This is a genomic window from Kaistella soli (genome assembly GCF_019038595.1).
Classification (GTDB): Bacteria; Bacteroidota; Bacteroidia; order Flavobacteriales; family Weeksellaceae; genus Kaistella; species Kaistella soli.
In genome coordinates this window covers 115,344-173,014 of the sequence record NZ_JAHOPF010000002.1, presented here as the reverse complement: position 1 = coordinate 173,014, position 57,671 = coordinate 115,344, and the positions used below count along the sequence as shown (strand labels likewise).

Genomic DNA, 57,671 nt, shown 5'->3' with positions numbered 1-57,671 from the left:
GAAACATCAATAGAAAACATTAACCTGTTTTGGAACCAGGTTGATGGCAGGGAAAGCACACCCTTATATGGCGTGTATAACCAGCTTATTGCGCAATTAGGGTTAAGCCTGATGCAAAGCCAAATCAAGAATAGCACCCGCTTCCGCAAAGAAAGCGAAACGGACAGCAAAACCGTTTTCCGTTCTACCGTAATGCCTCCCGATGAACGTTTGATGAAAGCCAGTCAGTTAGACCTGTTCATAGACGAATTTTTAAAAATAATTCAATTATAGCCGTATGGAGAAAGATAATAAAAAGAAAGTCACGCCTGATATTAATGAGGAACTTATGATGAACCTGATGGTAGATGGCGTAAAAAAAGAGGGCTTGCAGCTTCCACCTGAACCGCCTGCTCAAGAACCCGAAAAAGAAGAGATTAAGCCTAAAGAACTGGCACAGGAAAAACCTGCGATTAAAGAAAAGAGCAAAACCAAAAGGATAAACGAAGCAGACTACGAAAGTATCTTTTTCAAAAAACCTGATACCAATGCCCGTGACGGGAAAACTGTTTACATCCGACCGGATTTTCACGAAAAGATGTCACGTATTGTACAGGTTATAGGCGAAGACAAGATAACCATATACGGCTATTTGGACAATTTGCTGGATTACCATTTCCAGGAATTTGGCGAGCAGATTACCAAGAGTTTCAATGATAAGTACAAACCCATTTTATAAGCTATGGAAACAGTAATTGTGATATGCCTGCTCATAGTCATTGCCCTGCTGATGCAGGACAAGATTGTTATTAAAAAAAGTTCGGAGCATAAGCCAGTGCAGGAAAAAGTTAATCCGAAACTGCCCGATATTATGGGTCAGCCCAAGCCTGCAAGAAGCCTTTTAGTGCCAAACGCTGCCAATGAAAGCCAAATAGAGGAACAAGAAATAATACCTGATAATTTAGACATTGAATACGACGAAAATGAAAACGTAGGTATTCAAATTCCGCAGGAAGAGCTGGACGAAATTTTCAGTAATATACCTGATTTGGAGGAAGAGGAAGAAGAATGGAACAGGTACGGAATATCCGGTGGCGATGACAGTCTTGCCCAAGGGGTTACCTATGACGAACTAAGCTCCGTAGGGGCATTGCTCCAAAAAGAAAATTTGGAACAATCTCAAAAGGAAACAGCGGTTGCGATAGTGCAAAAATTGCAGGGAACTGAATTATTCAGCCTGCTGGAAAATTCCGTTGAGGGTGCTTCCAGAAAAATTGCCGAGCTTTTGGATAGTACCCTCTCATCTGAAACGGAAGCTGGCTCTTCCACATTGCGGAAAAGTGATTTTGGTGATTTTGACATTGGGGAGTTTGTGTGAGCAAACTCCCTTTTTAATCTTCTCAATCTTACGACACTAAGCACCTAATTTTATAAATCTCTCCTATATCCTTTGTTAATGTTATTAATAACATTAAATTCGCATAGAATGCGTATTAAATAGCGTGAAATGAAAATCAATCGACTGAAAAGTATATTAGTTGAGCAATCAAAAACCAGTAAATGGTTGGCAAAAGAATTGGGCAAAAGTGAAAGTACAGTTTCTCGATGGTGTACTAATGAAATCCAGCCATCTGTCGAAACATTAGCCCAAATAGCATTGCTTTTACAGGTGGATATTAAAGAGTTATTAAACTCCACCAAGCTAAATTAACTATTATCTCAAACAAATCTCTGAGGTAATATGCATAGAAACGAATTTAATAGATACAAATCTTTTGGATAAGATTTACAATGAAAAAACAACAAGAACAACATATTTTACCTAAAGGTTGGGTCTGGACAAAAATAGAAGACATTTCTTTAAGGATACACTACGGATATACTGCTAGTGCTACTCAAAATAATACTGGAATAAAACTTTTAAGGATTACAGATATACAAGATAACAATGTTAACTGGGAAAATGTTCCTTTCTGTGATATTCAGTTAAATAATATTGAAAAATTTGAGCTAAAAGAAAACGATATTGTTTTTGCAAGAACAGGAGCTACTGTTGGCAAGAGTTTTTTAATTCCTAAAAATATACCTAAAGCTGTATTTGCTTCTTATTTAATACGTATTTATCTGTCAAAACAAGTAGATTCAAAATATATATATTATTTCTTTCAAAGTGCGAATTACTGGAGACAAATTAGTTCAAAAGCTATTGGAAGCGGACAACCTAACGTCAATGCGAATTCACTTTCTAATATTACCCTTCCCCTTTGTAGTATTGATGAGCAAAATAAGATTGTTCTAAAGCTGGAAGAAGTGCTAAGCAGCCTTGAAAAAAGTAAAGAACAATTAGATTTAAGTTTAAGCAAATTAAATATTTACAAAAGAACTGTTTTTAAATCATTATTAGAAAGCAAAATCCCGTCGGAAAGTTTTGTAGAAAGAAATTTTGAAAATTGCGTAGTGAGTTATGACAATAAACGAATTCCTTTAAGTAGTTCAGTTCGAAAAGGAAGAAGTGGACAATATCGATACTATGGTGCTACAGGAGTCATTGATTATATTGACGATTATATTTTTGATGGTAAATATCTTTTATTAGGAGAAGACGGAGCTAATTTATTAAGTAAAGTCAAGGATCTGTCATTTATTGTAGAAGGGCAATTTTGGGTAAATAATCATGCTCATATATTTCAAGTAAAAGAGAACATTCTTATTGAATATCTTAATTTTTATTTTAATTCTCTAGATATTACTGAATACGTTACAGGTACGGCTCAACCTAAATTAAATCAGTCAAACCTTAATCGCATACCAATTTTGATACCCTCGATTGATAAACAGTTATCTATTGTACAAGAAATGCAACGTGTTTTATCAATATTAGAAGAAACAGAGAAAGTAATTACAAAAGGTCTTACTCAAATAGATTTATTTAAACAGACAGTTTTGAATAGAGCATTTACAGGTAAATTATTAGAGCAAGATTTTAATAATGAGTCAGCAAGTATTTTACTTGAGCTGATTAAATCTGAGAAAGAAGAATATTTAATAAGAGAGAAAGAGAAGAAAAATAATTCAATAAAAGTCAAAATTATGCCTGAAGAATCAAAATCAATTCTTGAAATATTAAAAGAAAGCATCGAACCAATTTCTTCGAAAAAGCTTTGGTTATCATCTGATAAAAAAGAAGATATTGAAGAATTTTATGCTGAGTTGAAAAAACATATCGAATCGGGAGATATTATTGAATTATCTAGAAATGGCAAAGAATCATTTTTAAAATTAGTTGATAAATCATGAGAATAGACCAGGTTTATATAGAAGATTATAAGAACTTAAAACAGTTCACCATTAATCTTGATGAAAATAAGATGAAAACTGTTTTGCTCGGACAGAATGCTTCAGGTAAATCGAATTTTATTGAGGCTTTAATTCTAATTTTTAAATATCTTGATTTGAGGACTGATACAAAGAGAGATACACCGAGTTTTGATTATAATATTGTTTACAAAATTCAGAATCACACGGTAGATGTAACTCATAAAAATAAGACTTACACTATTTTCGTGAACGGAGAAAAGCAAACATTAAAATCTTTCTTCTCAGATGAAGCGAAAGCAAAATATCAACCTAAGTATGTATTTACTTACTATTCTGGATTAAGTAACAAATTGAAAGAACTTTTTTGGGATCACCAAAACAATTTCTATAACAAGATAATCGGAGAGGATTTTAAAGATGCCGAACTTGATTCTTTAAGAAAACTCTTCTATGTACAATTGGTTCATTCATATTTTGTTTTACTAGCTTATTTTACTCATGAGGAAGAAGAAAGTTTGAAGTTCTTAAATGAGGTACTAAGCATTGAAGATATTGAGTCTATCCTTTTTGTTTTTAAGATGCCGAAATGGGCTGAAAGCAGGATTAAAAACAATCCTGATGATATCTTTTGGACAGCAAAAGGATTAGTTAGACCTTTCCTAGAAAAGCTTTGGGAATTATCTCTCGCTCCAATATATAATGATGAGAAAATAAGAACTGATTTTGCAGAAACAGAAGATCAAAAAAGGCTTTATTTATATTTAAAAGGGAAAGACAAACTTCAAGAGTTAGCTAAAACTTATACAAATAACACAGCTTTATTCAAAGCTCTAGAAAGTACATATATTTCAAAACTTATTGCAGAAGTTAGGATTAAAGTAAAGAAGAAAAATGTTGATGGTAGTATTACATTTAAGGAATTGAGTGAGGGAGAGCAACAATTACTAACCGTATTAGGGTTGTTACGATTCACGAAAGATGAGGATTCATTGATTCTACTCGACGAACCTGACACTCATCTCAATCCTATTTGGAAATGGAGATATTTAGAGTTTATAGATAAAGTAGTTGATCGTCCCGCAAGTACTCAAATAATACTCAATACCCACGATCCTTTAGTAATTGGGAATCTTACTAAAGAAGAAGTTCGATTGTTCAGGACAACAGCTGATGGAAAAATCATCGTAGAAGAACCAGAGGTAGATCCAAGAGGATTAGGTGTTGAAGGGATATTAACAAGTGAATTTTTTGGATTACCAACTACCATAGATGATTTTACTCAAGACAAGCTAGACAGGAGGAATGACTTATTAGTAAAGCAGCAAGACAATCTACTTTCTGAACAAGAATTAGAAGAACTTAGAGTGCTTTTTATAGAATTAGAAGACCTAGGTTTTGGAAATACATTTAGAGATCCTTTATACCAAAAGTTTATTGTAGCCTATAAAAATCGCATAAAAGATCAAGGAAAAAATAGTTATACAAAAGCAGAATTAGACAAGCAAAATGCCTTAGCTATGGAAATACTTGAAGAACTATCAAAAGAGGAAGAAAATGATTCATATAGATAGATCCGGATTTGAACCAGATATTGAATGGATAAATAAAACGGATGCACTAACGCAGCAACTTATTAATGCTCCGGATGCACCTACTAGAAATCAGATTATAGATGATAATCAGGTTATATGGGGGGAGTTAAAAGATTTTTTATTATCCATATCAAATGAAAAGTGCTGGTATTCTGAAGCAAAAGATAAATATAATCATTTACACGTTGATCATTTCAGACCAAAAAAAATCGCATTGGGTATTGACAAAAAAGATAAGGGAGGTTATTGGTGGTTAGCATTTACATGGACAAATTATAGGGTTTGTGGTGGTGCTGGGAATGTTAGGAAGCGAGACAAGTTTGCCGTAAGGAATAATAAATCTAACGATCCTAATACACCAATTGAAGACGAGTTAGTATATTTCTTAGATCCTTGCGAAGAAGAGGATGTTTTAAAGATAACGTTTAATCCTAAAGGCGAAGTTACTCCTATTAAAACGACCGGTTGGGATTTTGAAAGGGCAGATTATACGATAAAAGGGCTAAACTTAAATTTCAAAAAATTAAAAGAAGCTAGACAGGATGTTTGGGTTGAGATTTCGACACTAGTTTCTGAAACTCAAAATTTAATGGACTTAAATGATGCAAATCCAAGCGTTTTTAGAAGAGGGCAAATAAAGGAGAAATTAAAACAAATAAAAGATTTAGTAAAACCTAGTGCAGAATTTTCTGCAACTGTTAAAGCATGTTTAGTGAGTACTGGTTTACCATGGGCATCTAAAATTGCAGCATAATATAAAGAGCGAAATATGTCGACAAATAATATAGCACAGAAAATTTGGTCATATTGTGATACCTTACGAGATGATGGTTTAGGGTATAATGACTATTTGGAACAATTAACATATTTGCTATTTCTAAAAATGGCAGATGAAAATAAGAGCAAATATAATTTACCCGATATCTGTAATTGGAAAGAGTTAGTGGTTAATTCAGGAGGACCACTTTTGGAGCAATATGAACAAATACTAAAAACGCTGGCAGAAACAGGCGGAATGTTAGAGAAAATATTCGCCAGTGCTCAAAATAAAATACATGATTCGGTTAAACTTAAAAGATTACTTCAACTTATTGATGAAGATAATTGGTCTTCAACTGATTCAGATGTTAAAGGAGAAATTTATGAAACTTTACTGCAGAAAAATGCCGAAAATAGTGGGGCTGGTCAGTATTTTACTCCAAGACCTGTAATACAGGCAATGGTAGAATGTATTAATCCAATGCCAGAAGAAACCATTGCGGACCCTTCATGCGGTACAGGGGGATTTTTTTTAGGAGCATTGAATTATATTCGAGAAAATAATAGTCTTTCGAAAGATCAGGAAAATTTCGTGAAGTTTCAAACATTTCATGGTTGGGAAATTGAAAAAGCAACTGCAAGATTATGTTTAATGAATTTGTATCTACATGGAATTGGAGACTTGCAAAAAACACCAGATATACAGGTGTCTGATAGTTTGAATCCTCAAAAGGTAAATATGGAAGTTCCTAAAGTAAAAATTGTATTAGCCAATCCACCTTTTGGAAAAAGTAGTAGCGATATACCCACAACAGATGAAAATCAAGCTAAAAAAGATGGATTTTTTTTACGTAAAGATTTTTGGGTTACTACAAGCAATAAACAACTAGCTTTTTTACAACACATAGTATCTATGTTAGAAGAAAATGGAAGAGCCGCAGTTGTGCTTCCCGATAATGTTTTGTTTGAAGGAGGGGCAGGAGAAATTATTCGTAAAAAATTGCTTGAAGAAACAAACTTACATACTATCTTAAGATTACCAACAGGGATATTTTATGCACAGGGAGTTAAATCCAATGTTTTGTTTTTTGAAAAAAAGAAGCAGTCAGAAGACATAGGAACAAAAGAAGTATGGTTCTATGATTACAGGACAAATATCCATCATACACCTAAGAATAATCAGATAACCTTCAAACATCTATCGGATTTTATCGAGAATTATAAAGTAGGTTCTGAAAATGAACGAGAAGAATCTTGGTCTGTTAATAATTTGAACGGCCGTTGGCGTAAATATCCTTACAAAGAGATTATTGAAAGAGATAAAACAAATTTGGATATATTATGGCTTAAAGATGATAATTTAATCGACTTAGACAACCTTCCTGATCCTGAAGTGCTAATCGATGATATTATTGAGAATATCGAAAGTGCTTTGGTCAATTTCAGAACAATTAGGGAATCTTTGAACTAAATTTAAGTTTAATAAATTACAGTAAAAAGAGGCTGTTTCTATTTTAGAAACGGCCTCTTTTCGTTTTTCACCGCCACTCACCGCCAAACAATACCTCTGACTGCCACTTTGTTATCACGCCCTGATTTCTGAAACACCTTTGTCCCGAAAGCCCGCAAGGTGCGGGAAAAGAATAACAAATTAATGTGTTTCAATTATGGAAAAACAGAGAAAAAAAGTTTTGCTGGCAGCAATGGCAATGCTGTCAGGAATTGGTGCGTTCGCACAAGGAAACGGCTCGGCCGGTATCAACGAAGCTACCCAAATGGTAACAAGCTATTTCGACCCCGCAACCCAACTAATCTACGCCATCGGTGCGGTGGTTGGGCTCATCGGAGGCGTTAAGGTGTATAATAAATTCAGTTCAGGCGACCCCGACACATCGAAAACTGCGGCGAGCTGGTTCGGTGCGTGTATCTTCTTAATCGTGGCGGCTACAATCCTGCGTTCATTCTTCCTTTAATCCTTTGCTTTATGAACAGTTATAACATAAACAAAGGCATTGGCAGGACAGTAGAATTTAAAGGGTTGAAAGCACAATACCTATTCATTTTCGCAGGTGGGCTGCTCGGTACGCTTATCCTCGTGATGATACTGTATATGGCAGGCGTAAACTCTTACATCTGCCTGTTCCTCGGAGCAGGCGGAGCTTCGCTCATTGTATGGCAAACATTTTCACTGAATAGGAAATATGGAGAACACGGATTGATGAAGATAGCGGCCAATAAAAGGCATCCGCGCTACATCATCTGCCGCAAGTCTGTACGCCGCTATTTAAAATTCACTTCTAAACAGAATGCCGTATGAGAAATGTAGCAAAGACCACCACATTGGAAAGCAAGTTTCCTTTGCTGGCAGTAGAAAACAACTGCATTCTTTCAAAAGATGCAGACATTACCGCCTGCTTTGAGGTTCGTTTACCAGAACTGTTTACGGTAGCTTCTGCGGAATATGAAGCCATTCATTCTGCCTGGCATAAAGCTATCAAAACTTTACCGGATTTTACAGTCGTTCACAAACAGGATTGGTACATTAAAGAAAGCTACGCTCCCGATTTGGCGAAGGAAGACCAAAGTTTTTTGGCTAAATCCTACCAACGCCATTTTAATGAGCGACCGTTCCTAAACCATTATTGTTACCTGTTCCTAACCAAGACTACTAAGGAAAGAATGCGCATGCAAAGCAATTTCAGCTCGCTTTGCAAAGGTTCATTAATACCAAAGGAAATCAGGAACAAGGAAACGATACACCGCTTTATGGAAGCGGTAACACAGTTTGAGCGTATCGTGAACGATAGCGGTTTTATAACCCTGCAACGCCTTACCGAAGATGACATCATCGGAACAGAGGAAAAGCAGGGATTACTGGAACAGTACCTAACACTATCGAGGGATGCCGGAGCACCGATGCAGGACATCGCTCTCGGAACGGAAGAAGTCCGTGTTGGGAACAAAAGGTTGAGCTTGCACACCTTGTCCGATACGGACGACCTGCCCGGAACGGTATCGGCAGATACCCGTTTTGAAAAGCTATCTACCGACCGTAGCGACTGCCGTTTATCATTCGCTGCGCCTGTGGGCTTGTTGTTAAGCTGCAACCACATCTACAACCAGTATTTGTTTTTGGATAACAGCGAAGACAACCTGCAAAAGTTTGAGAAGTCCGCACGGAATATGCACTCGCTGGCGAGGTACAGCCGTGCCAACCAAATCAACAAAGAGTGGATAGAAAAGTACCTGAACGAAGCCCACAGCTTCGGGCTGTCTTCTATCCGTGCGCACTTCAACATTATGGCGTGGTCGGAAGACCCTGCGGAACTGAAGCAGCTAAAGAACGATTGCGGTAGTGCATTGGCACTGATGGAGTGTAAGCCACGCCACAACACAACGGACGTAGCCACTTTGTATTGGGCAGGAATGCCGGGCAATGCGGGCGACTTTCCTAGTGAGGAAAGTTTTTACACTTTTATCGAACCTGCGCTGTGCTTCTTCACGGAAGAAACCAACTACCACAATTCGCCCTCGCCGTTTGGTATCAAGATGGCTGACAGGCTTACAGGAAAACCTATCCATTTGGATATTTCCGACCTGCCTATGAAACGGGGTATCATCACGAACCGGAACAAGTTTATACTTGGTCCATCGGGTTCGGGTAAATCGTTCTTCACAAACCATATGGTACGGCAGTATTACGAACAGGGCGCACACGTACTGTTGGTAGATACGGGTAACTCTTATCAGGGCTTATGCGAACTCATCAAAGGAAAGACCAAAGGCGAAGACGGTGTTTACTTCACTTATACCGAAGATAACCCGATTGCCTTTAACCCTTTCTATACAGATGATGGCGTGTTCGACATTGAGAAGCGGGAAAGTATCAAAACCCTGATACTGACCTTATGGAAACGTGATGATGAACCGCCGACCCGTTCTGAAGAAGTTGCCCTTTCCAATGCGGTAAGCGGTTATATCGAACGTATCAAAACGGAAGATGTTTACCCGTCATTCAACGGTTTCTATGAGTATGTAAAAGGCGGCTACCGCAAGGTACTGGAAGAAAAGCAGGTCAGGGAAAAGGACTTTGACATTGCCAATTTCCTGAACGTACTCGAACCCTATTACAAGGGTGGCGAGTATGATTATTTGCTGAACTCCAACAAGCAGTTAGACCTGCTTTCCAAACGCTTTATCGTGTTTGAAATTGATGCGATTAAAGACCACAAAATCCTCTTTCCCATAGTTACGATTATCATTATGGAGGTGTTCATCAACAAGATGCGCCGACTGAAAGGTATTCGCAAGCTCATCTTAATTGAGGAGGCTTGGAAAGCGATTGCCAAAGAGGGAATGGCAGAATACATCAAGTATCTTTTTAAGACTGTCCGCAAATTCTTTGGAGAAGCGATTGTCGTAACGCAGGAAGTGGACGACATCATCCAGTCGCCTATTGTCAAAGAAAGTATCATCAACAACTCCGACTGTAAAATCCTGCTTGACCAACGCAAGTATATGAACAAGTTTGATGATATACAGGCGATGTTGGGGCTTACTGACAAAGAGAAAGGGCAGGTACTTTCCATCAATATGAACAACGATGCAAGCCGACTTTACAAAGAGGTTTGGATTGGCTTAGGTGGTACGCACTCGGCAGTCTATGCCACCGAAGTTAGTTTGGAGGAATACCTCGCCTATACGACCGAAGAAACCGAAAAAATGGAAGTAATGCAGCTTGCTGCTGAACTGGACGGCAATGTAGAACTCGCCATTAAGCATATCGCAATGCAAAGGCGGGACAATTCAAATCAATAGTCATTAACAATTTAAAAATTCAGAAACAATGAAAAAAGTATTGTATCTGGTGTGTACGGCACTGATGCTTGCCGTAGCACCGTCAGCAAAAGCCCAGTTTGTAGTTACTGACCCTGCAAACCTGGCTTCAGGAATTATCAACTCTGCGAACGAAATCATACAGACTTCTTCGACCGTGAGCAATGTGATAAAGAACTTCAACGAAGTGAAGAAAGTGTACGACCAGGGTAAGGAATATTATGACAAGCTGAAAGCCATCAACAACCTTGTGAAAGATGCCCGTAAGGTGCAACAAACGGTATTGTTGGTGGGCGATGTGTCTGAAATGTATGTGCAGAATTTTGGCAAGATGATGAACGACCCAAATTTCACACCGCAGGAATTAGTCGCCATCGGCAATGGTTATTCGGCACTGCTCAATGAAAGTACGGAACTGCTGAAAGAATTGAAGCAGATTATAACCTCTTCAAGCCTTTCGCTAAATGACAAAGAGCGTATGGATATTATTGACCGAGTGTACAAAGAAGTTAAGGATTACCACAGCCTTGTACGCTACTACACCAATAAGAACATTTCTGTAAGCTACCTAAGAGCGAAAAAGAAAAACGATGCCCAAAGAGTGCTTCAACTCTACGGAACTGCTAACCAAAAATACTGGTAAAAATGGAATGGGATAATCTTCACGAACTCCTGCGTTCGCTTTATGACGATATGATGCCGCTTGCAGGCGATATGGCGGCAGTAGCTAAGGGTTTGGCGGGATTGGGAGCATTGTTCTATGTGGCATTAAAGGTTTGGCAGGCTTTAAGCCGTGCCGAACCTATTGATATGTTCCCTTTGCTGCGCCCGTTCGCTTTAGGGCTTTGTATTATGTTCTTCCCGACCATCGTATTGGGAACCATCAATGCAGTATTAAGCCCGGTGGTAGTAGGAACCCACCAAATACTGGAAGACCAGGTGCTTGACCTGAACAAGCTGCAACAGCAGAAAGACCAGTTGGAATACGAGGCAATGGTAAGGAACCCCGAAACCGCCTATATGGTATCAGACGAAGAGTTTGATAAAAAACTGGACGAACTGGGATGGTCGCCCTCCGACATTGGAACAATGGCGGGTATGTATATGGACAGGCAAGCCTACAAGATAGAGAAAGCCATAAAGGATTGGTTTCGCAATCTATTGGAAATACTCTTTCAGGCGGCGGCTTTGGTCATTGATACCATACGAACGTTTTTCCTGATAGTCCTCTCCATACTCGGACCAATAGCCTTTGCTATTTCCGTATGGGACGGCTTTCAGTCCACGCTCTCGCAATGGCTCACGAGGTACGTCAGCGTTTACCTGTGGCTTCCTGTTTCGGACTTGTTCAGCTCAATGTTGGCAAGAATACAATCCCTCATTTTAGAAAGGGATATAGCAATGCTTGCCGACCCCACCTATATACCTGATACGAGCAATACCGTGTACATCATTTTTATGATTATCGGCATCATCGGGTACTTCACTATCCCGACAGTAACAGGTTGGGTAATCCAAGCCGGAGGCGCAGGAAACTTTACCCGCAATGTAAACTCCACAGCAATGAAAGCCGGAAACATCGCCGGAGCAGGCGCAGGCTCAACAGTTGGAAACATCGGCGGTAAACTGATGAATAAATAATCATTAATCATTCTAAAAAATGGAATTTAAAACGCTAAGAAATATCGAAAACAGCTTTAGGCAGATAAGATTATATGCCATTGTGTTTGCGGTTCTCTGCATTGGCGTGGTAGGATACGCCGTATGGCACTCCTACCGCTTTGCAGAAGAACAACGCCAAAAAATCTATGTACTGGATAACGGCAAATCCCTGATGCTTGCCTTGTCGCAGGATGCGAGCATCAACCGCCCGGTTGAAGCAAGGGAACACGTCAGGAGATTTCACGAACTGTTCTTTACCCTTGCCCCTGATAAAAACGCTATTGAAAGCAATATGGGCAGGGCATTCAACCTTGCCGACAAAAGTGCTTTTGATTATTACAAAGACTTGTCCGAAAAGGGTTATTACAGCAGGATCATTTCGGGAAACGTACAACAACGCATTGAGGTTGATAGTGTGGTGTGCAATTTCGACACCTATCCTTATGCGGTGCGTACCTACGCTAAACAGTTCATCATCCGTTCGAGCAATGTGACCAGGCGTAACCTGATTACCTCCTGCTATCTCGTAAATTCCGTTCGTTCCGATAACAATCCGCAGGGCTTCAATATTGAAAAATTTGCAGTGATTGAAAACAGGGATATAGAAGTCATCGAACGCTAAAAAACAATTTTATGGAAGCATTATCAGATTTAAACACGTTCGCAAAAATCCTTACTGAAAAAGGATATAACGGCTATTTCCATACGCAGGGTGCGTATGCCGGAAAGTTGAAAGAAAGCATCGGGGAATACCTCGAAAACTGTCAAAAAGGTGCAGACAGTTTGCCTAAGCAGGACTTACTACTGACAGGCTACCTACAATGGTCGGGCGATGAAAAGCCCCGTGTAGAATGCAGTATGTGGGTAAAGTACCTGAATGGCAAATTCTCACTTAGCCGTATGGAAGTAGCGAAGAAAGACGGCTTTGGGCAATTACTCAAAAAATCGGAACTGACAAACCTGTCTGTAATATCCGCACCCAAAGCGTTAGAGGCAGTCGCTTTGGTCAATGATGAAGCGAAGCAAAAGGCGGTTAAAAGCCCTAAACGTTTCAAGCTATAACAACAGAAATAGTGAGGCTATGAAAAAATTAAGAGCAAATATGGACAGATACTTTGACAAGCTGGACGAACGTTGGCGGGCATTGCCCTTGCGGAAACAACACCAATATACACTGTACTTCTTTGTGGGTTACCTGATGCTTACCGCAGGTGTCATTGCCAAAGTATGGTACGATACCTCAAAGTCCGATAACCATATGGTCATTGAGCATATCGAAAATCCTGTCCTCAAAAAAAGTGAAAGCCCTGCAAGATTGCAGGACACATTATCAACAATTCTAAAAAATCAGATTTATGAAAGAAAATGAGAACAAAAAATCGGTTGTTCGGGTGACAGAAGGTGGCCCGAATGAAACCACTGATGTACTGCAAGATGGTCATAATAAAAACGAAAAAATCAAAAAGCCACTCATATTTGTTTTGATGGGCGTTGTATTTCTCGGTTGTATGTATCTGATATTTAAACCGTCCTCCGATAAAAAGGAAATTGAAAATATCGGATTGAACGATGCAGTACCAGAGGCTACCGGAGCCGGAATGCCTGCCGACAAAGGCAAGGCGTATGAGCAGGAAATGCTCGAACGCAAAGAGCAGGAAAAACGCAGTGCTTTAACTACGCTTTCTGACTATTGGAATACCGAAGACAAAGAAGAACCGATTGATGAACAACTTCCTGAAGAAGACCAAAACAACAGCTATGGAGGTGGCAGAAGCTCGGGAAGAAACGGTAATCCTACATTGAACAGTTATCGCAATGCACAAAACACGTTAGGTTCATTTTATCAGGACAACAATTCGGAAACAACAGAACTCCGTAGGCAACTGGAAGAGATGAAAGAAAAGCTGGCTGACAAAGATGTACCTAAATCTGTAACCGTTGATGACCAGCTTGCCCTGATGGAGAAATCCTACCAGATGGCGGCAAAGTATCTGCCAACGAATACAAATTCAGGAGAAGTTCCACCTGCTAAGGAGGCAAGTACGTCTACTACTAGTTCAACTCAAAAAGAACATTTTGTGGCTTTCACGCCGACAAGAAAGAACATGGTATCTGCGTTGTACCGTGAGCCTACGGATAGTGCTTTTTCAGCCAATTGGAGCGAAACAAGAAACCGAGGATTTTATACGGTAGGTTCTACCGAGCAAGCGGTACAACCGAAAAACAGTATCAAAGCCAGTGTACACGAAACACAGACGATTATTGGCGAAACAGGTGTACGCTTGCGTTTATTAGAGCCAGCCAAAACACCTAACCGCACCATTCCGCAGGGGACGATTGTAACCGCTAATGCAAAGTTTCAGGGGGGACGTTTGCAGCTAAAAATTACTTCCATAGAGCTGGAGGGCAGTATTATTCCGGTGGATATAACCATTTATGATTTGGACGGACAGCAAGGTCTGTATGTTCCATACTCTCCGGAGATGAATGCCCTTACCGAAATGGCTGGTAATATGAGCCAGACTTCGGGAACAAGCATAATGCTTACGCAGTCTGCCGGACAGCAGGTAGCCGGAGACCTTAGCCGTGGTGCAGTACAGGCTATTTCGGGCTATTTCGCCAAAAAAATAAAAACGCCGAAGGTCACACTCAAAACGGGACATCAGGTCTTCCTTGTTTCCAAACAATAATGTTGAACTCAAAATAAATAGAACAATGAAAAATCATTTAAAAACCTTTTGGGCAATTGCCCTGATACTCGGCTTTGCCGTACAATCTTACGCACAGGACAGTGTAAGAACGAAACTTGCATTGGGCAAGATAGAACCTTATAAAATGGAAGTTACCTACGATAAAACTTCGCACCTGATTTTCCCGACCGCCATTCGTTATGTGGATTTGGGTAGCGAATACCTGATTGCCGGAAAAGCGGAAGATGCGGAAAACGTGTTGCGTGTAAAAGCATTGGTAAGGGATTTTGAACCCGAAACCAATTTTTCAGTCATTACCAATGACGGGCGTTTTTATAGCTTCAATGTATATTACAGTTCCTATCCCGATGCATTAAGCTATGACCTGTTGACAATGCAAAAAGCTGTTGATAAAGCCAACGGTAACGATGTGCTTTTTGAAGAATTGGGCAACAATTCGCCGTCATTGGCTGGTTTGCTTTTAGAAACCATTTACAAAAAGGACAAGCGTATTGTAAAACATATCGGGGCTAAGAGCTTCGGTATTCAGTTTATTCTAAAAGGAATTTACATACACAATGGCAAATACTATTTCCATACGGAATTGAGAAACCGTACCAATGTGCCCTTCCAGATTGATTTTATCAATTTCAAAGTGGTAGATAAAAAAGTAGCCAAACGCACTGTGGTTCAGGAACGCCCGATGATACCACTTCGTACTTATAAACCGCTTACTGAAATTTCAGGACAAACCACCGAACAGAACGTGTTCCTGTTAGACCAGTTTACCATTGCTGATGACAAGGTACTTCTGATTGAAATTTTCGAGAAAAACGGCGGCAGGCATCAAACGCTTCAGGTGGAAAATTCGGATTTGATAAAAGCCCGATTGATTAACGATATGCACCTGAAATTTTAATAACCTTTTAAAATAATAGTAATAAAATGAAAAAGTATATCTATACCGTGATACTCATATTGATAGGAATCACGACCAGCCAGGCACAACGTATGCTGCCTAAGCAAAAAGGATTGGAAGTAAATGTTGGTGTATTATCCGATGATAAAATCGGTAACGATTATTACATCAATATTGGAATGACTGTAAACGGAAAAAATGGGAATTATCAGCTTTGGGCTTTGGAATATACACATCAATATCACGACTACAAAGATCTCCGCATTCCTCAGGAAACCTACACTACCGAGGGTGGTTACAGCTTCTTCCTGTTGGGCGATGCCCTTAAGAACATTACGTTGAATGCCGCAATAACAGGCGTAGTCGGTTATGAAAGCATTAACCGTGGTGAAGCAATGTTGTATGACGGAGCAAAGATAGTGAGCGACGATAATTTCATCTACGGAGCTGGTGGACGGCTCACATTTGAAACATACCTATCAGACCGTTTTGTATTAGTCCTGCAAGGACGTACAAAAGTCCTTTGGGGTACGGACTTGAAGCAATTCCGTCCATCCGCAGGTATAGGATTAAGGTTTAATTTTTAAAATGTAAAACAATGATAGCAATATTCAATAAATTCAGAATAGGAATACTGCCAATATATGTATTGTTGGCAATCCTTACAGCCTCGGTTTGTTTGGTATCTTGTAGCAAAGATGATGAACTTGAGATACAAAACGATTTTCCTTTCGAGGTAAACATGATGCCAGTACCCAAAGATGTTGCCAATGGCCAGACGGTAGAAATACGCATTACCATAAAGCGTACCGGGAATTACAACAACACGCAGTATTTTCTTCGCTACTTCCAATTTGACGGACAGGGAGCGCTTCGATATTATGATGAATCGCCATATCTGCCAAACGATTTGTATTCGTTACCAACTGAACAATTCAGGTTGTATTACACGTCAACATCTGCCGTATCGCAGTCCTTTGATGTTTGGATTTCAGACAGCTTCGGAAATGAAAAGCAGATAAGTTTTCACTTTAACAGTAGCGATTAAAAGTAGTATGTCAGTTCATAAAAACGGCTTACCTGATTGGTAAGCCGTTTTCTATTTAAAGCATATGATTAGGAGTATTTTACTGGCTCATCAATATTTCTTAAATTTATACTTGTGAAATTAAAAAATGTGAGGATATGGTTGCATCATTGGTTATTGGGATAATATTTTTGGTTGCAGGCTTGGGACTTCGTTATTGGATCAACCGGAGAAAGTTTTACAGGCGCAGTCCTATGGGAGCAGAGGGTTTTTCATCTTATGAAAGTTCAGTTTTTATTAAATTGACTGAAAAGGTTGGAAGATGGATAGCTTACGCCCTGATTATTTTCGGGTTGTTATCGCTGTGGGTCTATTCTCGTGAGAAAAAAGAAAAACAACACCAGGAAGTAAAACAGGACAGCCTCGAACAACCTTAAAATTCATAACTAAAAAATAGAATATTTAACAATTTGATGGTAGAGTTCTATTGGCCTTTAAGTAGACAGCAGTCTTTGAGTTGCTTACCACTTCCACAAACACAAGGGTCAGTTGGTCGCATATATGTAGTCTTTGTAACAAAATCTGGTTCTCCTTCAAAATTGCCTTGTTCACCACTTTCTGCTGCTTTTAAAATCTCTTCAAATTCTGTTCGTAATTGCTCTTGACTTTTAGGATGTGCTTTTAAAAAATCACTTAATTTTAGGTCAAAAACCTTATCCCAAATTTTGAATGTGTCTGTCTCTTTGTCTGGCGGTGTATCAACAATTTCACCACTTTCTATTTGATATTGATGGAATTTGTTTAGGTCACTTTTTAAAGCGTTAGACGTTATGAAATGGACTTCTTTTGGATTAATTAATTCAAACAATGAAATTAAAAATTTATCATTGGTACTGAATACCCTGCAACAGGGTGTATAATAAAGGTATTCCAAATCTAACAAATTTGTCTTCCTTTCACTAAACAGATTGTTATTAATTCCAACGTAGTACATAGCGACTATGCTCAAGCAAAAGAAAGCATAAGGCGAAAATTCTGCAAGAGAGGTATGATTTTCACTTTCCCATCTATAAAATATCTGTGCTGCCAAACCATAGTCTAAATCGAAGTAGTCAATAATTAAAGCCAAATATTGCTTTTGATTTTCGGGTTTGTGCAATTCGTTGAATAAAATTTCTTTTAGTGTTTTTAAATTTTCTTGATTATCACCTAGTTTTTTTTCTAATTTGATATTTGAAAATTGAGACATTTTACTTTTGAAAACTTCAACAACATTTTCGTCCTTACTTTGGCTTCTCCAGAACCAAGATATAATTTCATCAATAGAATTAAACTGACCATCTTTCCAACGTCTAATTGACTTTTCTTCCTCCGTTTCTTCAAAAACAAGTCCTTGTTTTGCTCCCGTGTTGATTGATTTAGCTGCTTCTAAAAAAGGTCTATTGTCGAAATCATTTTGCTTACCAATGAGAGATGTTTCTAAAAGTCTTTTATAGGTGGTATTAACATATGTGTTAGCAGGAAAAATCTTGTTCGCTAACCCAATTACAACATCTTTAGGTAATCGTTTACCTTCTACTTCTTCTTTTGACAAATCGCCTAAAATCTCAGACACAAGTAGAGGTGTAACGTTTATTATGTAATATCGATGTAACTGTATTAATTCGTGGTGACCTAAACTTTGAAAAGTAGATTTGTCTAAAATTATTGCTAATGACATATTTTTTATAATTGTTATATATTGGAAATTTATAAAAATTACTATTAACACAAATTATGCGCAATGCATATCTTGTACAATCCTGTAAAGATTATCCTTCTCCAAATTTACATAAAAATTGCCTTCAAATTGCGGTTCTAAAGCCAAACACGACCTCTCAAAGCCAAACCCTGCAACATTCTCCATCACTACTAAAAGCCTTTATAAATTCGATTTCCACAGAAAATTGAGCAAACAATGGAAGTAATCGCAATACAAAAATCCGTACTGGAGGGAATGAAAAATGAGCTGAAAGAACTTTTGGAACTGACCGAAAATGCCACGAAAAAATACACACCAATTTTCGAAGAAGAGCAATGGCTCGATAATCAGGAGGTCTGTCTGATGATGAACATTACCAAGCGGACTTTGCAGACCTACAAGGACAAAGGGTTGTTACCTTATTCCAGACTGAACCGTAAGAATTATTATAAACGCTCGGATGTACAGGCTTTGCTCGAAGCCGGGCAGCCGTACAACAGCAATAGCAATGGATTTACTGACGAATGAAGCCGAAGAAATCATCGCCCATCAGGAAATGATAAATCAGTTGAGAAGCTGTATCGAAAGTATATTGAAAAACTACCGTCCTGTAATGAACGGAGAAATTTACTTGTCGGGCGAAGATGTGTGCAAACTGTTACGTATCAGCAAAAGGACTTTACAGCAATACCGTGACGATAATATTCTGCCATATATACAGATTGGGGGCAAAATAATTTATATGGAAAGCGATATTATGAAAGCTTTGGAAAAGAATTACGTTGCTAATAAGACTGATAAATTATAACCAAAGTCAGTCCAGATTATGTCTTCTTATAAGAATGAGTTTAGTATCTTTGCTTTTGAAAATATAGAAAATCTTAAAGTGTTTTTGCTTTAAGTCCCACATTGAAAACTGGTAATTTTTAGACAACGGGACGATAAGGAAGAACGCTCATGCCATAGGCGTGGGCGCTCGCTTATTCGTTGTCGGGTATACCAGTACCTCAATGTGCGGTAAGTGTAGTTGCCTGCGCTTTCTTTTTGTGCAGGGCTACATCAACTTTAAAAAGGTATGATGCTATGGAAACTGGTACATCTCAACAAAAAATTACCCTCGCCTTTATCAATGATAAAAGCCCAATTTTGGATTTGATTTACAATGAACTCCTTACTTCTGGAATTGAGGTATTGTTTCGTTCGGAAAACATTGAAGTCGCACTATCTAAATTATCAGCATTAAAAGAAATCCCGAAAATTTGTATAATTGATCTTGATTTTTACGACAGAAATGTACTGGCTCAACTTCAAGAATTAAGAACACAATATCCAACAATAAAATTGATTGGCCATAGTGAAATTGATGATGAGAAAATAGGAAGGGCTCTTTTAGATATAGGGTTTTTGAGTTATCTGCTTGTTGGTAGTGATATTATTGACTTTAAGAAAGCTATCTTCAGTGTTTAAAGACTATACTTCATCTTCATCCTCTCCATACCAACTTGAAGTATCCACATCGTAATCATCAACCTCAAACTTAGTGGAGGGAAAATCCTCATCGATTTGATAGCGTATCTTCGTTTCAAAAGGAAATGTTTCTGGCAAGTCTAATCCGTCACCTTCACGTCTTTCTTTATTAGATCCATATTCAAGAATCACATGTAAATCTCCAAAGACGTCCACTACAATTTCATATTCGTTAATTTCTGAAATATGATATTCGGACACCTCACTATATTCCAATGAATGATGAGGTGCAAGCCGATCAACATTCTCGAAAAAATTAGTTACAGCAGATGATATCATATGCTCTTCGATATGCCCATCGAGGAATTGTTTAAGATCTTCACGATAGTTTTCAATTGTTTCTACTAAACTAATGAAAGAGTTAAGTACATCTTGGCTCATACGCTCAACTTCAGAATCGCTAATATTGAACACCTCAGGATTAATATGAGTGTACTTGCTTAAAGTATTGATTGTTTCTTTTACATTCATTATCATGTCTTTAAGTTCGTCAACATCAAATCCCCAACTATCTAAAAAAGCGTCTTCTATTCCACCCTGAACTGCATATTTGATTCGTTGATTTCTTGTTGGTTTTCCATCTGGTGTCTCAGGTTTAAACCAATTGCAGTTTTTGATCCGATCTTCTGGCGCAAGGTTATAAAGAAAATGCCGTGAAAGCTCCCTTATGGAGTAAGCGAAGTTGTTGTATCGTAATTTATTACTTTTATCATTTAGACTGGAAAGTGATGCCTCAAAAAGATCAAGTTCAAACTGGTTGGTCAGTAACTGCGTTATTTTTTCCGTTTTTTCCATTTTGATTTATTTAATTTCGGATAATGTAAATTTCAAGCTATTCCAAAACTCGGTGATAAGTGCAGGTAAAATCTCATTTAGTTTTGTATCATCATTAAAAAAACGTTTCCTGTTCTTGAATGTCTTAATTATTCCATTGTTAAAATCAGGAAGCAATATAAACTTCTCTATAAGCCTCTTATTTTTAATGTTCTGATATACCTTTGGAACACTATCAATGGAAGCATTATGGACAATTTCATTCCGTAAATACATAATGATGCGTATTTCGTCGCTCATCTCATAGATAGAGCCTGGCATTTCTCTGAAAGCTGTTTTCTTTGAATCCCCGTACACCGTATCCTTTGATTTTAGTTTGGGATAAGTCAAGAAATCAATATGGAGGTTTTCGAGTTCGTAAATGATCTTAGTAGTAAAATCCATCTGGCTGTACAAGTTGATGAACAAGTGATTTACGAGTGACGTAATATTTGTGACAATGTAGCCGGAAGCATATTGAATACCATCATCGACTACAGTCAAGTCATTATGCACAAGAAAACTATTATTGTTTAGCGTTCTGTAGAATTCTCCGATAATATATTTAGTCTCAAGTATAGAGTTCTGTAATGTGCTAATCAGGTTCTCTACATCAAAATAGTACAACAACCTAAAAAGTTTTGACTTGTCCTCAATACCATGAACCAGCGTCTCGAAGTCCTCTTTAGATAACCTAATTTCTGCATCGATACCTGCAAGGGATGCAAAAGGAAATATAGGAGTAGTGAAGTAGCCGTGGTAGGTTTCTATATCGCCAAAGATTTTTTTGGCGAGGTGATCCCTAAGTTGGATGCATATTTTTTCAATTTCATAAGTCTGATCACCAGCACTGAAAACAAGCTCATAGTTTATATGCTCGGTAATATAAAAACAATCTTCTAATGGTGTTTCTGTCGGTATTCCGTTGGTGTTGTAAAATTTCATGAGAGTTCCAGTATATCTATTACATCTATTTTTATATGTGTTCAAAGTAATCAGTATGTAAAAGGACACCTAGACACCATCGTCCATTGAATTCAAAAAATTAACAACAAATTTAGTAAATTAAAGAGTCCTTCAACGGACAAGTAAGACAAAATCTATCTTTAATCAAGCGACGTTCTTTTGCTTCTTTTCTTTGGTCGCAGTGTGGAAAGAAAAGAAGTTGGTTTAAACAAAAAATGGGATAATGAATATCCCACACAATAATGTCGCAACCTGTTTGGTAAAATGTAAGGAAAGGGAATTGTGTAGTAGTGCATTTTGACAAAGGGGTTGCAACTATTTTAAATGCAAAAATGCGTTTCCGACCAAAGTGAGGAATTGCATTTTTGCCCGCCCGATTTTTTGGGTCAGGCGACTTTTATCGGGTGGGTACGGAAATCTTTCAGATTATGAAAAAATCCCTTGTATTCGGTCATTCCTCTGCGAAACAAGTTCCATAGCAAAGAACAACCCATTTGGGTTAATGATGAATTTATAAACAAATCTTGGTGTTCCAATGCTTCTGCAAGTGAGCAACTTGGCGTGTTGTCCTCTTGTTCGGATTGCTTCAGTAATTCGCCAAATTCATCGGTAACAAATGGTAGGCTTGTCACCGTTTCATACTTTTCAGAATTGGGTTGCTTTATCTCTCCGATAGTAGATAGTATTACTTGTCCTGTATCTTGGCTGTTGCCAAAATCCAACCAATATTTTGGCACATCTTGATAGTGTCTGCGGTAGCTTATTTCTTTAAGAATTTCAGCAACGCCAAACCTCGCCTGTACGTTATCCACGCACGTAATAGTAATGATTGCCCTTGCTTCTTCGGGCAATCTGCCGAACTTATCCTTTTCAAATTTTACAGTCTTGGCTTTCCAATTTGTACCTGCCCAACGGTTGCAACGATTGATTAAAGCAACGGATTTGTATAATCCTGTTTCACTTTCTGCAAAACGCTGTCTGCCCAAATTGGCACTCGTGATAACATCATCATCCCAAAGGCGGACTTGCAACCCTGCGTGTCCTAATGCTATCAAACTTTCGTTTATTTCCATTAAGGCGGTCAATACTTTTGAGCCTGTACCACCTGCTCCGATAAGGTTTACCGAAATCGGATTGGTAGGATTGAGTAAATAGTTGTCCGTAAAATGAACTGCTGTTTTTGTCGTATTCATCACAATAGATTTTTAAGGGTTTTATTATTCTTTTTCAATACCTCTTTAGGAAAGGGTTTATCCGTATTGATAAGGTCTTTCCAAAGGGTTACAATATTTTTTTTAGTTAAGTTTTCGTATAATGAATGACTGAAATAAGAATTGAAAAAATAATGTTCCCACGCCTGTATAAATTCCTCAACCGAAGCCGAATTTTTAATGTCAATACTCACAGTACCCATACATACATTGCCCTTTTCGTAGATATTGAAGAAAGGTGCATAATGCAATGGCGTTTTCTCGGTGGGTCTTCTGTCATTTGCTAAAGCAAATACCGTAAGACTGCTTTTATTGGCAAACCATAGCATTGGCGGTACTTCTGCCTTGCCGTTGGAAATACCTAAACTATCCACAAAATATATCTGCCTTTGCTGTGTTTTGGTGTACCATAGCACCGTACCTTTTTCGCTCGGATTAATATGCAGAATGTTGGTCGGCAAAATTCCCTTTGGCTTTAAAAAGGCTTTGCTATTTTCTTCATCGGTCTTTAGAGCCTTTGCCAATACATTGGCTTCTTTTACTGTCAATGGGTGGGCATTGATCGGCGTTCCGTTGTTATCCATATCAAAATGCTCCACATACACATCGGTATTTGTGCCTATGGTTTCGTAAAAAACCAAAGCAGATTTCGGATGGTACAATGTGCCAAAATTTTCGGTGATGTCGTTTACGATGTTCATTTTTCTGTTGTTTTAAAGTCGTCTAATATTGTGCAGAGGTCATCCAATAAGGCAAACAAGCAGTTCTCAAAATCGAGATTTGTTGTTGGTATTTCACTTACGTCAAATCGCTTGCAAATGGTTGGTTCTTCCATTGCTCCGTACTCGTTAAATTCATTGTTGATGGTATCGGAAAGGCTTCTGTATAACCAACCCTTGGTATCTGCAATAAATGAAATGTACTTTTCCATTCCGATTGCTTCGTTTTCGTAATCATCATTGTAAGGGTCTTCTTCGGATATTGGTGCGTTTCGGAAAATGCTTGCGTTCGGATATTCAGTAAAAAGGGCAAACGCATTGCAAGACACCTTATGGCATTCCCTGTCGAACATATCAACGCTTTTAAATCGGTTCAAACGCTGTTCAAATACCTTTAGATTGATACGGTTAAATAGCTTTTGTTCTATTTTATCGCCAATGTATTCGGCATTTCTCAACTCCCTTTTATAAGCTTCGGTTTCGTCCGTTTCCTCGTCCTGTTCTACCCAATCTTTGTGCATTTCATATTGCCAATACAGATAGCTGTCTTCTTGTCTGTAATACGGCACATCGGCAATATGGTACAGATAACTACATACTGATATTAAAAGCTGTGCAGTCTTTTTACGCTTCGGGTCTTTGAGCATTTTAAAAAGCGGTACAATAGGAATGTAATACAAGGTTGTACCTGTATTGTATCGTTCCTCACTTGTGAAGTAGGTTTTCTTACTGTCCTGTACCAATTTGAAACTATCCCAATTGATATTGGTACGTTTTACTTTGGTTTCCATATCCCACATAGCCAATGTTATATTGTATGGAAACTCAAAATCCTTGGTCTGCATTGGTTCAATGCTGTAATGCTCGGCAAGTTTGGAAAGGGACTTGTAAAAATCCCTCTCCGTTTTCTGACAAGCCTGTACGGATTGTGCTGTTTTCAGTTTTGGCAGAAACGTACACTTTAGAATACCATTGGTAGCATTGCTATTGGTACGGATTTCTGCTTGTCTTTCTGCACTTGGTTTGCATCTTTTGGTCTTTGTAGCCAATTGGCGAACTCGCCCAACTGTCGGTGCAATTGCCGTTGTCGTTTCTGTTCGGGTATGCTGATAGTTCCAGATATGATGTTGCGTTGCATAATTCATCGTTTTATAATTTTGGTTTAACCTTTCGTACCCATCACGCTCTCAAATTTGTATTCTACTGCATCATCTTTAATTTGCGGTGCAGATGCTTTTGCTGTTGTCAAAATCGGGTACATATTGGCGTAAAAATTCATTACTGCGTCCACGCTCCAACGTGGTTCGGGGTCGGTCAGTCTGATCTCCTGTCCTTTATCTTTGAGTATAAACACTCGCTCTAATCGGGTTGCTAATAACATATTGCTCGTTTTAATTATTAATACTGTTCTTCTTCGTCTGCTTCATCAATAGGATAATCGCCAGTAACTGCTTCCTCTGGCGGTTCGGGTGTCGCTTCTTCCATTGCTCCGAAAAGGCTCGGTGTGGCAAACTTGTCGGATAATGATGTTTTGCGTTTGCGTATCTCGTCCGCTTTTTCGGGAAACTCCGTCATATCGGGTACTTTCATCCACGCTTCACGGAATTTGCCCTCTTTCTCCAACTCGTCAGCCTTTGCCATAGCATCTTTAAACTTCTTGTCTTTGGCTTCTTTTTCTTTTTTCTCTCTTTCGGTTTTTTCTTTCTCGATTGCGGACTGTTTTTTAACCTCTTCCAATTGCTTTAAGAATTTTTCCATATCCACCATTAAGCCCGATACTTTTTGTATAGGTGTTGTTATCTGTTCAAAAAATCCCTCGTCAAACTCTTGGGGCGTGGCGTTAAATGTTAATGGGGGAATACCGTTTTTGGCACTATCTCCGCATTGTTCGTTGTTAAGCAATACCGTTACAATTAGGTTGCTTTCTATTCCTTTTGAAATGTTCAGTTGTAATACTCCTGTAAAGTCCAACTGCTGTATCTGATTGAAAAAATTTGTGTTCATCGTTCTAAAATTTTAATTGTTGAAGATTGCTTTCTGATTACTGTCAGTTTCTCGTACATATCTAGCCAATAGGCTTTTTGTCTTTTGTCGAACTCCGAAAAACTTTTGTCTTCGTGGCGGTATTCTTTGTATTGCCTAGCCATTTTAATGGCTTCTTTAAGGTTTGTTATCTCAATAGGACAACCGTTTAAATCTGTTACTTGCATGGCTTTATGAATGTGATTTTTCAGCGGTATAAACTCCATTTTCATAGTAACCAAATAGCTGTTCCCAAAGCCGTATCAAGCTATTTGTATCTATATAGAAAAATTCCGTTCTATTGCAGTAAATGATATATATAGCTTCGTCTTTGTATTTCGTTTCGAGGCTTTGTGATTTAGCTAAACTTTTCGCTTCGTCTATTGATTTTACTTTCATATCTTTTGTTTATAGTAGGCTACCACCGTTTAAGGTGGTAGCCTATGATTATCTAATTAAGGTTTAGGATTTCCGCACCGTCTAAGGCAAAATCATTACACAATTCAAATGCTTTCTGCGATTTCAGTTGGGCAGTACCACCTAATACAATGCTCTGCAACTTGGCTTCGTCATCCTTGTAATTTCTCACGTTCTGATAGTAGCCTGTAACAGCGTTGTATGCCCCGAATAACGTGCCTTTTGTAGTGTCCATTTGCTGTGTATCGCTTATCATCGCATACGCAAAAGCATCTTCAACGGTGTTTTTAAACACGGTGGAAATTTCATCTTCCGCACCTTTTTTAATTAGGTCAAGCGTTTCTTTATTTGGACAAAGTGCCAACTGTATTAGCTTTCTTACCTCTCGGTCTGTTACCTTTACTTTTGCCCACTCGTTAAAAATGCCCTCTAATTGGTTGCTCAATGTGTTGGCTAGTCCCATAATCTTGTGAGCGTTCTCGATACGTTGTTTTGCCCCCGAAGTGTGTTTGATACGGACAACATTTGTCATACTGCGTAACGAAGCATTTAAGGTATTTTGACAAACGATACGGATTGGTGTGAATGCGGCTGTGATACTTCCACTACCATCGTGCGAAGTGGTTAGGAAAATGTATTTTTCCGTAACATCATCGCCACTGCCTACTCGGATATAGTCGGGCAATTTGGCTGTGATAAAAATGCGTTCTCCGTTGCCTAACGCTCCTGCGGTTTCATAGAGAATACCCTCGCCACCGCCTACAATAGCATCAAAGAAATTAAATGCTTCACGGTTTTGTACTATGTGGTAATCCTTACCGACTACTCCCAATACTGCATTGTTATCGGTGCGTATGTTGGCGAAATAATTAGGCACTTCTAATTCGCTACTTCCTATTTCTATGCCGTTAGCCGTTTCGATAATGCCCGAACCTTTTGTAAATAGTGGGGATTTTACGACTTCGTAATCTAAACCTGCGTGTTTGATAGCTTCCTCGCTTGTCGGGTATTGCTCCACGATTTGCCCCAAGTTGTGCCACGCTTTTTGCTGAACGCTAAAAAATGAATAACGTCCTGTTCTCTCGTTGAAATTGATATTATGTGCCATAATGCTTAAAAATTTGATGTTAAAAAATAATTGAATACTTGTTGTTAAAATGGGAGGTCGTCTTCTGTTTTGCTATTGTTTGCACCTGTAGTAGCTTGTACCGTTTCCGTTTTTTTGCTACCTCCGTGCAATTTGATTTGAGAGGTATGGAAATTCAGTCCTGCTCTTGGCTCTCCGTCATTACCTGTCCACGCTCTTGTACTTACTCGCCCCGATAGTTCTACCAATGTGCCTTTTGTAAGTAGCTTGGCTACATTCGGTGTTATCCAATAGGAGCAGTCGAAATAGGTTGTTTGCTCTACACGCTCGCCTTGTTTGGTACGGTAGCTGTCGTTGGTCGCTACTGAAAAGTTTACTACTTGTTTGTCCTGTGACGTTGTGCGTACTTCCGCATCTCTTGTCAGTCTTCCTGTGATGTTCATGATTTCTACTTTTTTACGTTATTAATTTTGTTCTGATTTAATTTCCCTTGATTTATTCGGCAATGAGAGGAGGTGCTGAAGTTTCGTTTCACTCTTTTGCCATTTCCAATGCTGTATTTTTTCATTTCTGACATTTTTTTTATTCGTCTAAAGAGCCGGAGTATGCTTTGTTTCGTTTCACGAGCATAAAAAGGTTAGTGTTTAGCAGGAACAAGGTTTTGTCAAAAAAATACGACCCGAATGGGTGGAGATTTTTTTGCAAACCAGGAGGGCACGACCTTGTTCCTGCGTTAAGAACACGGAAATACCTTTGCTCTTGAAATGGAACAAAACAGCATACCGGTTCTTGAATAAAAAAACATGTGGAAGCACGTGAAAAAGGCATTGAGGAAATGGCCTTATGATTACAAAATCTGCAATTATATTTAGCAGAATTTATTTTAGTATCTTAAACTATTGTGGCTTTGGAAGCCACGTAAACGATGCTGAAAATATTTGTTGAGGGATAAGATTGGGTAGTTTTTCAGGATGGTTTATTGAGTTATCCTGCCAAGCTCTATTATTGCGTTGGATGTGCGCTGGAGGAATAAATGTGCTTTTAAGGATAAGTATGGGCATAAAAAAAGGCGGAGCTTTTTTGCTCCGCCTTTAAATACCGTAATCTTCCCTATACTAACCGGAATACGTAACGATTTATCATTTCTGTTTGTCCTATTGTTTGAAGATGGGCGTAAGCATCTATGATTGATTGAAGATGTTCTTTATCCTTACACACAACATATTTCTGTGCCTGATGAAACATTGCCAGGTCCTTATTTACATAGAATCCAATATGTTGTACACGTTTTGCTTGGGAATTATTGCAGATAAAAGTATCATTACTGCCAAGTGGTAATATGAAATTTCCAAAATCATCAAGATTATTACTGTCACTTTCTATTAAAGGAGCATCTCCTAAAATTGATTTGATATTTGGATTCGAGTTAACATAACTGTTGTTATGAACCCGGAGTAATTTTTCCTCGCTTATATTAAGATTGTCATAGAAAGGTAGAAATGGGAATATTAATTTTTTGGTATGCCTAAACAATTCAGAATTCAATAGATAATCCAATGCCTCCTTATGATCGGAACCATCTTCTTTTTTAATTACTATGTTTACAGGAAGTTTATCATATGGGTACTCCATGTCTTTGGTGTCAAAAAGATTATCATTTGCCGGCAAGCGCCATTTCATCGATGACGCCATTACCAATATAGATGTTAAGGCTTCTTCGGTAATAATACCTGTACGTGTAATTTCGACAAGATCTTTTGAAAACTTTTCATCAAGTTCGGCATAAAGTTTTTCCATATTATCGTTTGGCATTCCGTCAAAGTACCAGGTATTCCGGTTCATCTCAAAGAAGACAGACTTGGGACTTCTTCTCTCTTTTGCGAAAGCCCCTTTTTCTTTATCATACAGATAAAGCATATTATCTTCATCAGCAAATCTCTTAATAAGAAACTGCGGGATATAATGGTGTCTTTTTGATAGTGTCATGCATGTTAAATATTAATCAGTGCTGTCATTTTCTTTATTCTGGTTACGTTTTTCAAGTTCCTGTAGATATGTACCATACAAGCCTATTTCATTAAGTGCTAATCTGAATACAGTTCCATATATGGGTGGAGGTGTAAACAGCTCGAACGTGTCACAATCGGGATCTCGGTCAGGAAAACTGTATTTAGCTTTAAGATGTGCTGGTCTTTTAGCAATCTGATTGGTCTTGATACTTTCTAAAATTTCGTATGTAGCCAATATTAAAGCTGTAGACTCCCCAAATGAAGTAAGTTTATCAATATAAAAGAATTGCTTATCCTTCAGTATTAATGGCGGGGTAAAGAGGTTGATAATTCTTGAAAGAGCAAGTAGAAATCTCTGTTTCATCCTCAAGGTATCTTCTGCGTTTACAAAAAATGGCCTAATGAAGAAAAAGAAATCTTTTTCTTTTAATTTCTGAGCAAGATAAAATTTGTCGTAATAATAATAAAGCGCCTGTGCTATGTGGACTCTTCCTTGATCAGAACACTGATCAGCGAATGATTTTATATAATCAAGAACCTCATTATATTGGGACGCTTCAAGAAAATTTGACATAAGAAAATTTTCAGGACTCTTCTGAAATTCATCATAACCGCCATCCTGAAGTTTTTCGAGAATATTGATAAGGGTAATTGGAGGGTTTGGAGAGTTTAGGGAAAAGTAGGCTATAACAATCTTTTCAAATGCAGATGGTCTTCGTATGCCATAAAATGAAAGTAGCTCATCAAAAAAACAGTATGGATAAAAAGGTCTGTTACTAAGCATACTTGGATTTATATCTGATAGATCATTTTCAAATAGATATTCGTCAATAGATGAACTAAGAAACTCGTCAATTACTCCAAAGGTCAGATTGAAAGATTGAATGCCAATTAAGCCAGTAATTGAAATGTTTATCAAATTTCTGCCCCCATTTGTCACATTTCCTTCGATGACAACTTCCATTGGTTTTACTATTTTTTCCACAGATGCTATAGTAAACTTCTTGTTAGCAGACTTTTCGGTTTCTTCCACAACTTTATAGTCAATATCATCCTCTTCGAGCAGATCAATAACCCCTTTCCAATATTGCACCAGTTCCTTACACTTCTCGTGTGTGTTAGAATTTATCGGGAATGCATCCAACCCTTCTGCCACAGTCAAGATTGTCGTTGCCTTAAATCTGTCGCAAAAATTGAGGGCAAACTGGCGGATTCCGGGAAGAGTTGCTATGTTAGTTAGATAATGGTAGTACTCGTGTATAAATATGGACTGTTGTTGACCAATATTGAGATCTGTAATGAAAGTTGTTAAATTTTGGATATCAAATCCATCAAGACATATATAAAATCTGTCGGGATAATATTTTATTTTGGTAAGGTCTATTTCTTCCACAGGATAAATTTTATATTAATAGAAATTCTGCTGAATTCTTGGGAGATTCTTTTTATCATTCCCAACTGTAAATATAAAAAATAGTGCGTTCAAAATTGGAGGAATGAATGTAAATAAGAAGCAGGATTCTATGATCCTACTTCTTGATCTAATATGTTATATTGATTCCATAAAAGCATTTTCCATAGACCTAAATTTATCAGAAACCAAATCCATATCCTTGCTGATTTTCTGACTGGTAATCTTGGCATAAATTTGAGTGGTAGAAATATTTTTATGTCCCATCATTTTGCTGAGGCTTTCAAGTGGTACACCCTCTGTTAAAAACATTGTCCCAAAAGTGTGTCTTGCTGTGTGAAAGGTTACTTTTTGTTCTGTAACAATATCTAATTCTTGAATTAGTTTGTCTATATGACTGTTACAAATTTTGTTTGTAGGAACAGGAAAAATAGAATCATTTCGGGTGGTACCTTTATATTTTTCAATAATTCGTTTGGGTATTTCCATAAGCCTTACATTAGAAGCAACATCAGATTTTTGTCTTCGGCTTATAATCCAATCGTGACCATCAAAAAAGGATTGTATGTTAGTACTTTTAAGTTGTTTAATATCTATATAAGATAGTCCTGTAAAACAGCTGAATACAAAAAGATCCTTTACAATTTCATAATTTTGTTTTGAAGGATTGTGTAATAACAGGGATTCAACGTTTTCCTTAAGTAAATAACTACGGTCATTTTCCTTCATCGATATTTCATAATCTTCAAAAGGATTTTTCCTGATAAGACCGTTTTTGACAGCTATTTCCGCAACACGATAGAGTGGCATAGTATATACCCAAACAGTATTGTGTGTGCACTTTTTGTCTATTCTAAGGAAGAAATCAAACTCTCTGATAAAATCACACGTCAATTCCCTGAACGCCATGTCATCACGATGATACCTGCTTTTGATAAATTCAGCAACGTGGTTATAGACAATTTTGTACTTGTAGTAGGTACTTTCGGAGCGTTCTCCTTGTACTACCATTTTTCCAAAATCGTCATTGTTCTTTTTAAATACTTTCAGCAAAGAATCTTCCATAACACCAACACCGAGAAATGCAAGCTTCAGCTTTTGTGCCGTTACAAAACCCTCGTGTTTCAGCATATCTTCATAAAGGGTATCGATACGTGCCCGTATATTATCCAATTTTTGATTAATACCTAGTGCTTTCGCACTCTTGCCTTCAACTCTTCCGTACTTTAAATCCCAATTATTGAGGTTGATTTCTAACTTAGTTCCCAAAGTCTTAGGTGTCCCATCAATGGTAATGCGTGCCATAATTGGAGCATTACCATTCTTTTTCGGCTCGTTCTTTTTTAAGTAGAAAAGTAGCTTGAACGTGGATTTTTTTGTCTGTTCCATAACTCAAATGTTTAATGTTTAAAATTAAATTACATTGAGTTACAAGGGAATATGAAAAATAGCGCAAAACACTGAAATATAATCACTTACACTGATAGGTTATTTTATAAATCGGTAATGAATTAGTAACCTAACTTTGTGTTTTAATGACCAAAACCTATCAGACACCGAGTTCCGAACTAAGACTACTGTTTTATAAAACCCTGCATAGCAACGGTTTTAACCGTTTTGCTTATTTTTGCTTTTTACTAATCTTTTTTAAATAAAAAAAGGATATGATATAAAAACTTTGTAATTTTATAATTATTATTTGAGATCAGATAATGAACAATAAAACACACCATTATGAAAAAAATATCAACCTTCTTCCTTAATTACCGTAAGAGGTAATTCTCCAATCATTTTTCTTTAGATTTTAAAGCCTATCCTTCAATCACTTCAGTATTTATTGCTGAAAGATTTTAGGATCACATTCCTGACCTCGACATTCAGGTTATTGACGGTTTGATAAATGAAATATGACCTAAAAAACTAAAACCATGCTACCCGATACTCCCTTAAAAATATGGACAGAAAATCTTCTGACCACCCTTTTGCCCGAAAATTACGTTTATCATAATTGGGAACATACGCTGTACGTCGCGGAAAAATCTCTTGAAATAGGGCAGGCGCAAAAACTCACAGAGAAGGACAAAAGACTGCTTTTCGCTGCTTCACTGCTTCACGATGTCGGTTATATATGCAAGTATAAAGGCCACGAAAAAGAAAGCTGTGAGGTTGCAAAAAATAATCTCCGGACTTTTGGATATTCCGAAGAGGAAACTGATGAAATACTGGATTTAATTATGGCGACAAAAACACCGCAGCATCCCAAAAACATGCTTCAAAGGGTGATTTGCGATGCGGATCTTGAATATCTGGGCACCGAAAATGCAGAAGCTTTTTCTCAGAAACTTTTTAAGGAATTACATTCATTAAATCCGGATTTAAGTCTGGAAGAGTGGAATAAAAACCAGGTTTCCTTTATTTCCAAACATCACTATCATACTGCGTACTGCAAGAAAAACAAAGAACCACTGAAGCAGCAATATCTCAACAAGATCATGAAGAATTCATAATCTGAGCAGAATATTATCTTTAGATGATTTTATCTTCCCCGGTTTCGTAGAGATGATTTTCAGACAAATATTCAATAAGGCTTGCATCCACCTGATCTTTATTCATCCTGTAAAAATGCTGAGGATCGTGATAATCTGCGCCGGTTCCGTTCATTCCCAAAATAATGTATCTCTGAAAGGGTGTGCCTTTGATCTCAAAATTAACTTCGCGTTTTACTACACCGTGATCTTCCTGCGTTGCTCCTAAGCTGAGGATACTGATTTCGTTTCCCTGAATCTCAATTTTCATAGCTTTGATTTTTAATATTTAAAATTTAAAGTTTTTCATTTTCCAGCATTTTCATCACAATCGTTTCCTCTTTTGTGAGGCCGGTTTTGCCGTCATTTACTTCAATCTCATCCAGCTCATCCAGATATTTTTTAATGGAATTATTCTCGTACAGATTGATGACTAACGGATGAACGTAATATTTTCTGCAGACATTACCGGTATTTCCGAGGTGTGACGCCACCATTTCAAGCGCTTCCTTTACTTTGGTTTTGTACTCTCTGTCGCTTTCCGCTTCCCCGATTTCTTTGAAAGCGATCAGTGCGTTTACCGTTCCGGACCAGGTTCTGAAATCCTTTGCGGTAAAATCTTCACCGCTGATTTCCTTAATGTATTCATTTACCATTCCGGAATCAATCGCATGCCGCTGTCCATTCTCGTCGTAGTACTGAAAAAGTTCTTTTCCGGGAATGTCTTTGCAGTTCTGGACGGCTTTTGCAAGTTTGGCGTTTTTCAGATCAATGTCGTGATAAATTCCTTTTTTTCCTTTAAATGAGAAATTTATTCGGTGGCCTTTGATGTTAACATGTTTGTCCTTAAGGGTTGTCAGCCCAAAAGAGCCGTACAGTTTCTCATAAACATTGTTGCCGATCCGGATATTGGTTCTTTCCATTAAACTTACCACCACAGCAAGAACTTTTCTTTTTTCCAGATTTTTTAACGCCAAATCCTTTTCGAGATGAAGCCTGATCTGAGGAAGGGCATACCCAAACTGAAGCATGCGGTAAAACTTGGTATGATTTCTCAATGCATTCCACACCGGATGATAACGGTACTGTTTTCGGTTTTTAGCATCAATTCCCGTAGCCTGAAGATGACCATTCTGTACCGCGCAAATCCATACATTTTCCCAGGCGGGAGGAATCGCGAGTTTATTAATGCGCTGAATTTCTTCCGAATCTTTTATTTTTTCATCCCCATTATAATATACAAATTTCTTCCCCCATTTTTTGCGAACGATTCCATCCGCTTCGCGGTCGGTGGTGTAAACCAGGCTTACCGCTTTCGCAGATTTCACCGGATCCTTCATGATTTTAATGATTTTTGAAGGACTTAAGGAGATGACTATATCATTATTGGGATTATTCATTTAATAAGATAATTGATACATTAAATTAACCATTAACAATTTCACCGCCGTTAGGGTGCAGAACCTGTCCGGTGATGTAAGATGATTCTTCAGAAGCCAGAAAAAGAAAACAGGTAGCTACTTCATTAGGTTCTCCGGCGCGTTTCATCGGGGTATCACTCCCGAATTCAGCAACTTCTTTTTTTGAAAATGTTGAAGCTATCAACGGAGTCCATATCGGGCCGGGAGCTACAGCATTCACCCGGATTTTCTTTGCTGCCAAATTAGCGGAAAGACTTCGGGTAAAGGATAAAATCGCACCCTTAGTCGCGGCATAATCCATGAGATGATCGCTACCACGATATGCCGTAACCGAAGTCGTGTTAATGATGCTGCTTCCGCTTTTTAAATGTTTCATGGCATATTTCGTAAGCCAGAAAACGGAATAAAAATTAGAGTGAAAAGTGTTCATCACCTGTTCTGTCGAAATATCTTCAATGCGGTCTGCTTCCCAGTGGTTTCCGGCATTGTTGACGAGAATGTCAAGCTGACCGAACTCAGCGATCGTTTTGGCAATGACTTTTTTACAGTGATTTTCTTTTCCTAGATCACCCTTTATCAGAACGCATTTGCCGCCGAGTTTCTCTACTTCTTTTTTGGTCTGTTTTGCATCAGAAACTTCGCTGAGATACGCAATAACCAAATCCGCTCCCTCCTTTGCAAAAAGCAGTGCAGTCGCTTTTCCGATACCGCTGTCGCCTCCGGTGACCAAAGCTGTTTTGCCTTTAAGTTTTCCTTCTCTGCTTAAAGGGGCGCTTTTGGGAGCAGGAGAAAGCTGGGCCTCAAGACCGGGCTTCCGCTGTTTCTGCAAAGGACGGATTTTGGTTTTCGTTTTCTTTTGCATTACATTTTGAAATTATTTCTTTCCTCTGGTCAGTAACCATAAGATCAATCCGACAACACCAACGACGAGGATAATTCCCCACCACATTCCTGCTTTAAAAATAGTGCCTATGGCTTCACAGGAAGTTAAAGAAATCAGTGCGAAAACTGCTAAGCTGAGTAATGTGAACTTTTTCATAACGTTTATTTTAATAGTTTAATTTATTCTGAATTTGGAGAACTTTTCAGACGCGGTGAAAATCAGGGCGCCATCTGTTAATTGATTTTTTTATATCGTCGCCTGAAATTTTCTGGGTTAGGGCTTTTTCAAGCAATATTTTATATTCGTCATCATAAGCAAAACGGAGTGCGGCAATCTGCCCGAAATTCAGCTGCTCTTCCACATCATCCGATCTTTTTCCGAAAATTTCGAAGTAACGCTGTTTGAACTCAAGTCTTATAATTCTGTTCTGATTTCCCAAAGCGTAGTGTTGACGGAGCATGAAAGCCAAATAAAACAGCAGAAAAATAACCGTTGAAAACAAAATCCATATCAGCTGGTTTTCTTCATCTTTGAATGCTTTCCTGATACCAAAAACAAAAAGAAAGATCAGAATCGGCAATAATATAAAATGATGTGGCGGATAATATTTTTTATGGTTGGTGTAATTTTGGGTTTTCATAAAATTTCTCTATCAAAAATGCAACCACTTTCAATTAATATTCTGTAAGAAATTAATAATCAGATGCTTCAGTTTATTCTTTTTCCAGCAACGCGATCGCTTTCAGCATATCAAAACCTTTCCCAAGGACCGGTTTAAAGAGATCACCTTTTTTTTCTATCCGTTCCAGCGCATTTTCAATGTTGAAATCTGTAGGTTTTAAACCGGTTTTCAGTTCTTCCCATTCAATCGGCATGGAAACCGGGGCGCCGTTTTTAGGCCTTAAGCTGTAAACACTCGCTAAAGTCTGTCCGCGCCGGTTCTGAAGATAATCAAGATAGATTTTGTTTTTGTCACGTTTCTGCAAAGTCCTTTCCAGCGTTGTAATATCGGGCAGTTCTTTCTGAACCATCTGCATCATAATGTGAGCGAAGTTCTTTACCTGTTCAAAAGAATACTGCGCGCCGGTCGGGATATAAATATGAATTCCGGAACTTCCCGAAGTTTTGCAGTATCCTTTTATTTTTGCTTTATCCATTACCGTTTTTACCATTTTTGCCGTTTCGATGACGTCTTCAAAACTGTTGTTTTCTGACGGATCCAGATCCAAAACCAGATAATCCGGCTTGTCAATGGTATCTACGCAGCTCGTCCAGACATTCAGCTCAATGCAGCCGAGATTGTTAAGGTAAGCCATCGTTGCTTTGTTGTTGCAGAGAATATAATTGATGAATTTGTCACCGGATTCGGAATGTACTTTTTCGGTATCAATCCAGCCCGGAGTTTCCTCGGAGGCGTCCTTCTGGTAAAAACTCATCCCGTCGATACCGTTCGGGAAACGGTTCATCGATTGGGGCCTGTCTTTAAGGTGAGGTAAGATATATTTGGCAACGCTTTGGTAATACGCAATTACATCGCCTTTGGTTACCTGGTCTTTCGGAAAATACAGTTTATTCTGATTGGTGAGCTTTACTTCCTGTTTGTCAATTTTCGTGAGTGTTTCATTTTCCCTTTTCATAACAGATTGTTTTAGTGGAGCAGCTTTTGGACTTTTTTTTAATTCTTCTTTTTTAAAATTCAAATCTTCAGGATTGAGGTCTTCCCGCAGTCTCAGAAAAACCGGATGACGGAAAATATGGTCTTTGGTAAGTTCGGTGAATTTTATTTCTGCAATAAGCTCGGGTTTAATCCACGTTGCTTTGTCATTGGTTTTCGGAGTTTCGGCAAACGGACTTTCCGAGGTAATCAATGGTTCCATTTTTCCGTACAATTCCACTAAAGATTTATCGCTGAAACCCGTGCCTGTGTGTCCGCAGAAAATAAGATCTTTACCGTTATATCTTCCCAGAATCAGCGACCCGAATTTCTTTCTGGCTCCTTTCGGTGCGGTAAATCCACAAATGAGCACCTCTTCAGTCTGCTGACTTTTTATTTTGAGCCAGTCACCGTTTCTCGTGCCTTCCCGGTAAAGAGAATCGGTTCTTTTGGCAATCATTCCTTCGAGTCCCATTTTTTCGGTCATGCGGAAGAAATCTTCACCTTTTTCCAGAACATGGTCGGAATATTTTACAAATTCTGTTTCAGTGAGCGCGTCTTTAAGCAGTTCTTTTCTCTGTAGATAACTTAGATCTTCGGTAGAATGTCCGTTCAGCCAAAGCAAATCGAACACCTGAAAAATGACGTTCATATCCGGGTTTTCTCCAATCCGCTGCAACCACTGGAAATTCGGTTTTCCTTTATCATCGTAAGCCACAAGCTCGCCATCCAAAACCATTTCGTGACTTTGAAATTTGAGCGAATTGGCAACTTTTTTAAATTTTTCAAGATAAGACAATCCGTTTCTTGAATAGAGCTGCACATTTTTCCTTAAATCCGCGATTGCCCGATAACCGTCCCATTTGATCTCGAATGCCCATTCTTTCCCGCTGAACGGCTCTTTAGCAATGCCCGCAAGCATTGGAGTGATAAATTTTTTCAGTTTTCTTTCGCCGGTAAGGGCAGGAGTATAATTTTTAAATGATTTCACACTTTCATCAGCGGAAGTCTTCTTTTTCTTTAATTTTCCCTTTGAAATAAGGTATTCAGAAACTTTGGAATCGGGAGCTGTATTTTCTTCGGCATCATAAGTATCGGTAGCAAATTCGTCTTTATGTTTGATGAGAAGCCATGAATTTCCTTCTGTTGAATTTTTAATTTTGACAAGCGCAAATTCACCCTTTAATTTTTTGCCGTGCATTACAAATTTTAAAGATTCTTTGTGGAGTTCCTGCTGCATCACAAGATCATCGGTTTTTCCCTTCACTTTGTCAAGCGGCTCATAAGTTCCTTCATCCCATATTTCCACTTCTCCGGCTCCGTAATTGCCTTCTGGAATGCTTCCTTCAAAAGTGCGGTAAGCAAAAGGGTGATCTTCAACCATCATGGCGAGGCGTTTGTCGGCTGGATTTAGCGAAGGACCTTTCGGAACAGCCCAGCTTTTCAGAACGCCATCCATTTCCAGCCGGAAGTCGTAGTGCAACCGACTTGCTGCATGACGCTGAATCACAAATTTCAGTTTGCCTTTTCCGCGTTCCGCTTTTCCTTTAGGTTCGGCGGTCTGCTTAAAATCTCGTTTGCTGTTGTACTTTTCTAATGCCATTTTTTTTTTGATCAAGAATTAGACAATTATCCCGCTTTTACTTTTCCTGCTTCGAGACTGGCTTTCAGCTGTGCCATTAAATCTGTTGCTTTTGCAGAAACTTCCTTCTTGGTTTCCACTTTTTTGGTTTTTCCTTTGGCTTTGGCTTCAATGATTTTCATTAAATCATCGTTGTAGGTGTTTTTATATTTTGCAGTATCAAATTTCGTCGCGCGTTGCTTGATCAGGGATTCAGCCATTTCGAGTTCGTCTGCACTCGGGTTTTTTGCGCCCGGTATTTTTAAATCTTCAAAACTGCGGAGTTCTTCTGGGTACCGCATACGGTTGACCATTAAAATTTTTTCCTGATATGGACGCACGAGACAGAGAATTTCTTTTTCCCGAAGAATAAAAGTTCCAATGCCCGCCATTTTTGTTTTTAAAAGGGCTTTAAGCAATAATTTATAAGCTTCTTCGCCGTTTTTCTGAGGTTCCAGAAAATAGGAAGACTCAAAATAAGCACTGTCAATTTCATTAATGTCGACAAACTGCTTAATGTTGAGCATTTTGGATTTTTCCGGATTTACTTCATCAAAATCTTCCGGAGTAAGCACGACGTAACGGTCTTCGAGTTTGTAGCCTTTCACAATGTTTTCCCATTTCACTTCTTTTCCGGTTGTGGCATTCACTCTTTTAAACTGTATATTCGAAAGGTCATCTTTATCCAGCATATCCAAATCGAGATTACTTTCGCCTGTTGCGGAATAAAGTTTGATAGGAATATTTACCAGCCCGAATCCTATGGATCCATTCCAAATTGCTCTCATAATGTGTGGTTTATTTTTTAAAAGCCATCAAAAATTCGTCCAAAAGGAATGTTGGTTTTATTAAACTCCCTAACTTTAATCAAAATATTAGATCATGAAAATCGCAACTTACAACGTAAACGGTGTCAACGGAAGGCTTCCTGTTTTGCTTAAGTGGCTGCAGGAATCTCAGCCGGATATTGTGTGTCTTCAGGAACTGAAAGCGCCTCAGGAAAAATTTCCGGAAGCTGAAATTCTTGAAGCAGGATATCATTCAGTCTGGCTCGGACAAAAGAGCTGGAATGGAGTTGCAGTCTTATCAAAACTGGGAAAGCCAATAGTTTCCCGAACTGACCTTCCGGGCGAAGAGGAAGTGGAAGCGAGCCGTTATCTTGAAGTGAAAATTAAAGATTTAATTATTGCATGCATTTATCTGCCGAACGGAAATCCGGTTCCGGGACCGAAATTCGATTATAAAATGCGCTGGTTTGAAAGATTGGATGCACATGCGGAAATGCTTATTACTTCAAATAAAAAAGTTCTGCTCATCGGCGATTTTAATGTAATGCCGACGGAAAAGGATGTTTATAAACCGGAGAAATTTAAGAATGATGCGCTGTTTTTACCGGAAGTCCGGGATGCGTTCCATAATTTAATCAGTCAGGGGTGGACTGACGCATTGAGACATTTGCATCCGGATGAGGAAATATATACTTTTTGGGATTATTTCCGGAATGCCTACCAACGAAACGCAGGTTTAAGAATTGACCATTTTCTCCTTTCCACTGAAGTGGTACCGCATCTGAAAAAAGCTGAAGTAGATAAATTTGTCCGTGGCTGGGAAAAATCAAGCGATGACGCTCCGGTATGGATAGAGCTGAAAATCTGATATAATTCATTCTCACATTTCTTTTGATTTTCAGTAACTTTAGGTATTAGAATTCAATACAATGCCTTTTAATATTCCCGAACATTTAACCGGCCTAAACGATGCGGAAGTAAAACGCTCACAGGGAGCAAATGGTTTTAATCAGATGCATACGCCGAAGAAAAGCAACTGGCTCAATCTTCTGATTGATATCGTGAAAGAGCCGATGCTTATTTTACTCATTGTTATCGCACTGATTTATCTGGCAGTAGGAAATTACGGTGAATCGCTGTTTATGCTCGCGGCCATTATTCTGGTTTCGGGCATTTCCTTTTATCAGGATAATAGAAGTAAAAAAGCTCTGGAAGAGCTTGAAAAACTGAATGAACCTTTAAGCAAAGTCATTAGAAATTCGAAGATTACAGAAATTCCCACGCATGAGATTGCGGTAGGGGATTTGTGCATCACTGAAGAAGGAAAAATGATCAACGCGGACGGCACAATCCTTCACAGCAACGACTTTTCTGTCAATGAATCTTCCCTCACCGGAGAAAGTTTTTCTGTATTTAAAGACAGTTCATCAGAAGATTCCAAGGTTTATAGCGGAACTTTAACCGCTTCGGGACTTGCCGTTTTTAAGGTGGAGGAAATCGGAAAGAAAACAAAACTGGGCAAAATAGGCGAATCCCTCATCAATATCAGGGAAGAGAAATCACCGTTACAGCTGCAGATCGAAAAGTTTGTAAAATCAATGGCCGTTATTGGGATTATTGTTTTTCTGCTCGTATGCGGCGTTAATTTTTATCATACCCAGAATATTGTAGATTCTTTATTAAATGGTCTTACGCTGGCAATGTCGATACTTCCGGAAGAAATTCCTGTTGCATTTACCACTTTTATGGCGTTGGGTGCCTGGAAGCTAATGAGAGAAGGAATTATCATTAAAAAGAGCAGCATTGTAGAAACTCTGGGAAGTACGACAGTGATCTGCACTGATAAAACCGGAACAATAACCGAAAATTCAATGCACCTGAAAACAGTGTATGATTTTAAAACGAACCGGAATTATTCCGATAAAGAATTTAATAATCAAAATATCTCTGAGCTCATCAGTTACGCGATGTGGAGCAGCGAGCCGGTTCCTTTTGATCCTATGGAAAAAACGCTGCATCATGTTTATGCAGAAACACAGGAAAAGGATTTACGGAAAGATTTCTGTATGTTTCACGAATATCCGCTCGACGGAAAACCTCCGATGATGACCCATCTTTTTGAGAATCCCCACGGCGAACGAATTATTGCTGCAAAAGGTGCTCCCGAAGCGATCCTGAATGTCTCAAGGTTAACGGAAACTGAAAAAAAACATTTAGAAAAACGTATTGAGGATTTCGGGAAAAAAGGTTACCGTGTTTTAGGCGTAGGAAAATCAGATTTTAAAGGAGCAGACTTTCCCCAAAAACAGCAGGAGCTTTCTTTTGAATTTCTGGGCTTTGTCGTTTTTTATGATCCGCCAAAAAAAGGAATTCAGGATGTTTTCCGTCAAATTTATGAAGCAGGAATTCAGGTGAAAGTAATTACCGGAGACAATGCTGAAACAACCAAAAGTATTGCCGAACAGGCAGGAATTCATCACAGCGGAATTCCTGTAAACGGTGCTGAAATAACCCGTTTGTCAGAAGGTGATTTAATGAAAACCGCAGCAGAAAAGGTTTTGTTTACAAGAATGTTTCCTGAGGCTAAACTTGAAGTCATCAATGCTTTAAAGAAAAATGGGGAAGTGGTTGCCATGCTTGGCGATGGGGTAAACGACGGGCCTGCATTAAAATCAGCGCACATTGGAGTTGCAATGGGCGTTAAAGGTACCGAAATTGCAAAAGCTGCAGCCTCTTTAGTGCTGACTTATGATGATTTGGGAAAACTCGTCACAGGAATTGCGGCAGGCCGCAGGATTTACACCAATATCAAAAAAGCGGTGCAGTATATCATTTCCATTCACATTCCTATCATTCTTACGGTATCGCTTCCGCTGTTTTTGGGTTGGGCGTTTCCGCAGATTTTTACGCCGGTTCACGTTATCTTTTTGGAGCTGGTGATGGGACCTACCTGTTCCATTGTGTATGAAAATGAACCGATGGAAAAAAATACGATGCTTCAAAAGCCGAGACCGATGTCAGAAACTTTTCTTACCTGGAAGGAATTGATTTTAAGTGTCATTCAGGGATTGATTATCGCTGCCGGAGTAATGTTTATTTATCAGTTCACTTACCGAAACGGCGGAAATGAGGAAACTGTTCGGGCGATGGTTTTTACCACCTTAATTTTTGCGAACATCCTGCTCAGCCTTGCAAACCGTTCTTTTTATTATTCGATGTTTGAGAGTTTCAGGAATAAAAATAATCTGATGGTTTATGTTACGGGAGCAACTGTTATTCTGCTTGCCATCATGCTTTATTACGAACCGGTAACTCAGTTTTTTAAGCTAAGTGCATTAAATGCAGAACAATTATTAACTGCTTTATCTGTGGCTGTTATTTCTGTGCTTTGGTTTGAGATTTATAAACTGATCAGAAGGTCATTTAATAAATGAAATCACGAATTAAGTTTTGATTTAATGGAAATAAAAACGTTCACCAAAATGATGAACGTTTTTTTTATGATTGCAAAATTATTAATCCAAACCGCCTTTTCTGGTCGGTTCTTTCACTTCCGGCCATTTCATTGGTTCGCCGGTTCTGGAATCAATGGGAAGTTTGCTTCTTTCAGCAGAAGATTTTTCAGGATCTTCGCTGGCCATATACGTCAGGATCGCAATAAGTGCTACGTTGCTTTTTACGTCATCAAAAACAATTTTATCGTAAGTATCGCGATTGGTATGCCAGGTGTAATTACCATAACTCCAGTTGAGCGATCCGAGCATAAATGCAGGCGCACCCGCCGCTACGAAAGAAGCATGATCAGAACCGCCACCACCGGGAGTTCCCGGGAAGGTAGTTTTAATATCTTTGGTAAGCTCACTTGGAACGGCACTAAGCCAACGGCTTAAATAATCATAAGAATTCAGAAAGCCCTGTCCGCTGATATTTGCAATTCTTCCGGTACCGTTATCCTGATTGAAAACAGCCTGTACTTTTGGCATCTGGTCTCTGTGTGCGGACACATAACCGCGGGAGCCGTTAAGTCCCTGTTCTTCACTTCCCCAAAGACCGACAATAATGGTTCTCTTAGGGTTTGGGTATAATTTTTTGATAATTCTGGCAACTTCCATCATGGTGATGGTTCCTGTTCCGTTGTCAGTAGCACCGGTTCCGCCGTCCCATGAATCAAGGTGGGCAGAAAGGATGATGTATTCATCAGGTTTTTCAGAACCTTTAATTTCCGCAACGGTATTAAAAGTCGGCGCCATTCCTTTGTCTTTGGAGTTGGCCTGAATTTTCAGTTTCGGTGTGGTTCCGTGCTGCAGCATTCGGTAAAGCTGGCCGTAATCTTCAAGAGAGATATCAACAGCCGGAATCTTTTTTGTTCCGGCAGCAAATATTTTGTTCACTCCAAAACCTCTTGACCAGGTAGAAGAGATAATTCCGGCAGCGCCGGCTTCTTCTAATTTTTTATTCAGGGTTCTTGATGTCTCCCCGGTATTCTGAATGCTTTTTCTCCATTGCTCTGATTCTGCTTCCGCATTCTTTTTCATTTTTTCAAAAGACTCGGGCGTCGCAAATTCTTTCCAGTTGTATTCCGGTCTGCCGGATGATTGGTATTGTGAAACCATTACCAGTTTTCCTTTCACTTTTGAAAGCCATTTGCTGAATTCTTCTTTGGATTTAAATTCCGGCAGCATTATTACTTCAGCAGTAAGACCTTTTGATGATGTTGCGGGACTGAAAGCAAGCTGCATTCCTTCTAAAGATTTGGTGTAAGGATGCACCATTTCTATGCTTGAAGTTCCTCTTTCCCAAGATTTCCATTCTCCCCACTGCTCATTTTTCGCATCAATTCCCCAGTTTTGGAAGCGCTTTACCGCCCAGTCGTGTGCCTGCTGCATTTTCGGGCTTCCGACCAACCGTGGACCGATTTCATCTGTTAATTCATAGGCAAGATGTTCAAGCTGAGAGTTTTGGTAGGTTTCCTCCATAATAGATTTTACCATCTGGTCTTTCGTCTGGGCATTTAATCCGACTGCAAAAACCGTTGATACCATCAGTACCTTCGCGTAATTCTTCATTATATTAACTTTTTTTGTGAAGATAACAAAATTTATGAAATCACGGAAAAGGACACTGGCACAGAAATTTTCCAATAGAACCATTATCAAAAAAAAAACCGGAAGAATAAATCCTCCCGGCTTTGACCGAAGTCGCTACTTAAAATAATTAAGCCTATTTTTTGATCACTTTATGAGTGGAAGTTTTTCCGTCCTGCGTAATCTTCATGATGTACATTCCTGTTGGCAAATTCTGAACGTTGACCGCGCTTTCGGACTGATTGCCATCTTTAACAATTTTTCCGTCTGTGGAAATAAGTTGATAGCTGTAATCTCCTTTAGCATTAATGTTCAACACATCTTTTACCGGATTAGGATAAACATTTACGTTTTCAACAGTGTTTCCAGCTAATGAAGAAACAGTTCCTGCAGGTTTAATGTTTAAGGTATAATCTTCAACCTGTCCGTAAGAGAAGGTTTCACAGGAAGTTGGGATTCCATTATACTTCATGGAAACTCTCATTCTGGTGTTGCCGGTAAGCGCAGTTGCAGGAATTGTGATTGATCCTGAAACCGGCGTCGTTTTGGAAGCAGCTTTTGTGAAGACGGTTTCTCCAGCATCAGAAAAATCTCCATCTCCGTTATAATCTATAAAGACCGCATAGCCTTCATTGTAAGTTGTGGAAGTCCATTTCGGAGTAATGGTAATGGTGTAAGCAGTTCCCTTATTTACATCCGCAATCTGAGCTGTGAAATCTTCATAACCTGCAGTTCCGGTAGAAGTATTATTAATGGTTCCGAAAACTACTTTGTTGATTTTTTCATCAGATGTAGAATTTCCTTTTGAAGCACAGTAAGCAACCGGTGGAGTGGTACCAGATCCTGTAGTTACGGATAAAACGTTACTTGCTGCGGAAGCATTTCCTGCTGCATCTTTTGCTTTTACAGTGAAGTTATAGGTTGTAGAAGCTGTTAAGCCAGTAATTGATGCAGAAGTTACTGCTGTATTTCCTAATAAAGTTGCGCCGCTGTAAACATCATAACCTGTTACACCAACGTTATCAGTAGAAGCTGACCAGCTTAAATTAGTCGCCACAGAAGTTGTTCCGCTTGCAGTAAGATTGGTCGGAGCAGAAGGAGCAATCGTATCCGTAGAAGTTCCACCGCCGGAATATGCTGTTCCTAAACCAACTGCGTACAATGCGTTTTGGGTTGCGATTGCTTCAGGGGAATCTGCGCCGTATAAATCTTTTGCAGACTGAATTGCATAGGTTAAAACACTTGCATAAGTTGATGTAGAAGAAAGGTAAGAAGTTTCCATTCTGTAGATGATCTTCGCAGATTTATCAAAACCGATTCCGGTTACAGAATAAGAATTTCCCTTGTCATTCGTTCCTGTTTTTCCCTGAGTCAAAATATAGAAGAAATGGTTAAGAACTCCACTGTTGTAGTGAACGCCGCACTGGTCATTATTGTTGGTCGGTGTACAACTGCTTGTTGCAGCTTTCCAGTTTGTTCCTAAATAGGTATCCGGTTGTGCACTTAATCCGGATTTCGGATTGCTCATTGATCTTAAATATCCCGGAGCAGTTTTCGTGATATCTTCACCGATTAAGAAATTCTGTTTGGTCGGTGCAAAAGCATTTTCCACTACAGATCCCCAAATATCAGAAAGACCTTCATTCAGCGCGCCGGATTCTCTGGAGTAAACCAGGTTTGCAGAATATTCGCAGATTCCGTGTCCCAATTCGTGTGCAGTTACATCTAAAGAAGTTAACGGTGCAAAAGTGGAGGCTCCGTCACCGTAAACCATTTCTGTTCCTGACCAATACGCGTTTTCGTATGCGGAACTGTAATGAACGTAACTTTTCAGAGCACCTCCGGAATTATTGTAACTGTTTCTGTTGAAGGTGTTTTTAAAATAATCATACGTGCTGGAGACTCCCCAATGTGCGTCTAAAGCTGCATTATCAAACGCTGCGTTGTTAAATTCAGCAGCAGTCCAGTTATTATCAGCATCGGTAAAATCGGTTGTTTTTAAAGTCGTTCCTTTTTTTAAATTATAGGTAAAAACGCCACTCCCACGGGTTGCATCGCGCAACGTATAATTGGTCCCAACTAAAGTTGTAGAAATAGTTTTTGAGCCGCTGTATCTTGTAGCCGCAGTGCCATCAACCAAAGCTAATTTTGCAGCTTCAATGTCTGAACTTTTTTCAATATGTTCATTATGAGCTGCAGAATCTCCGAAAATTCCTTTTGCATGTTTAATGATCGCGTCGGTCATCAGAATTTTTCCATCCAAAGCATCTACATAAACATATTCTCTGCTTAAAGGCTGGGCGGCATAAATATCAAATTTATAAGCCAGTAATAATTTGAATGAACCGTCATTTTGCTCAATTGGAACGAGAACCAGTTCGCCTTGCGGTTTGTTATAATTGTTTTCTTTAGCGTATTCTGCATCTTCCCACATGTATTTTTCGGCACCGGTATGTTTAAGGGCAGAATTTAAAGCTGAAGAAGCACTTAATGCAGGTTGGGTAGTAACATCAGTAATCGGGAAAATATTTCCGGATAAACTTGCCACTTTTCCATTTTGAGAATGCGTAGTATACACTACATACTGAACTTTTATACCGTCGTAATAAAGCTGGAATTTTTCGTCAACGAAAGAACTCGACGGATCAAGCTGAGTCTTGACACTTTGTAAACTTGCCCTCGAGTCAAGGTTCAGGCTTTGTTTTAAAATTTCATTTATGTTTGCTGATCTGGCGCTCAGTCCACCGTTAAAGGTGATCAAATCAACTCTGCCATTGGTGTCAATGTTTCTTTTACTCACAAAATCCTGTGCTGAAACCTGACCCGCAATAAGCAGCATTATTAATCCTGCAGAAAATATATGTTTTTTCATAAGACAATATTTATTTAATAATTTGATCAAATGTAAATAAAATTGCAATACAAAAAATAAATCAGCAAATTATTTTTGAAAATTTATTTATAAGGCGTATTAAGTAGTTTATTCTTAAGTAAATAGATTTTTTATGACATTAACCTCAACGAAGTAATATTTAGGAAAACTTATTTATTGCATAATATCATTATGTTTTCCTAAATGAAATTTAATAATTATTGCGAAAATAGGAATACAGCGTCTTTTCTAAGCATTTTGAAAATCAATATTTATTTTGAAATAAGATTCAGAAATTCCTGTTCGTCCAAAATTTCTATCGAGCCGATTTCCTGGGCTTTTTTCAGCTTGCTTCCGGCTTTTTCGCCAACGACCAGATAATTGAGATTTTTGGAAACTGCAGAAATATTTTTACCGCCATGTTTTTCCACCATTTCTTCGGCATCATCACGCGTGAAAAGAGAGAGTTTCCCGGTGAACAGAAAAGTCTTGTTTTCAAGGACGTTGCTTAAAACTTCGCTGGTGTTTTCGCCTCTTTCCAGCTGAACACCATAGGATTTCAATCGTTCTACCATCAGAATATTTTCGGAGTTCTGAAAGAATGCGATGATGCTGTCCGCGATTTTACCGCCGATGTCTTCTACCTGTACTAGTTCTTCCGCAGTAGCCTTCCGGAGATCATCTATGGAATTAAAGTTCTTTGCCAGTTTCTTTGCAACGGTTTCGCCAACATGTTTAATTCCGATTCCGAATAATACTTTCTCGAAAGGAACGGTCTTCGATTTTTCAATTCCGTCAATGATATTCTGTGCAGATTTTTCAGCCATTCTTTCCAGCGGGAGAAGCTGTTCTTTGGATAACGCATAAAAATCGGCAGGATTTTCAACCAGCTTTTCGCGGTAGAGCTGCTCGATCGTTTCGCTTCCAAGGTTTTCGATATTCAGTGCCTTTCGGGAAACGTAATGTATCATTCTACCTACAACCTGCGGCGGGCAGTGCAGTTCGTTCGGGCAGAAATGAATCGCCTGATCCTCAATTTTAATGAGTTCGGTGCCACATTCCGGGCAGTTTTTTATGTACTCGATTTCTGGATTTTCAGTGTTTCTTTTTTCAAGATTTACCCCTACGATTTTCGGAATAATTTCGCCTCCTTTTTCGACATACACAAAATCGTGCTCATGAAGACCCAGTTTTTTGATGATATCTTCATTATGCAGACTTGCTCTTTTAACAACTGTTCCGGCCAGCAGAACAGGTTTCAGATTGGCAACGGGAGTGATAGCGCCCGTTCTTCCGACCTGGTAAGTAACGGCCTGCAGTTCGGTTTCCACTTTTTCGGCTTTGAATTTATAAGCCATCGCCCAGCGCGGGGATTTTGCGGTATATCCTAAATTTTTCTGCTGAGCCAAATCATTCACTTTGACGACAATTCCGTCGATATCGAAACCAAGTTTGTGTCTTTCAAGATCCCAAAAACTGATAAATTCTTTTACTTCGTCCAGCGTTTTACAAAGTTTTGCCTGTTCTGAAATATGAAATCCCCAGGATTTTGTTTTATGAAGAAGTTCCCAGTGAGTCTTAGCCGGAAATTCAGCAGAAATATACTGATACAGCACCGATGAAAGACCGCGTTTTCTTACTTCCGCAGAATCCTGTATTTTTAAACTTCCGGAAGCTGTATTTCTTGGATTCATAAACGGATCCAAACCTTCTTCCTCGCGTCTTATATTGATTTTATTAAAGTTTTTTCTGGTCAGATAGATTTCACCGCGTATAAAAAACCGCTCCGGGAAATCACCGTGAAGCTGCATGGGTATTTCAGAAATCGTTTTCACGTTTGCAGTGATTTCATCTCCCTGAAAACCATCACCGCGCGTCACAGCTTCTTTCAGTTTGCCGTTTTCGTACAGAATGGAGATTGATGCGCCATCATACTTGAGTTCCGCAACAAATTCCACTGGTCCGTTCACAGTTTTCTGTACTCGGTTTTCCCAGTCTTCAAGGTCGTTGAAATCGTAAGAATTATCCAGAGAATACATCCTGAACTGATGCTGAACGGTCGGAAAATTTTTGGTGATTTCCCCACCGACACGTGAAGTAGGAGAGTTGCTGTCGTAAAACTCGGGATGTTTCGCTTCCAGATCCTGAAGTTCCTTCAATTTCAAATCAAATTCAAAATCTGAAATGGTAGGTTCATCCAAAGTATAATAGCTGTAATTGTGCTGATGAAGTTCTGTTCGGAGTTCTTCTATTTTTTGCTGAATGTTTTCGGGCATCTTAAGGAGGTTTGCACAAAAATAATTAAATGAATCCGGATTTCTAAAATTATAACTGCATTTTTGAATATATCAGCTCAATGATTAGTAATTCAAAGGCTTGAATTTGATATACGCTTCTGCAACTCTAAGAAAAGTGAAAATACTGGAAATTAATCTTAATTTTATGAACAAATTATCAGCAATGTTACTTTTTGCCACAGCTGTTTTTTCCGCGCAAACCAAAATTATTGCGCACAGAGGCTTCTGGAAAACCGAAAATTCGGCTCAGAATTCAATTTCTTCTTTGCAGAATGCACAGGAACTTAAAGTGTATGGATCTGAATTTGATGTGCGGATGACGAAAGACGGTAAACTGATCATCAATCATGACGAAAAGTTCAACAGTTTGGAAATTTCTGAATCCGACTGGTCGGAAGTGAAAAAGCAAAAACTTCAGAACGGGGAGAAAATCCCAACACTAAAACAGTACTTAAAACACGGCGGAAAAGATTCTTCAGTAAAACTGATTATTGAACTTAAGCCTGCAAAAACCTTAGACCTCGAAATCGAAATGGTGGAAAAAGCATTGAAAGAAGTTAAACGTCTGGAACTTTTTGGGCAGTGTGAATTCATTTCTTTCAGTTTAAATATCTGCAAAGAAATAAAGAAACGCAATGGAGAGGCAGTGGTACAGTATCTCAACGGCGACCTTTCCCCACAGGAACTGGTAAAACTTGATATAGACGGTTTTGGCTATCACTACAAAGTTTTGCAGAAAAATCCGACCTGGATTCAGGAAGCCCAAAATCTAGGTTTAATAACAAACTCCTGGACGGTAAATGATATAAATATTTTCCTGGAACTTAAAAATTCCGGTATCGGTCACATCACGACCGATATTCCTCACCTTTTAAAAAATAACTAATATGCTTTTTTCTTAGTTCGTCAGCATTTCTTCAATTTTCTTTGACACTTTTTCAGCGTTAGGCAGCATTTCTTTTTCCAGAATAAGATTGATAGGAACCGCGGGCAGATTGAGTGAACCCATTGCTTCCACCGGAGCGTCCAAATATCGGAAACAGTTTTTAGAAATACGGTGAGCGAAGGCTTCAGCAAATGAATTGTTGAGTTGCTCTTCCGTTAAAACCAAACATTTTCCATGGAGTTTTGCTCTTTCGAAAACCAATTTTTCATCCAGAGGAATTAACGTTCTTAAATCAATCACTTCCACATTTCCGGGGAAGTTTTTGGCGGCCTCTTTTGCCCAGTAAACACCCATTCCGTAGGTGACAATCAGCATGGTTCTGCCTTTCTCTGTTTCTGATGGATTGGCTTCAAGAATAATGTTTCCTTTTCCGAGCGGTAAAATATAATCTTCCGCCGGTTCGATGGTTTTGGCGTCTTCAGTTCCTGGTACTTTGCTCCAGTATAAGCCTTTGTGTTCGAGCATAATCACTGGATTGGGATCGTAATACGCTGCTTTCAGTAGGCCTTTGAAATCTGCCGCGTTGCTCGGATAAGCAATTTTGATCCCTTTAATATTGGCGAGAATACTTTCCACACTTCCGCTGTGATAAGGTCCGCCACCGCCGTAAGCTCCGATTGGTACACGGATGATATTGCTCACCGGAAATTTGCCGTTTGATAAATAATTTGATTTTGAAATTTCCGTAATCAACTGGTTGATTCCCGGATATATATAATCAGCGAACTGTACTTCAACGATCGGTTTTAAACCGACGGCGCTCATTCCAACAGTGGAACCGATGATATATGCTTCCTGAATAGCGGTATTGAAAACTCTTTTGTTCCCAAATTTTGCTCCCAGCGTAACAGCCTCGCGGAAAACACCGCCGATTCGTTCACCCACATCCTGGCCGTAAAGCAATGCTTCGGGATGTTTCCACATGATTTCCTGGATAGCGTGGATGGCAGCATCCACCATCACGATTTTTTCCTGGCCTTTTGGTTCGCGTTCACCCACTTCTTCGGTAATCGGGGTCGGGGCAAAAACGTGGTTTTCTACAGTTTCAGCTTTAGGATCTGGTGCATTGATCGCTTTTTGAAAAGCCTGTTCCGCTTCCAGTCTTGCTTTCTTTTCGATCTGTTTCAGCAGGTCTTCGCTGATGCCTTCATTAATCAATCTGTTTCTTAAAATATTTCCCGGATCCTTGGCGCGGTGTTTTGTAAGGTCTTCTTCATCTCTGTAAAATTCTCTCCTCACTCCTGAAGTATGATGGCCAATTAACACGGTTTTTGCACAGACGAGCATTGGTTTTCTTTCCGTTCTTACAAAATCGACTGCTTTTTTTATGCCTTCAAAGCTTGCCACAAAATCGGTTCCGTCAATCCGCATCCGGTTTAACCCGACAAAGCCTGCAGCGAAATCGTACGCGTCAGAAGTACGGGCTTCTTCTTTGGTAACGGAAATTCCCCATTCGTTATCCTGAATGAGAAAAATAATGGGGAGCTGATGCAGTGCAGCAAACTGAAACGCCTCCGAAACTTCTCCTTCTGTCACGGAATTATCGCCGAAACTGCATACCACCACAGGATTTTTCTCGTAAGTCTTTAAACCGAATTCCTGAATGTATTTAATACCCTGTGCAATACCAGTTGTAGGAATGGCCTGCATTCCTGTAGCCGAACTTTGATGAATAATCTTCGGAAGATTTTCTTCCAGACTGGACGGATGTGAATAATAAGAGCGGCCGCCGGAAAAGGGATCGTCGGCTTTTGCCAACAGCTGCAGCATTAAGCGGTACGGTTCAAAACCAATTCCCAGAAGTAAGCTTTCGTCGCGGTAATAGGGTGAAACCCAGTCTTCCCTGGTGAGCTGATAGGCTGTTGCAAGCTGAACGGCTTCGTGGCCTCGGGAAGTACTGTGAACATATTTGGTAATATTACGGTTTTCCTCGTAAATGTCGGCCATTGCTTTGGCGAGCATCATGTGGTTGAAAGCCTTTAATAAAATCTCCTCTGAAACGTTTTGTTTTGTGCCAATTTCCATAGTTAACAAAGATAAAAATTTTAGGGGAGTGGCAAAAACATTTGACTACAATTGGTTTTTAAGAAAAACTTTGCCAGAATATATATGAAGTTTTGTCGGATTCGCAGTTTTTAATACTGAATGCTCCAATAACGGATTTCAACATCTATTTTCCATACCGCAATTAATGGATTGAAATCTAGTCAAAAACGCAATTATATCTGTTAAATATTGAATACTATTGATTTTCCATGTTTTTATTTCTATATTTGGCCAACTTAAAAAAAAATTTATGAAAAAATTATTACTATCTGGATTTCTTGCATTAGGAATCGGTGCGAATGCACAAATTAACCACGTAGCAGATTTTGAAGAAGCAACAGATGTGGGCCAGTACGCTCAGTTTGGCGGCGGTACAATGACTGCAGCGGCTGCCTGTTCCGGAAGTTTTGGCGGACAGTTAGCCATTGGAGGGACTGTTTCCCAAACCGGCTGGATGGTTTTGGTAGACGTTCTTGAAGAGGAGTTCGGAAAACTTAACAACGGACAGGCAGTGGATGTGAACTTCAAGTACAAAAAAGCAGCGGGATCTAATGGAACCCTGTATGTAGCATTATTTACTTTCAATCCAAGCGGCAATAACTGGAGTATTGAATATATCGGTGCCGGCACTGCGCTGGGTACCGCCGCAATTACATCCTGTACAACAAAATCGGCAGTAATTCCTGCCGGTAAAATGCAGCCGGGAACCTCCTATGGTATTGGTGCATGGGTAGTAGGAAGTGCAGCCGGAAATATTTTTGTTGATGATATTTCTATGCTTCAGCAAGGTGTCAGCGCTGCTCCATCATGCACTTCATTCGTTGGACTTACCAATGGGGCAGTTTTACCAGCAGGTACTAACACAATCAATTGGGCAAGTGCGGATACAGCGGTAAACTATATTCTTACTGTAGGAACTACTCCTGGTGGCACGGATGTTTTCTCACAAACTGTAGCCGGTACTTCTCAAAACATTACGCTTAGTCCTAATACAACGTATTATGCGAAGGTTGTACCTAGCAACACGGAAGGTGAGGCGACAGGATGCCAGGAGGTTACTTTCAGTACAAACAGTACTGTTTCTTACTGTGGATTAACTACCAATCAGCCAACGGCAATTTTCCCGATTTCTTCAGTGAACTTTGCTGGAGTGACCAAAACTTCATCTGCGGCTTCAGGTTCGGTGCCACATTACGAAGATTTCTCAAGCACTATGTTTGAAGTGAAGAATAACGTAACCTCCCTACCATTAACTGTCTTGGGCGTAACCAACGCGAACCCTTTAAACGGATGGGCAATGTCTGTATTTATCGACTGGAATGGTGACGGTGATTTTGATGACGCAGGAGAATCTTACTTCAATACAACTCCTTCAATGATCAGAGTGGCAGGCGTTGCAACAAATCCGGTAACCTTGACTGGAAATATTACAATACCGGCAGGTACTACTTTTGGTCAGAAGAGAATGAGAGTGAAATATAACTTCTCGACTGCTACAATTCACCCTGCTCTGGAAACTGGCTGTTCCCAAATGGGTAACGGACAGGCTGAAGATTATACTATTGATTATAAGGAGTTCCTGGCGGTAGGAAACGTTGCTAAAACAGAAGTTTCTTTATACCCGAATCCATTTACTGATGTTCTGAAAATTTCAGAGATCAAAGGAGTGAAATCAATCAGTATCACTGACGCGTCTGGAAGAACTGTTCAAAATTTAGCACCTGCTGCTGAACTGCACTTAGGTCAGTTGAAATCAGGACTTTACTTTGTGAATTTAAAATACGAAGACGGAACTGTTAAAACAGTAAAATCAATCAAAAAATAATTGGTTTTAAACTATCAGGAAGGCGGCAGATTTATCTGCCGCCTTTTTTATTTTTATAATCTGAAATTCTAAATCATATGATAGCCATGTGTGAAATTTATTTAAGCCCTTTTTTAGTACTTAGGAACTTAAATGGCATTAAAATTTTCCTTATTCTATTTTCTACGATTGCAACTTTTTTCTAAAGAAATTTTAAACTAATTTTACCAAAATTCTTCCGAAAATGTATTTGATTTTTGATACTGAGACTACTGGTTTACCTAAAAATTTTAACGCACCGCTCACAGATTCAGACAATTGGCCACGAATGGTTCAGATTGCCTGGCAGCTTCATGATCAGAACGGTAACTTACTCGAAAATCAGGATTACATTATCAAACCTGAAGGTTATGATATCCCTTTTAACGCGACAAGAATTCACGGAATTTCAACAAAAATGGCCAGGGAAGAAGGTCGTGAATTAGCGGAAGTGCTGGCAGAATTTCAGGAAGTGCTGCAAAAGGCAAAAGTAGTGGCAGGTCACAATATCGATTTCGATTATAAAATTGTAGGTGCCGAATTTCACCGGAAAGAAATTGAAAATACCCTTGAAAAAATACCGTCCGCAGATACGATGGAACTCGGAACAGATTTCTGTAAACTTGGCGGCGGAAGAAACGGAAGATATAAGTCCCCAAAATTGGTGGAGCTGTATGAAAAACTCTATGGCGAAAAATTTGATGAAGCGCATAATGCCGCAGCAGACGTGAATGCGACGGCGCAGGTCTTCTTCGAAATGATGAGAATAGATGTGATTCCAGCTGAAAAACTGTTGATTTCAGATGCAGAATTACAGGACTTCATCAGGAATCATCCTAATCCTTTTCCACCTTTTGGTATCATTATCAGACGGCAGGTTGCGGACTCCAAAAAGAAAAAAACTGTCGATTTTGGCGATACGGATGAGATTGAAATCGGAGATTATTTCAATTTTCACAATCACAGTATTTATTCCTCGCTGCAGGCTTCTTCCCATATTTCCGACCTCATTAAGAAAGCCCTTCAGAATAATTTTGCTGCGGCAGGTTTGGTGGATTTGGGTAATATGATGGGCGCTTTCAAATTTGTTTCCGAAATCGAAAAAGCCAACGGTAATATCAAAAAAAACTATCAGGAATATTCAGAAAAGAAACTGAAAGCTGAAGAAAACGGAGAAGAGTTTAATGAACCTGAACCGAGGAAAGAAGCTCTGATTCCAATTATCGGCTGCGAATTTTATATATCGGACCGGCCGGAACAGAAACAGTTTACCAAAGATGATCCCGACCGCAGAACCAATGTAGTGCTGCTCGCAAAAAATTTTAACGGGTATAAAAACCTGGCTAAACTTTCAAGTTTGGGATATGTGAACGGGTTTTATTTTGGTGTTCCGAGGATTTCCAGAAAGATGATTGCTGAGTACAAAGAAGATCTCATTGCTTTAACTGCCGGTACTGCGGGTGATATTCCGAGTACAATTCTTGAGTTTGGAGAACAGAAAGGAGAAGAAATTTTCAAATGGTGGAAAGATACTTTTGGTGACGATTTTTATGTACAGATCCAGAATCATCAGGTAGAAGAAGAAGAGCACTTAAATGAAGTCCTTCTGGAATTCGCCGAAAAATATGATGCTAAAATTTTGGCTCAGAACGAAACATTTTACACCGAAAAAGCCGATGCCAATATTCAGGATATCCTGTACTGTATCAAAGACGGGGAGAAGCTTTCCTCACCTGTAGGAAAAGGTTTTGGTAAAAGAAGAGGGCTTCCTTCCACCGAATATTATATTAAAAACCAGGACGAACTCAAGCAGACTTTCATTCAGTTTCCCGATGCGTTTGAAGCGTACTCAGAGCTTTTGGTAAAGTTTGAACCCTACACTTTAAAACGTGATGTTTTACTTCCGGAATTTGATATTCCTGAAGAATTTTTAAGCGAGGAAGACAAAATTGATGGCGGAAAGCGTGGTGAAAATGCCTATCTCAGACATTTAACTTATGAAGGCGCATCCCAAAAATATGAAGAGATAACTGATGAAATAACAGAAAGACTTGACTTTGAACTTGAAGTCATCGCTAAAACCGGTTATCCGGGATATTTCCTTATCGTACAGGATTTCTGTAATGAAGCGCGGAAAATGGGAGTTTGGGTAGGGCCGGGAAGAGGTTCTGCCGCAGGTTCTGCTGTGGCTTACTGTACAGGAATTACCAACGTAGACCCCATTGAATATGATCTGCTTTTTGAGCGTTTCCTTAATCCGGAAAGGATTTCCATGCCCGATATCGATATTGATTTCGATGACGAAGGCAGGGATAAAATTATCAAATGGGTGGTTGAAAAATACGGAAAAACCAATGTAGCACAGATCATCACTTACTCGGTTTTAGGCGGAAAATCTGCAATAAAGGATGCCGGAAGAGTTTTGGATCTCTCCATACCGGAAACCAATAATATTGCAAAACTCATCCCTCCATCACCGGGAATGAATATTGCCAAAGCCTTTTCGAAATTCGATAAACTTAGTCCCGAAGATAAAGTTCTTGCACAGGAAATGAAAGATATTCTGGCTGATCCCAATGACGGACGGTTCGGAGTACTCTCAGCAGCTCAAAGAATGGAAGGCTGCATCAGAAATACAGGAATTCATGCCTGTGGGGTCATCATTACACCGGAAGATATTTCCAATCTGGTGCCGATTACGATTGCAGCGAAAGATCCGGATATCCTCGTTTCGCAGTTTGATAACTCCGTGGCTGAAAGCGCGGGCTTGCTGAAAATGGATTTCCTGGGTCTGCGGACGCTGACCATTATCAAACACGCTATCAGACTCATTAAAGAAAAACACGGTGTTGATATTGATCCTGATTTAATTCCGCTTGATGATCTTAAAACGTTTCAGTTATTTCAGGAGGGAAGAACGGTAGGGATTTTCCAGTACGAAAGTCCCGGAATGCAGAAATACATGCGAGAACTGAAACCGACAAAA

Annotated in this window: 56 protein-coding genes (2 of these 56 cut by a window edge); 30 read left to right on the top strand and 26 right to left on the bottom strand. The window is 39.0% G+C overall.

Features of this window, described 5'->3' with window-relative positions; translation table 11 throughout:
• The 21 genes from KSK37_RS03930 to KSK37_RS03830 all read left to right on the top strand — a co-directional run.
• On the top strand, positions 1-273 hold the final stretch of the coding sequence (locus tag KSK37_RS03930) for a ParA family protein (protein WP_217199600.1). It extends 495 nt beyond the left edge of the window; only the last 273 of its 768 coding nucleotides appear in the window; its start codon lies off the left edge, out of view; it ends in the stop codon at positions 271-273.
• Between the two features lie 4 nt (positions 274-277).
• Complete coding sequence (locus tag KSK37_RS03925) at positions 278-718, top strand: DUF3408 domain-containing protein (RefSeq protein ID WP_217199598.1); 441 nt, start codon at positions 278-280, stop codon at positions 716-718.
• Between the two features lie 3 nt (positions 719-721).
• Entirely contained in the window at positions 722-1,357 is a 636-nt protein-coding gene (locus KSK37_RS03920; protein ID WP_217199596.1) for a conjugal transfer protein TraD, read from the top strand.
• Between the two features lie 129 nt (positions 1,358-1,486).
• Entirely contained in the window at positions 1,487-1,690 is a 204-nt protein-coding gene (locus KSK37_RS03915; protein WP_133576220.1) for a helix-turn-helix transcriptional regulator, read from the top strand.
• Between the two features lie 80 nt (positions 1,691-1,770).
• Positions 1,771-3,276 (top strand): restriction endonuclease subunit S, encoded by a 1,506-nt coding sequence (locus tag KSK37_RS03910; RefSeq protein ID WP_217199595.1) that lies wholly within the window; start codon positions 1,771-1,773, stop codon positions 3,274-3,276.
• Complete coding sequence (locus tag KSK37_RS03905; protein ID WP_217199594.1) at positions 3,273-4,868, top strand: AAA family ATPase; 1,596 nt, start codon at positions 3,273-3,275, stop codon at positions 4,866-4,868. Before KSK37_RS03910 ends, KSK37_RS03905 begins: the two co-directional genes overlap by 4 nt.
• Entirely contained in the window at positions 4,852-5,643 is a 792-nt protein-coding gene (locus KSK37_RS03900; RefSeq protein WP_217199593.1) for an HNH endonuclease family protein, read from the top strand. Before KSK37_RS03905 ends, KSK37_RS03900 begins: the two co-directional genes overlap by 17 nt.
• A 15-nt stretch (positions 5,644-5,658) precedes the next feature.
• Complete coding sequence (locus KSK37_RS03895; RefSeq protein WP_217199592.1) at positions 5,659-7,119, top strand: type I restriction-modification system subunit M; 1,461 nt, start codon at positions 5,659-5,661, stop codon at positions 7,117-7,119.
• Between the two features lie 196 nt (positions 7,120-7,315).
• Positions 7,316-7,621, top strand: a complete 306-nt coding sequence (locus KSK37_RS03890) for a DUF4134 domain-containing protein (RefSeq protein WP_086949882.1) — start codon at positions 7,316-7,318, stop codon at positions 7,619-7,621.
• Positions 7,622-7,632: 11 nt separating this feature from the next.
• Positions 7,633-7,965, top strand: a complete 333-nt coding sequence (locus tag KSK37_RS03885) for a DUF4133 domain-containing protein (protein ID WP_217200047.1) — start codon at positions 7,633-7,635, stop codon at positions 7,963-7,965.
• Positions 7,962-10,466 (top strand): TraG family conjugative transposon ATPase, encoded by a 2,505-nt coding sequence (locus KSK37_RS03880; RefSeq protein ID WP_217199591.1) that lies wholly within the window; start codon positions 7,962-7,964, stop codon positions 10,464-10,466. The genes KSK37_RS03885 and KSK37_RS03880 overlap by 4 nt, the downstream gene beginning before the upstream one ends.
• A 28-nt stretch (positions 10,467-10,494) precedes the next feature.
• Positions 10,495-11,127, top strand: a complete 633-nt coding sequence (locus KSK37_RS03875) for a DUF4141 domain-containing protein (protein ID WP_002978496.1) — start codon at positions 10,495-10,497, stop codon at positions 11,125-11,127.
• 2 nt (positions 11,128-11,129) lie between these two features.
• The gene (traJ, locus tag KSK37_RS03870; RefSeq protein ID WP_002978499.1) at positions 11,130-12,125 is read left to right on the top strand and encodes a conjugative transposon protein TraJ; all 996 of its coding nucleotides are present in this window, start codon (positions 11,130-11,132) and stop codon (positions 12,123-12,125) included.
• A 19-nt stretch (positions 12,126-12,144) separates the two neighbouring features.
• The gene (traK, locus tag KSK37_RS03865; protein ID WP_217199589.1) at positions 12,145-12,768 is read left to right on the top strand and encodes a conjugative transposon protein TraK; all 624 of its coding nucleotides are present in this window, start codon (positions 12,145-12,147) and stop codon (positions 12,766-12,768) included.
• A gap of 11 nt (positions 12,769-12,779) precedes the next feature.
• Positions 12,780-13,208: a hypothetical protein gene (locus KSK37_RS03860; RefSeq protein WP_217199587.1), complete on the top strand. Its 429-nt coding sequence runs from the start codon at positions 12,780-12,782 to the stop codon at positions 13,206-13,208.
• 40 nt (positions 13,209-13,248) lie between these two features.
• Positions 13,249-13,515: a nitrogen regulatory IIA protein gene (locus tag KSK37_RS03855; protein ID WP_425513994.1), complete on the top strand. Its 267-nt coding sequence runs from the start codon at positions 13,249-13,251 to the stop codon at positions 13,513-13,515.
• Positions 13,502-14,836: a conjugative transposon protein TraM gene (gene traM / locus KSK37_RS03850; protein WP_217199585.1), complete on the top strand. Its 1,335-nt coding sequence runs from the start codon at positions 13,502-13,504 to the stop codon at positions 14,834-14,836. The genes KSK37_RS03855 and traM overlap by 14 nt, the downstream gene beginning before the upstream one ends.
• A 25-nt stretch (positions 14,837-14,861) precedes the next feature.
• Complete coding sequence (gene traN, locus KSK37_RS03845; RefSeq protein ID WP_217199584.1) at positions 14,862-15,755, top strand: conjugative transposon protein TraN; 894 nt, start codon at positions 14,862-14,864, stop codon at positions 15,753-15,755.
• A 26-nt stretch (positions 15,756-15,781) separates the two neighbouring features.
• The gene (locus tag KSK37_RS03840) at positions 15,782-16,342 is read left to right on the top strand and encodes a conjugal transfer protein TraO (RefSeq protein WP_217199583.1); all 561 of its coding nucleotides are present in this window, start codon (positions 15,782-15,784) and stop codon (positions 16,340-16,342) included.
• Positions 16,343-16,353: 11 nt separating this feature from the next.
• Positions 16,354-16,803 (top strand): DUF3872 domain-containing protein, encoded by a 450-nt coding sequence (locus KSK37_RS03835; RefSeq protein WP_217199581.1) that lies wholly within the window; start codon positions 16,354-16,356, stop codon positions 16,801-16,803.
• Positions 16,804-16,940: 137 nt separating this feature from the next.
• On the top strand, positions 16,941-17,219 hold the full coding sequence (locus tag KSK37_RS03830) for a molybdenum ABC transporter permease (RefSeq protein WP_217199579.1): 279 nt from the start codon (positions 16,941-16,943) through the stop codon (positions 17,217-17,219).
• A 47-nt stretch (positions 17,220-17,266) separates the two neighbouring features.
• On the opposite strand, the gene KSK37_RS03825 is transcribed toward KSK37_RS03830, so the two are convergent.
• Positions 17,267-18,502 carry an SEC-C domain-containing protein gene (locus KSK37_RS03825; protein ID WP_217199577.1) on the bottom strand — a complete coding sequence of 412 codons (1,236 nt, stop codon included), beginning with the start codon at positions 18,500-18,502 and terminating at the stop codon, positions 17,267-17,269.
• 237 nt (positions 18,503-18,739) lie between these two features.
• Here KSK37_RS03825 and KSK37_RS03820 point away from each other — a divergent pair, with 237 nt between their 5' ends.
• From KSK37_RS03820 to KSK37_RS03810, 3 genes are all read left to right on the top strand, one after another.
• Positions 18,740-19,051, top strand: a complete 312-nt coding sequence (locus KSK37_RS03820) for a helix-turn-helix domain-containing protein (protein WP_217199575.1) — start codon at positions 18,740-18,742, stop codon at positions 19,049-19,051.
• A complete protein-coding gene (locus KSK37_RS03815; RefSeq protein WP_217199573.1) occupies positions 19,032-19,331 on the top strand; it encodes a helix-turn-helix domain-containing protein in 300 nt (99 codons plus the stop codon). The genes KSK37_RS03820 and KSK37_RS03815 overlap by 20 nt, the downstream gene beginning before the upstream one ends.
• 275 nt (positions 19,332-19,606) lie before the next feature.
• Positions 19,607-19,990 carry a response regulator gene (locus tag KSK37_RS03810; protein WP_217199571.1) on the top strand — a complete coding sequence of 128 codons (384 nt, stop codon included), beginning with the start codon at positions 19,607-19,609 and terminating at the stop codon, positions 19,988-19,990.
• 3 nt (positions 19,991-19,993) lie between these two features.
• On the opposite strand, the gene KSK37_RS03805 is transcribed toward KSK37_RS03810, so the two are convergent.
• The 14 genes from KSK37_RS03805 to KSK37_RS03740 form a co-directional block, all read right to left on the bottom strand.
• The gene (locus tag KSK37_RS03805) at positions 19,994-20,845 is read right to left on the bottom strand and encodes a pPIWI-associating nuclease domain-containing protein (protein ID WP_217199570.1); all 852 of its coding nucleotides are present in this window, start codon (positions 20,843-20,845) and stop codon (positions 19,994-19,996) included.
• 6 nt (positions 20,846-20,851) lie between these two features.
• Positions 20,852-21,808, bottom strand: a complete 957-nt coding sequence (locus KSK37_RS03800) for a hypothetical protein (protein ID WP_217199569.1) — start codon at positions 21,806-21,808, stop codon at positions 20,852-20,854.
• 407 nt (positions 21,809-22,215) lie between these two features.
• Positions 22,216-23,022, bottom strand: coding sequence for a PRTRC system ThiF family protein (locus tag KSK37_RS03795; RefSeq protein WP_217199568.1), 807 nt, complete (start codon positions 23,020-23,022; stop codon positions 22,216-22,218).
• Positions 23,022-23,741, bottom strand: a complete 720-nt coding sequence (locus KSK37_RS03790) for a PRTRC system protein B (protein ID WP_217199567.1) — start codon at positions 23,739-23,741, stop codon at positions 23,022-23,024. The genes KSK37_RS03795 and KSK37_RS03790 overlap by 1 nt, the downstream gene beginning before the upstream one ends.
• Complete coding sequence (locus KSK37_RS03785; protein ID WP_425513993.1) at positions 23,738-24,808, bottom strand: hypothetical protein; 1,071 nt, start codon at positions 24,806-24,808, stop codon at positions 23,738-23,740. The genes KSK37_RS03790 and KSK37_RS03785 overlap by 4 nt, the downstream gene beginning before the upstream one ends.
• Before the next feature lie 113 nt (positions 24,809-24,921).
• Positions 24,922-25,140 (bottom strand): PRTRC system protein C, encoded by a 219-nt coding sequence (locus KSK37_RS03780; RefSeq protein WP_217199565.1) that lies wholly within the window; start codon positions 25,138-25,140, stop codon positions 24,922-24,924.
• A 17-nt stretch (positions 25,141-25,157) separates the two neighbouring features.
• Positions 25,158-25,763 carry a PRTRC system protein E gene (locus KSK37_RS03775; RefSeq protein ID WP_217199563.1) on the bottom strand — a complete coding sequence of 202 codons (606 nt, stop codon included), beginning with the start codon at positions 25,761-25,763 and terminating at the stop codon, positions 25,158-25,160.
• On the bottom strand, positions 25,760-25,969 hold the full coding sequence (locus KSK37_RS03770; RefSeq protein ID WP_217199561.1) for a hypothetical protein: 210 nt from the start codon (positions 25,967-25,969) through the stop codon (positions 25,760-25,762). Before KSK37_RS03770 ends, KSK37_RS03775 begins: the two co-directional genes overlap by 4 nt.
• Positions 25,970-25,973: 4 nt before the next feature.
• Positions 25,974-26,180 carry a DNA-binding protein gene (locus KSK37_RS03765; protein WP_217199560.1) on the bottom strand — a complete coding sequence of 69 codons (207 nt, stop codon included), beginning with the start codon at positions 26,178-26,180 and terminating at the stop codon, positions 25,974-25,976.
• A gap of 52 nt (positions 26,181-26,232) precedes the next feature.
• Positions 26,233-27,306 carry a DUF932 domain-containing protein gene (locus KSK37_RS03760; RefSeq protein WP_217199558.1) on the bottom strand — a complete coding sequence of 358 codons (1,074 nt, stop codon included), beginning with the start codon at positions 27,304-27,306 and terminating at the stop codon, positions 26,233-26,235.
• A gap of 44 nt (positions 27,307-27,350) precedes the next feature.
• On the bottom strand, positions 27,351-27,728 hold the full coding sequence (locus KSK37_RS03755) for a single-stranded DNA-binding protein (protein ID WP_217199556.1): 378 nt from the start codon (positions 27,726-27,728) through the stop codon (positions 27,351-27,353).
• 667 nt (positions 27,729-28,395) lie between these two features.
• Complete coding sequence (locus KSK37_RS03750) at positions 28,396-29,271, bottom strand: DUF4238 domain-containing protein (RefSeq protein ID WP_217199554.1); 876 nt, start codon at positions 29,269-29,271, stop codon at positions 28,396-28,398.
• A gap of 12 nt (positions 29,272-29,283) precedes the next feature.
• Positions 29,284-30,687, bottom strand: a complete 1,404-nt coding sequence (locus KSK37_RS03745; RefSeq protein WP_217199552.1) for a hypothetical protein — start codon at positions 30,685-30,687, stop codon at positions 29,284-29,286.
• A 156-nt stretch (positions 30,688-30,843) separates the two neighbouring features.
• A complete protein-coding gene (locus KSK37_RS03740; RefSeq protein ID WP_217199550.1) occupies positions 30,844-32,094 on the bottom strand; it encodes a site-specific integrase in 1,251 nt (416 codons plus the stop codon).
• A 539-nt stretch (positions 32,095-32,633) separates the two neighbouring features.
• Between KSK37_RS03740 and KSK37_RS03735 the strand changes: the two genes are divergently transcribed.
• Positions 32,634-33,212, top strand: coding sequence for an HD domain-containing protein (locus tag KSK37_RS03735; protein WP_217199549.1), 579 nt, complete (start codon positions 32,634-32,636; stop codon positions 33,210-33,212).
• Positions 33,213-33,231: 19 nt separating this feature from the next.
• On the opposite strand, the gene KSK37_RS03730 is transcribed toward KSK37_RS03735, so the two are convergent.
• From KSK37_RS03730 to ku, 7 genes are all read right to left on the bottom strand, one after another.
• Positions 33,232-33,501, bottom strand: coding sequence for a hypothetical protein (locus tag KSK37_RS03730; RefSeq protein WP_217199548.1), 270 nt, complete (start codon positions 33,499-33,501; stop codon positions 33,232-33,234).
• A gap of 25 nt (positions 33,502-33,526) precedes the next feature.
• Positions 33,527-34,630, bottom strand: a complete 1,104-nt coding sequence (locus KSK37_RS03725; protein ID WP_217199547.1) for a DNA topoisomerase IB — start codon at positions 34,628-34,630, stop codon at positions 33,527-33,529.
• A 25-nt stretch (positions 34,631-34,655) separates the two neighbouring features.
• Positions 34,656-35,513, bottom strand: coding sequence for an SDR family oxidoreductase (locus KSK37_RS03720; RefSeq protein ID WP_217199546.1), 858 nt, complete (start codon positions 35,511-35,513; stop codon positions 34,656-34,658).
• Positions 35,514-35,525: 12 nt separating this feature from the next.
• Positions 35,526-35,690, bottom strand: a complete 165-nt coding sequence (locus KSK37_RS03715; protein ID WP_088360386.1) for a phosphatidate cytidylyltransferase — start codon at positions 35,688-35,690, stop codon at positions 35,526-35,528.
• A 46-nt stretch (positions 35,691-35,736) separates the two neighbouring features.
• Positions 35,737-36,174 carry a DUF6526 family protein gene (locus KSK37_RS03710; protein WP_217199545.1) on the bottom strand — a complete coding sequence of 146 codons (438 nt, stop codon included), beginning with the start codon at positions 36,172-36,174 and terminating at the stop codon, positions 35,737-35,739.
• Positions 36,175-36,247: 73 nt separating this feature from the next.
• A complete protein-coding gene (gene ligD / locus KSK37_RS03705; protein ID WP_217199543.1) occupies positions 36,248-38,791 on the bottom strand; it encodes a DNA ligase D in 2,544 nt (847 codons plus the stop codon).
• 26 nt (positions 38,792-38,817) lie between these two features.
• The gene (ku, locus tag KSK37_RS03700; RefSeq protein ID WP_217199541.1) at positions 38,818-39,597 is read right to left on the bottom strand and encodes a non-homologous end joining protein Ku; all 780 of its coding nucleotides are present in this window, start codon (positions 39,595-39,597) and stop codon (positions 38,818-38,820) included.
• A gap of 94 nt (positions 39,598-39,691) precedes the next feature.
• On the opposite strand from ku, the gene xth reads away from it, so the two are divergent.
• A complete protein-coding gene (xth, locus tag KSK37_RS03695; protein ID WP_217199539.1) occupies positions 39,692-40,465 on the top strand; it encodes an exodeoxyribonuclease III in 774 nt (257 codons plus the stop codon).
• 61 nt (positions 40,466-40,526) lie between these two features.
• The gene (locus KSK37_RS03690) at positions 40,527-43,031 is read left to right on the top strand and encodes a cation-translocating P-type ATPase (protein WP_217199537.1); all 2,505 of its coding nucleotides are present in this window, start codon (positions 40,527-40,529) and stop codon (positions 43,029-43,031) included.
• An 81-nt stretch (positions 43,032-43,112) separates the two neighbouring features.
• Here the strand turns inward: KSK37_RS03690 and KSK37_RS03685 are convergent, their stop codons facing one another.
• From KSK37_RS03685 to ligA, 3 genes are all read right to left on the bottom strand, one after another.
• Complete coding sequence (locus KSK37_RS03685; RefSeq protein ID WP_217199535.1) at positions 43,113-44,663, bottom strand: M20/M25/M40 family metallo-hydrolase; 1,551 nt, start codon at positions 44,661-44,663, stop codon at positions 43,113-43,115.
• 154 nt (positions 44,664-44,817) lie between these two features.
• Complete coding sequence (locus KSK37_RS03680; RefSeq protein WP_217199533.1) at positions 44,818-47,553, bottom strand: M4 family metallopeptidase; 2,736 nt, start codon at positions 47,551-47,553, stop codon at positions 44,818-44,820.
• Between the two features lie 272 nt (positions 47,554-47,825).
• On the bottom strand, positions 47,826-49,829 hold the full coding sequence (gene ligA / locus KSK37_RS03675; protein WP_217199532.1) for an NAD-dependent DNA ligase LigA: 2,004 nt from the start codon (positions 49,827-49,829) through the stop codon (positions 47,826-47,828).
• Between the two features lie 166 nt (positions 49,830-49,995).
• Between ligA and KSK37_RS03670 the strand changes: the two genes are divergently transcribed.
• A complete protein-coding gene (locus tag KSK37_RS03670; protein WP_246566213.1) occupies positions 49,996-50,736 on the top strand; it encodes a glycerophosphodiester phosphodiesterase in 741 nt (246 codons plus the stop codon).
• Positions 50,737-50,748: 12 nt separating this feature from the next.
• Here the strand turns inward: KSK37_RS03670 and KSK37_RS03665 are convergent, their stop codons facing one another.
• Complete coding sequence (locus tag KSK37_RS03665) at positions 50,749-52,821, bottom strand: alpha-ketoacid dehydrogenase subunit alpha/beta (RefSeq protein WP_217199531.1); 2,073 nt, start codon at positions 52,819-52,821, stop codon at positions 50,749-50,751.
• A 271-nt stretch (positions 52,822-53,092) separates the two neighbouring features.
• On the opposite strand from KSK37_RS03665, the gene KSK37_RS03660 reads away from it, so the two are divergent.
• Both KSK37_RS03660 and dnaE read left to right on the top strand, forming a co-directional pair.
• A complete protein-coding gene (locus KSK37_RS03660) occupies positions 53,093-54,667 on the top strand; it encodes a T9SS type A sorting domain-containing protein (RefSeq protein WP_217199530.1) in 1,575 nt (524 codons plus the stop codon).
• A 223-nt stretch (positions 54,668-54,890) separates the two neighbouring features.
• A protein-coding gene (dnaE, locus tag KSK37_RS03655) for a DNA polymerase III subunit alpha (RefSeq protein WP_217199529.1) crosses the window boundary here: on the top strand, positions 54,891-57,671 show its 5' portion. The gene runs 1,872 nt beyond the window's last position; only the first 2,781 of its 4,653 coding nucleotides appear in the window; the start codon lies at positions 54,891-54,893; its stop codon lies beyond the right edge, outside the window.

Bases quoted from the DNA above. Each gene is read 5' to 3' on its own strand.
- KSK37_RS03925 (WP_217199598.1), top strand. From the start codon at position 278: ATGGAGAAAGATAATAAAAAGAAAGTCACGCCTGATATTAATGAGGAA.
- KSK37_RS03920 (WP_217199596.1), top strand. From the start codon at position 722: ATGGAAACAGTAATTGTGATATGCCTGCTCATAGTCATTGCCCTGCTG.
- KSK37_RS03915 (WP_133576220.1), top strand. From the start codon at position 1,487: ATGAAAATCAATCGACTGAAAAGTATATTAGTTGAGCAATCAAAAACC.
- KSK37_RS03910 (WP_217199595.1), top strand. From the start codon at position 1,771: ATGAAAAAACAACAAGAACAACATATTTTACCTAAAGGTTGGGTCTGG.
- KSK37_RS03905 (WP_217199594.1), top strand. From the start codon at position 3,273: ATGAGAATAGACCAGGTTTATATAGAAGATTATAAGAACTTAAAACAG.
- KSK37_RS03900 (WP_217199593.1), top strand. From the start codon at position 4,852: ATGATTCATATAGATAGATCCGGATTTGAACCAGATATTGAATGGATA.
- KSK37_RS03895 (WP_217199592.1), top strand. From the start codon at position 5,659: ATGTCGACAAATAATATAGCACAGAAAATTTGGTCATATTGTGATACC.
- KSK37_RS03890 (WP_086949882.1), top strand. From the start codon at position 7,316: ATGGAAAAACAGAGAAAAAAAGTTTTGCTGGCAGCAATGGCAATGCTG.
- KSK37_RS03885 (WP_217200047.1), top strand. From the start codon at position 7,633: ATGAACAGTTATAACATAAACAAAGGCATTGGCAGGACAGTAGAATTT.
- KSK37_RS03880 (WP_217199591.1), top strand. From the start codon at position 7,962: ATGAGAAATGTAGCAAAGACCACCACATTGGAAAGCAAGTTTCCTTTG.
- KSK37_RS03875 (WP_002978496.1), top strand. From the start codon at position 10,495: ATGAAAAAAGTATTGTATCTGGTGTGTACGGCACTGATGCTTGCCGTA.
- traJ (WP_002978499.1), top strand. From the start codon at position 11,130: ATGGAATGGGATAATCTTCACGAACTCCTGCGTTCGCTTTATGACGAT.
- traK (WP_217199589.1), top strand. From the start codon at position 12,145: ATGGAATTTAAAACGCTAAGAAATATCGAAAACAGCTTTAGGCAGATA.
- KSK37_RS03860 (WP_217199587.1), top strand. From the start codon at position 12,780: ATGGAAGCATTATCAGATTTAAACACGTTCGCAAAAATCCTTACTGAA.
- KSK37_RS03855 (WP_425513994.1), top strand. From the start codon at position 13,249: ATGGACAGATACTTTGACAAGCTGGACGAACGTTGGCGGGCATTGCCC.
- traM (WP_217199585.1), top strand. From the start codon at position 13,502: ATGAAAGAAAATGAGAACAAAAAATCGGTTGTTCGGGTGACAGAAGGT.
- traN (WP_217199584.1), top strand. From the start codon at position 14,862: ATGAAAAATCATTTAAAAACCTTTTGGGCAATTGCCCTGATACTCGGC.
- KSK37_RS03840 (WP_217199583.1), top strand. From the start codon at position 15,782: ATGAAAAAGTATATCTATACCGTGATACTCATATTGATAGGAATCACG.
- KSK37_RS03835 (WP_217199581.1), top strand. From the start codon at position 16,354: ATGATAGCAATATTCAATAAATTCAGAATAGGAATACTGCCAATATAT.
- KSK37_RS03830 (WP_217199579.1), top strand. From the start codon at position 16,941: ATGGTTGCATCATTGGTTATTGGGATAATATTTTTGGTTGCAGGCTTG.
- KSK37_RS03825 (WP_217199577.1), bottom strand. From the start codon at position 18,502: ATGTCATTAGCAATAATTTTAGACAAATCTACTTTTCAAAGTTTAGGT.
- KSK37_RS03820 (WP_217199575.1), top strand. From the start codon at position 18,740: ATGGAAGTAATCGCAATACAAAAATCCGTACTGGAGGGAATGAAAAAT.
- KSK37_RS03815 (WP_217199573.1), top strand. From the start codon at position 19,032: ATGGATTTACTGACGAATGAAGCCGAAGAAATCATCGCCCATCAGGAA.
- KSK37_RS03810 (WP_217199571.1), top strand. From the start codon at position 19,607: ATGGAAACTGGTACATCTCAACAAAAAATTACCCTCGCCTTTATCAAT.
- KSK37_RS03805 (WP_217199570.1), bottom strand. From the start codon at position 20,845: ATGGAAAAAACGGAAAAAATAACGCAGTTACTGACCAACCAGTTTGAA.
- KSK37_RS03800 (WP_217199569.1), bottom strand. From the start codon at position 21,808: ATGAAATTTTACAACACCAACGGAATACCGACAGAAACACCATTAGAA.
- KSK37_RS03795 (WP_217199568.1), bottom strand. From the start codon at position 23,022: ATGAATACGACAAAAACAGCAGTTCATTTTACGGACAACTATTTACTC.
- KSK37_RS03790 (WP_217199567.1), bottom strand. From the start codon at position 23,741: ATGAACATCGTAAACGACATCACCGAAAATTTTGGCACATTGTACCAT.
- KSK37_RS03780 (WP_217199565.1), bottom strand. From the start codon at position 25,140: ATGTTATTAGCAACCCGATTAGAGCGAGTGTTTATACTCAAAGATAAA.
- KSK37_RS03775 (WP_217199563.1), bottom strand. From the start codon at position 25,763: ATGAACACAAATTTTTTCAATCAGATACAGCAGTTGGACTTTACAGGA.
- KSK37_RS03770 (WP_217199561.1), bottom strand. From the start codon at position 25,969: ATGCAAGTAACAGATTTAAACGGTTGTCCTATTGAGATAACAAACCTT.
- KSK37_RS03765 (WP_217199560.1), bottom strand. From the start codon at position 26,180: ATGAAAGTAAAATCAATAGACGAAGCGAAAAGTTTAGCTAAATCACAA.
- KSK37_RS03760 (WP_217199558.1), bottom strand. From the start codon at position 27,306: ATGGCACATAATATCAATTTCAACGAGAGAACAGGACGTTATTCATTT.
- KSK37_RS03755 (WP_217199556.1), bottom strand. From the start codon at position 27,728: ATGAACATCACAGGAAGACTGACAAGAGATGCGGAAGTACGCACAACG.
- KSK37_RS03750 (WP_217199554.1), bottom strand. From the start codon at position 29,271: ATGACACTATCAAAAAGACACCATTATATCCCGCAGTTTCTTATTAAG.
- KSK37_RS03740 (WP_217199550.1), bottom strand. From the start codon at position 32,094: ATGGAACAGACAAAAAAATCCACGTTCAAGCTACTTTTCTACTTAAAA.
- KSK37_RS03735 (WP_217199549.1), top strand. From the start codon at position 32,634: ATGCTACCCGATACTCCCTTAAAAATATGGACAGAAAATCTTCTGACC.
- KSK37_RS03730 (WP_217199548.1), bottom strand. From the start codon at position 33,501: ATGAAAATTGAGATTCAGGGAAACGAAATCAGTATCCTCAGCTTAGGA.
- KSK37_RS03725 (WP_217199547.1), bottom strand. From the start codon at position 34,630: ATGAATAATCCCAATAATGATATAGTCATCTCCTTAAGTCCTTCAAAA.
- KSK37_RS03720 (WP_217199546.1), bottom strand. From the start codon at position 35,513: ATGCAAAAGAAAACGAAAACCAAAATCCGTCCTTTGCAGAAACAGCGG.
- KSK37_RS03715 (WP_088360386.1), bottom strand. From the start codon at position 35,690: ATGAAAAAGTTCACATTACTCAGCTTAGCAGTTTTCGCACTGATTTCT.
- KSK37_RS03710 (WP_217199545.1), bottom strand. From the start codon at position 36,174: ATGAAAACCCAAAATTACACCAACCATAAAAAATATTATCCGCCACAT.
- ligD (WP_217199543.1), bottom strand. From the start codon at position 38,791: ATGGCATTAGAAAAGTACAACAGCAAACGAGATTTTAAGCAGACCGCC.
- ku (WP_217199541.1), bottom strand. From the start codon at position 39,597: ATGAGAGCAATTTGGAATGGATCCATAGGATTCGGGCTGGTAAATATT.
- xth (WP_217199539.1), top strand. From the start codon at position 39,692: ATGAAAATCGCAACTTACAACGTAAACGGTGTCAACGGAAGGCTTCCT.
- KSK37_RS03690 (WP_217199537.1), top strand. From the start codon at position 40,527: ATGCCTTTTAATATTCCCGAACATTTAACCGGCCTAAACGATGCGGAA.
- KSK37_RS03685 (WP_217199535.1), bottom strand. From the start codon at position 44,663: ATGAAGAATTACGCGAAGGTACTGATGGTATCAACGGTTTTTGCAGTC.
- KSK37_RS03680 (WP_217199533.1), bottom strand. From the start codon at position 47,553: ATGAAAAAACATATATTTTCTGCAGGATTAATAATGCTGCTTATTGCG.
- ligA (WP_217199532.1), bottom strand. From the start codon at position 49,829: ATGCCCGAAAACATTCAGCAAAAAATAGAAGAACTCCGAACAGAACTT.
- KSK37_RS03670 (WP_246566213.1), top strand. From the start codon at position 49,996: ATGAACAAATTATCAGCAATGTTACTTTTTGCCACAGCTGTTTTTTCC.
- KSK37_RS03665 (WP_217199531.1), bottom strand. From the start codon at position 52,821: ATGGAAATTGGCACAAAACAAAACGTTTCAGAGGAGATTTTATTAAAG.
- KSK37_RS03660 (WP_217199530.1), top strand. From the start codon at position 53,093: ATGAAAAAATTATTACTATCTGGATTTCTTGCATTAGGAATCGGTGCG.